Annotated in this window: 53 protein-coding genes and 1 tRNA gene (1 of these 54 running past the window's edge); 29 read left to right on the top strand and 25 right to left on the bottom strand. The window is 64.2% G+C overall.

The genetic code is table 11. From position 1 onward, the window contains the following. Positions 1 to 722, bottom strand: partial view of an MBL fold metallo-hydrolase gene (locus AC0L3C_RS28040; protein ID WP_473247177.1) — the 5' portion only. 394 nt of this gene lie to the left of the window's left edge; only the first 722 of its 1,116 coding nucleotides appear in the window; the start codon lies at positions 720 to 722; its stop codon lies off the left edge, out of view. Between the two features lie 181 nt (positions 723 to 903). On the opposite strand from AC0L3C_RS28040, the gene AC0L3C_RS28035 reads away from it, so the two are divergent. Next, complete coding sequence (locus tag AC0L3C_RS28035) at positions 904 to 1,602, top strand: glutathione S-transferase family protein (protein WP_473409535.1); 699 nt, start codon at positions 904 to 906, stop codon at positions 1,600 to 1,602. Between the two features lie 160 nt (positions 1,603 to 1,762). Here AC0L3C_RS28035 and AC0L3C_RS28030 read toward each other — a convergent pair whose 3' ends face one another. Continuing rightward, complete coding sequence (locus tag AC0L3C_RS28030) at positions 1,763 to 1,954, bottom strand: cysteine-rich CWC family protein (protein ID WP_473409534.1); 192 nt, start codon at positions 1,952 to 1,954, stop codon at positions 1,763 to 1,765. A 114-nt stretch (positions 1,955 to 2,068) separates the two neighbouring features. On the opposite strand from AC0L3C_RS28030, the gene AC0L3C_RS28025 reads away from it, so the two are divergent. From AC0L3C_RS28025 to hmuQ, 3 genes are all read left to right on the top strand, one after another. Further along, on the top strand, positions 2,069 to 3,646 hold the full coding sequence (locus AC0L3C_RS28025) for a DUF1800 domain-containing protein (RefSeq protein ID WP_473409533.1): 1,578 nt from the start codon (positions 2,069 to 2,071) through the stop codon (positions 3,644 to 3,646). 2 nt (positions 3,647 to 3,648) lie between these two features. Further along, a complete protein-coding gene (locus AC0L3C_RS28020) occupies positions 3,649 to 4,866 on the top strand; it encodes a DUF1501 domain-containing protein (protein WP_473409556.1) in 1,218 nt (405 codons plus the stop codon). A 77-nt stretch (positions 4,867 to 4,943) separates the two neighbouring features. Continuing rightward, positions 4,944 to 5,267 carry a heme-degrading protein HmuQ gene (hmuQ, locus tag AC0L3C_RS28015; protein ID WP_473262723.1) on the top strand — a complete coding sequence of 108 codons (324 nt, stop codon included), beginning with the start codon at positions 4,944 to 4,946 and terminating at the stop codon, positions 5,265 to 5,267. 18 nt (positions 5,268 to 5,285) lie between these two features. Here hmuQ and AC0L3C_RS28010 read toward each other — a convergent pair whose 3' ends face one another. The 6 genes from AC0L3C_RS28010 to AC0L3C_RS27985 form a co-directional block, all read right to left on the bottom strand. Beyond that, a complete protein-coding gene (locus AC0L3C_RS28010) occupies positions 5,286 to 6,227 on the bottom strand; it encodes an aldo/keto reductase (protein ID WP_473409532.1) in 942 nt (313 codons plus the stop codon). A 276-nt stretch (positions 6,228 to 6,503) separates the two neighbouring features. Further along, positions 6,504 to 6,959, bottom strand: a complete 456-nt coding sequence (locus tag AC0L3C_RS28005) for a GNAT family N-acetyltransferase (protein ID WP_473262621.1) — start codon at positions 6,957 to 6,959, stop codon at positions 6,504 to 6,506. 66 nt (positions 6,960 to 7,025) lie between these two features. Next, on the bottom strand, positions 7,026 to 7,838 hold the full coding sequence (locus AC0L3C_RS28000) for a PAS-domain containing protein (RefSeq protein WP_473409531.1): 813 nt from the start codon (positions 7,836 to 7,838) through the stop codon (positions 7,026 to 7,028). 129 nt (positions 7,839 to 7,967) lie between these two features. Further along, positions 7,968 to 8,162 carry a hypothetical protein gene (locus tag AC0L3C_RS27995; protein WP_156526862.1) on the bottom strand — a complete coding sequence of 65 codons (195 nt, stop codon included), beginning with the start codon at positions 8,160 to 8,162 and terminating at the stop codon, positions 7,968 to 7,970. A gap of 37 nt (positions 8,163 to 8,199) precedes the next feature. Next, a complete protein-coding gene (locus AC0L3C_RS27990; protein WP_007614766.1) occupies positions 8,200 to 8,376 on the bottom strand; it encodes a hypothetical protein in 177 nt (58 codons plus the stop codon). Between the two features lie 157 nt (positions 8,377 to 8,533). Further along, complete coding sequence (locus AC0L3C_RS27985; RefSeq protein ID WP_473262624.1) at positions 8,534 to 9,184, bottom strand: glutathione S-transferase family protein; 651 nt, start codon at positions 9,182 to 9,184, stop codon at positions 8,534 to 8,536. 523 nt (positions 9,185 to 9,707) lie between these two features. Between AC0L3C_RS27985 and AC0L3C_RS27980 the strand changes: the two genes are divergently transcribed. From AC0L3C_RS27980 to AC0L3C_RS27945, 8 genes are all read left to right on the top strand, one after another. Then, positions 9,708 to 10,910, top strand: coding sequence for a pyridoxal phosphate-dependent aminotransferase (locus AC0L3C_RS27980; protein ID WP_007596745.1), 1,203 nt, complete (start codon positions 9,708 to 9,710; stop codon positions 10,908 to 10,910). 163 nt (positions 10,911 to 11,073) lie between these two features. After that, positions 11,074 to 11,553: a DUF992 domain-containing protein gene (locus AC0L3C_RS27975; RefSeq protein ID WP_473409530.1), complete on the top strand. Its 480-nt coding sequence runs from the start codon at positions 11,074 to 11,076 to the stop codon at positions 11,551 to 11,553. A 151-nt stretch (positions 11,554 to 11,704) separates the two neighbouring features. Next, a complete protein-coding gene (locus AC0L3C_RS27970) occupies positions 11,705 to 13,753 on the top strand; it encodes an elongation factor G (RefSeq protein ID WP_473278586.1) in 2,049 nt (682 codons plus the stop codon). Positions 13,754 to 13,909: 156 nt separating this feature from the next. After that, complete coding sequence (locus AC0L3C_RS27965) at positions 13,910 to 14,182, top strand: helix-turn-helix domain-containing protein (RefSeq protein WP_007614761.1); 273 nt, start codon at positions 13,910 to 13,912, stop codon at positions 14,180 to 14,182. A gap of 109 nt (positions 14,183 to 14,291) precedes the next feature. After that, entirely contained in the window at positions 14,292 to 16,046 is a 1,755-nt protein-coding gene (locus tag AC0L3C_RS27960; RefSeq protein WP_473278585.1) for a SulP family inorganic anion transporter, read from the top strand. A gap of 93 nt (positions 16,047 to 16,139) precedes the next feature. Further along, the gene (locus AC0L3C_RS27955) at positions 16,140 to 16,973 is read left to right on the top strand and encodes a shikimate dehydrogenase (protein ID WP_473409529.1); all 834 of its coding nucleotides are present in this window, start codon (positions 16,140 to 16,142) and stop codon (positions 16,971 to 16,973) included. 67 nt (positions 16,974 to 17,040) lie between these two features. Then, entirely contained in the window at positions 17,041 to 17,667 is a 627-nt protein-coding gene (locus tag AC0L3C_RS27950) for a hypothetical protein (protein WP_007596731.1), read from the top strand. A 15-nt stretch (positions 17,668 to 17,682) separates the two neighbouring features. After that, the gene (locus tag AC0L3C_RS27945) at positions 17,683 to 18,306 is read left to right on the top strand and encodes a single stranded DNA-binding domain-containing protein (protein WP_473360877.1); all 624 of its coding nucleotides are present in this window, start codon (positions 17,683 to 17,685) and stop codon (positions 18,304 to 18,306) included. 229 nt (positions 18,307 to 18,535) lie between these two features. On the opposite strand, the gene AC0L3C_RS27940 is transcribed toward AC0L3C_RS27945, so the two are convergent. Beyond that, positions 18,536 to 19,672 (bottom strand): alpha-hydroxy acid oxidase, encoded by a 1,137-nt coding sequence (locus AC0L3C_RS27940; protein ID WP_473409528.1) that lies wholly within the window; start codon positions 19,670 to 19,672, stop codon positions 18,536 to 18,538. Positions 19,673 to 19,807: 135 nt separating this feature from the next. On the opposite strand from AC0L3C_RS27940, the gene AC0L3C_RS27935 reads away from it, so the two are divergent. The 11 genes from AC0L3C_RS27935 to AC0L3C_RS27885 all read left to right on the top strand — a co-directional run bounded on the left by AC0L3C_RS27935 (position 19,808) and on the right by AC0L3C_RS27885 (position 30,799). Continuing rightward, a complete protein-coding gene (locus tag AC0L3C_RS27935) occupies positions 19,808 to 19,975 on the top strand; it encodes a hypothetical protein (RefSeq protein ID WP_473262631.1) in 168 nt (55 codons plus the stop codon). A gap of 221 nt (positions 19,976 to 20,196) precedes the next feature. After that, entirely contained in the window at positions 20,197 to 21,540 is a 1,344-nt protein-coding gene (gene glmM, locus AC0L3C_RS27930; RefSeq protein WP_027565344.1) for a phosphoglucosamine mutase, read from the top strand. Between the two features lie 135 nt (positions 21,541 to 21,675). After that, positions 21,676 to 22,923: an MFS transporter gene (locus AC0L3C_RS27925; RefSeq protein ID WP_473278582.1), complete on the top strand. Its 1,248-nt coding sequence runs from the start codon at positions 21,676 to 21,678 to the stop codon at positions 22,921 to 22,923. A 236-nt stretch (positions 22,924 to 23,159) separates the two neighbouring features. Then, positions 23,160 to 23,987 (top strand): outer membrane protein, encoded by an 828-nt coding sequence (locus AC0L3C_RS27920; protein ID WP_473278581.1) that lies wholly within the window; start codon positions 23,160 to 23,162, stop codon positions 23,985 to 23,987. 167 nt (positions 23,988 to 24,154) lie between these two features. Continuing rightward, positions 24,155 to 24,982 (top strand): outer membrane protein, encoded by an 828-nt coding sequence (locus AC0L3C_RS27915; protein WP_473262634.1) that lies wholly within the window; start codon positions 24,155 to 24,157, stop codon positions 24,980 to 24,982. A gap of 70 nt (positions 24,983 to 25,052) precedes the next feature. Further along, complete coding sequence (locus AC0L3C_RS27910; RefSeq protein WP_473262635.1) at positions 25,053 to 25,652, top strand: glutathione S-transferase family protein; 600 nt, start codon at positions 25,053 to 25,055, stop codon at positions 25,650 to 25,652. 15 nt (positions 25,653 to 25,667) lie between these two features. Further along, a complete protein-coding gene (locus AC0L3C_RS27905; RefSeq protein ID WP_473278580.1) occupies positions 25,668 to 26,132 on the top strand; it encodes a GNAT family N-acetyltransferase in 465 nt (154 codons plus the stop codon). A gap of 158 nt (positions 26,133 to 26,290) precedes the next feature. Then, the gene (locus AC0L3C_RS27900; protein WP_473262637.1) at positions 26,291 to 26,497 is read left to right on the top strand and encodes a hypothetical protein; all 207 of its coding nucleotides are present in this window, start codon (positions 26,291 to 26,293) and stop codon (positions 26,495 to 26,497) included. A gap of 79 nt (positions 26,498 to 26,576) precedes the next feature. Next, a complete protein-coding gene (locus AC0L3C_RS27895) occupies positions 26,577 to 27,749 on the top strand; it encodes a phosphoserine transaminase (protein WP_473262638.1) in 1,173 nt (390 codons plus the stop codon). A 134-nt stretch (positions 27,750 to 27,883) separates the two neighbouring features. Continuing rightward, complete coding sequence (gene serA, locus AC0L3C_RS27890; RefSeq protein WP_247358003.1) at positions 27,884 to 29,473, top strand: phosphoglycerate dehydrogenase; 1,590 nt, start codon at positions 27,884 to 27,886, stop codon at positions 29,471 to 29,473. A 153-nt stretch (positions 29,474 to 29,626) separates the two neighbouring features. Next, positions 29,627 to 30,799, top strand: a complete 1,173-nt coding sequence (locus tag AC0L3C_RS27885) for a thiolase family protein (RefSeq protein WP_473262639.1) — start codon at positions 29,627 to 29,629, stop codon at positions 30,797 to 30,799. Between the two features lie 133 nt (positions 30,800 to 30,932). Here the strand turns inward: AC0L3C_RS27885 and AC0L3C_RS27880 are convergent, their stop codons facing one another. Beyond that, positions 30,933 to 34,328 (bottom strand): PAS domain-containing sensor histidine kinase, encoded by a 3,396-nt coding sequence (locus AC0L3C_RS27880; protein WP_473409527.1) that lies wholly within the window; start codon positions 34,326 to 34,328, stop codon positions 30,933 to 30,935. Positions 34,329 to 34,975: 647 nt separating this feature from the next. Between AC0L3C_RS27880 and AC0L3C_RS27875 the strand changes: the two genes are divergently transcribed. Continuing rightward, a complete protein-coding gene (locus tag AC0L3C_RS27875; protein ID WP_473409526.1) occupies positions 34,976 to 35,407 on the top strand; it encodes a phasin in 432 nt (143 codons plus the stop codon). Positions 35,408 to 35,601: 194 nt separating this feature from the next. After that, a tRNA-His gene (locus AC0L3C_RS27870) sits at positions 35,602 to 35,678 on the top strand. Positions 35,679 to 35,884: 206 nt separating this feature from the next. Here the strand turns inward: AC0L3C_RS27870 and AC0L3C_RS27865 are convergent. The 3 genes from AC0L3C_RS27865 to AC0L3C_RS27855 form a co-directional block, all read right to left on the bottom strand. Continuing rightward, positions 35,885 to 36,352 carry a DUF4411 family protein gene (locus AC0L3C_RS27865; protein ID WP_473247154.1) on the bottom strand — a complete coding sequence of 156 codons (468 nt, stop codon included), beginning with the start codon at positions 36,350 to 36,352 and terminating at the stop codon, positions 35,885 to 35,887. A gap of 4 nt (positions 36,353 to 36,356) precedes the next feature. Beyond that, positions 36,357 to 37,544: an ImmA/IrrE family metallo-endopeptidase gene (locus tag AC0L3C_RS27860; protein ID WP_473409525.1), complete on the bottom strand. Its 1,188-nt coding sequence runs from the start codon at positions 37,542 to 37,544 to the stop codon at positions 36,357 to 36,359. Between the two features lie 273 nt (positions 37,545 to 37,817). Beyond that, positions 37,818 to 38,222, bottom strand: a complete 405-nt coding sequence (locus AC0L3C_RS27855) for a nuclear transport factor 2 family protein (RefSeq protein ID WP_473409524.1) — start codon at positions 38,220 to 38,222, stop codon at positions 37,818 to 37,820. Positions 38,223 to 38,704: 482 nt separating this feature from the next. On the opposite strand from AC0L3C_RS27855, the gene tenA reads away from it, so the two are divergent. After that, positions 38,705 to 39,379, top strand: a complete 675-nt coding sequence (gene tenA / locus AC0L3C_RS27850; protein ID WP_473409523.1) for a thiaminase II — start codon at positions 38,705 to 38,707, stop codon at positions 39,377 to 39,379. A 244-nt stretch (positions 39,380 to 39,623) separates the two neighbouring features. On the opposite strand, the gene AC0L3C_RS27845 is transcribed toward tenA, so the two are convergent. The 4 genes from AC0L3C_RS27845 to AC0L3C_RS27830 all read right to left on the bottom strand — a co-directional run bounded on the left by AC0L3C_RS27845 (position 39,624) and on the right by AC0L3C_RS27830 (position 44,169). Beyond that, complete coding sequence (locus tag AC0L3C_RS27845; RefSeq protein WP_473409522.1) at positions 39,624 to 40,838, bottom strand: hypothetical protein; 1,215 nt, start codon at positions 40,836 to 40,838, stop codon at positions 39,624 to 39,626. 293 nt (positions 40,839 to 41,131) lie between these two features. After that, the gene (locus AC0L3C_RS27840) at positions 41,132 to 42,070 is read right to left on the bottom strand and encodes an AEC family transporter (RefSeq protein ID WP_473409521.1); all 939 of its coding nucleotides are present in this window, start codon (positions 42,068 to 42,070) and stop codon (positions 41,132 to 41,134) included. Between the two features lie 6 nt (positions 42,071 to 42,076). Then, on the bottom strand, positions 42,077 to 43,000 hold the full coding sequence (locus AC0L3C_RS27835) for an HpcH/HpaI aldolase/citrate lyase family protein (protein WP_473409520.1): 924 nt from the start codon (positions 42,998 to 43,000) through the stop codon (positions 42,077 to 42,079). A 2-nt stretch (positions 43,001 to 43,002) separates the two neighbouring features. Further along, entirely contained in the window at positions 43,003 to 44,169 is a 1,167-nt protein-coding gene (locus tag AC0L3C_RS27830; protein WP_473409519.1) for a CaiB/BaiF CoA transferase family protein, read from the bottom strand. Positions 44,170 to 44,490: 321 nt separating this feature from the next. Here AC0L3C_RS27830 and AC0L3C_RS27825 point away from each other — a divergent pair, with 321 nt between their 5' ends. Continuing rightward, positions 44,491 to 44,841: a hypothetical protein gene (locus tag AC0L3C_RS27825; protein ID WP_473262648.1), complete on the top strand. Its 351-nt coding sequence runs from the start codon at positions 44,491 to 44,493 to the stop codon at positions 44,839 to 44,841. A 437-nt stretch (positions 44,842 to 45,278) separates the two neighbouring features. Next, positions 45,279 to 45,956, top strand: coding sequence for an AAA family ATPase (locus AC0L3C_RS27820; RefSeq protein ID WP_473409518.1), 678 nt, complete (start codon positions 45,279 to 45,281; stop codon positions 45,954 to 45,956). A 78-nt stretch (positions 45,957 to 46,034) separates the two neighbouring features. Here AC0L3C_RS27820 and AC0L3C_RS27815 read toward each other — a convergent pair whose 3' ends face one another. From AC0L3C_RS27815 to trxB, 5 genes are all read right to left on the bottom strand, one after another. Continuing rightward, positions 46,035 to 46,214 carry a hypothetical protein gene (locus AC0L3C_RS27815; RefSeq protein WP_027565323.1) on the bottom strand — a complete coding sequence of 60 codons (180 nt, stop codon included), beginning with the start codon at positions 46,212 to 46,214 and terminating at the stop codon, positions 46,035 to 46,037. Positions 46,215 to 46,312: 98 nt separating this feature from the next. Further along, the gene (locus AC0L3C_RS27810) at positions 46,313 to 46,573 is read right to left on the bottom strand and encodes a hypothetical protein (protein WP_473262649.1); all 261 of its coding nucleotides are present in this window, start codon (positions 46,571 to 46,573) and stop codon (positions 46,313 to 46,315) included. A gap of 65 nt (positions 46,574 to 46,638) precedes the next feature. Beyond that, entirely contained in the window at positions 46,639 to 47,547 is a 909-nt protein-coding gene (locus AC0L3C_RS27805) for a 4-hydroxy-tetrahydrodipicolinate synthase family protein (RefSeq protein ID WP_473409517.1), read from the bottom strand. Positions 47,548 to 48,009: 462 nt separating this feature from the next. Further along, a complete protein-coding gene (locus AC0L3C_RS27800; RefSeq protein ID WP_007614700.1) occupies positions 48,010 to 48,933 on the bottom strand; it encodes a LysR family transcriptional regulator in 924 nt (307 codons plus the stop codon). Between the two features lie 5 nt (positions 48,934 to 48,938). Then, entirely contained in the window at positions 48,939 to 49,904 is a 966-nt protein-coding gene (gene trxB, locus AC0L3C_RS27795; RefSeq protein WP_473409516.1) for a thioredoxin-disulfide reductase, read from the bottom strand. A gap of 265 nt (positions 49,905 to 50,169) precedes the next feature. Between trxB and AC0L3C_RS27790 the strand changes: the two genes are divergently transcribed. After that, entirely contained in the window at positions 50,170 to 50,649 is a 480-nt protein-coding gene (locus AC0L3C_RS27790) for an Lrp/AsnC family transcriptional regulator (RefSeq protein ID WP_007596676.1), read from the top strand. Positions 50,650 to 50,818: 169 nt separating this feature from the next. Here the strand turns inward: AC0L3C_RS27790 and greA are convergent, their stop codons facing one another. From greA to AC0L3C_RS27775, 3 genes are all read right to left on the bottom strand, one after another. Further along, a complete protein-coding gene (gene greA, locus AC0L3C_RS27785; RefSeq protein WP_007596674.1) occupies positions 50,819 to 51,292 on the bottom strand; it encodes a transcription elongation factor GreA in 474 nt (157 codons plus the stop codon). Between the two features lie 211 nt (positions 51,293 to 51,503). Further along, positions 51,504 to 54,968, bottom strand: coding sequence for a carbamoyl-phosphate synthase large subunit (gene carB / locus AC0L3C_RS27780; RefSeq protein WP_473262652.1), 3,465 nt, complete (start codon positions 54,966 to 54,968; stop codon positions 51,504 to 51,506). A gap of 145 nt (positions 54,969 to 55,113) precedes the next feature. Beyond that, positions 55,114 to 56,283, bottom strand: coding sequence for an MFS transporter (locus AC0L3C_RS27775; RefSeq protein WP_473278561.1), 1,170 nt, complete (start codon positions 56,281 to 56,283; stop codon positions 55,114 to 55,116). Between the last annotated feature and the right edge of the window lie 131 nt (positions 56,284 to 56,414).

Raw genomic sequence — 56,414 nt, 5'->3', positions numbered from 1 at the left:
AGCCCGTCCTTGATGCCAAACTCGACGAGAGTGTTCGGCAGCACGCGTTCGCTGCTGCGGCGTGTGATCTTGCCCGTGGTGAAGGCATGGTCAGCGATCAAAGTCGGCGTTTCGCACAGCACGGTCGTGACCTTCTGTGCCGCGAGCTGCCGGCGGTCGAGAGTGCCGAAATCCGCGAACTGTCCCTGTGTCGGGGTCGGGTTGACGCGATGACAGAAATTATCCTCGCCACCCGCATAAAGCTTGAGGTCGGCGGGCAGCTTTTCCCGGAATTTGTCGAGGAAGCCGTTCAGGCCGCCGAAATGATCGTAATGGCCGTGACTGACGATCAGCGCGTTGAGCTTCGCCGGATCGACGCCGATCAGCGCCATGTTGTTGAGCAGCACCTCGGGCGTGTAGCCGTAATCGAGCATCAGCGTGCGCTGATTGCCGCCGCCTTCGGATTCCAGCCAGAGCGACAGACCCCATTCGTTGTGCAGCGATTTGCGGAAATCGCTGCCGCGCGGCGCAGGTGCGATCGAGACGCCGTTGATCTGCTTGGGACGGAAGAACAGGTCGAAACTCGAATCCACCAGCACGCGGATCGAGAGCTTGTCCACGGTCGGGACGGCAATCGGCGCAGCGCTCGCGATCTCGACACAGGTGAACGCATTGGCAGCCGCAGCACCTGCGAGCGCTGCCGAACCCAACAGGAAATCGCGTCGTGGCAGGTTTCTGGTCATTGCAATTCCTTCCGTATGAATGCTGGAAAGGCCCGAGCTTAGGTCCAATCCGGAATGCCCTCAACAAGCCTCAGGTAGATTCCCGTCGTCAGTCTCACGAGCGCGAGCAAGCTCGGCGGTTGACAGAGTGGTACGATGTTACGAAACTAATGCAGCTGCATCATTGCAGGGCAGGCCCATCATGTCGCTTAAACTCTTCGAACTCGTCGGCACTGACGCCTCGCGACCGTTCAGCCCGTTCTGCTGGCGCACGCGGATGGCGCTGGCGCATAAGGGCCTTTCGGCGGAAACGCTGCCCTGGCGCTTCACCGAGAAAAGCGCGATTGCGCCGCACGGCTCGGAGAAGGTGCCGGTGCTGCTGCATCACGACCAGCCGGTGGTCGATTCCTGGACGATCGCGAATTATCTCGAAGACAAGTTTCCGGACCGTCCGTCGCTGTTCGGGGGCGAGGGTGGCCGCGCCATGGCGCGCATGCTCAACGCCTGGGGCGACATCGCCATCGTCGGCGGCATCTTTCCGCTGATCATCGCCGACATCCCGAAGAATCTGGACGAGGTGGACGCCGCCTATTTCCGCCAGTCGCGCGAGGCGCGTTTCGGCGGCAAGACGCTGGAAGAGATCATGGCCAGCCGCGATGCCGGCGTGGTCGCGTTCCGCAAATCGCTCGAGGTGATGCGGCAGACCCTGAAGAAGCAGCCCTTCATCGGAGGCGCCGCACCGAACTGTGCCGATTACATCGTGTTCGGTGGTTTTCAGTGGGCGCGCGTGACCAGCCCGTTCAAGCTGCTGGAAGCGGACGACCCGGTCTACGCCTGGCGCGAAAAGCTGCTGGATGCGTTCGACGGCATGGCGCGGAAATCGCCGGGGCACGCGGTGTAGTTGTCGCGAGCTGTCTCTCCCCAGCGTCGTCCTGGCGAAAGCCAGGACCCATACCGCGGAATTCATCGATAGCGTTCGGTAGACGTCCCGAACGACGAATCTTCGCCAAACAATTCCGTGGGGTAATGGGTCCTGGCTTTCGCCAGGACGACGCGGAGGATTACGTTGCTTCCGCCGCCTCGCGCAAGCAAGCCCGGCACAAGCAATCCTCGCCCTTGACCGGCATCGGCAGCCGCGCTGTTTCTTCCGCGCACCAGCACGTGCCTGAGAGATCGCAGCCGAACTCGGCGCCGCAACGGGAGCAGGCGAGGCGGCGCGGTTTCTGCACTGGAATGTCTTGCGGATTTGTCATGATTTGCGCGAAAGCTGTGCTGTCATTTTCATGCCGGGTTCATCTCCCGCTGCGGTATATTATGCCTCGCGCACAGACTCGGAAAGCGGTTGGCAACGCGCGAAGGACATATCGATGGCCCGCGATTCGCAAGCCGCGCTCGTCGCGCTCAACCGTTTCGGCTTCGGCGCCCGCGGCGGCGCATCCGGCGATCTCGTCAACGCGGCCTCCGATCCTCGCGGTTTTGTGAAGGCGGAACTCGCCCGCCCCAACGCTGTGCTGCTGGAGGCGCCGGGCCTGCAATCCACGCCGCAGCTCGGGCAGGCCGTGTTCGCCTATCAGGATCAGGTCAAGCAGGCGCGCGAGGCCGCCGCCAAAGCCGGCGCGCCGACCGAAGCGCCGGCCGATCAGAAGCCCGGACCGCGCCGCAATCTCTCGCTGAACGCCGTGGCAACCGAGATCGCCGGCCAGATGGCTGAGGCCAAACCTACTGACAATAAGCCGACTGACAATAAGCCGGCGGACAATATGGCCAAGCCGGACACCATGCAGCCCAACACGGCCGCGCCGGCTGCGGCAAAACCCGCCCCGCAGCCGCTCAACGTCATCCAAAAGACCTTTCGCGCCGAGGCGTTGGCGCGGTTGCAGCGCGCGACCCTGGTCGAATGCGGCTTCACCGAACGCCTGGTCGTGTTCTGGTCCAACCATTTCTGCATCTCCGCCAGCAAGGGCGAGCTCGCGCGGATATGGGCCGGCGCGTTCGAGCGCGAGGCGATCAGGCCGCACGTGCTCGGGCGTTTCGCCGACATGCTGAAGGCGGTGGAGCAGCATCCGGCGATGCTGTTCTTCCTCGATAACCAGCAATCGCTCGGACCGGACTCGCGCGCGGGCCAGAACCGCAAGCGCGGGCTGAACGAAAATCTCGCGCGCGAGATCATGGAGCTGCATACGCTCGGCGTCGGCGGCGGCTACACGCAGGACGACGTCACCTCGCTCGCGCGCATCATCACCGGCTGGACCTTCGCCGGCCGGCAGGGACAGCTGGGAGCGCCCGGTTCGTTCGTGTTCAACGTCAATGCGCACCAGCCCGGACCGCAAATGCTGCTCGGCAAGAGCTACGAGCCGACCGGCCTTGCGCAAGGCGAAGCCGCACTCGCCGACATCGCGCACCATCCCGCGACCGCGAATTTCATCGCCACCAAATTCGTCCGCCATTTCGTCGCTGACGATCCGCCGCCGGCGCTGGTAGCGCGATTGCGCGATGTCTTCATCAAGACCGACGGGGATCTCAAGGCGCTCGCAACGGCACTGGTCGAGTCCGACGAGGCGTGGAAGGCGTCGCTGACCAAGATGCGCAGCCCCTATGATTTCCTGGTCGCGAGCGGCCGGCTGCTCGCGCGCGTGCCGGAGGATCCCGGCGCCTATCTCAACAACCTCAATCTGCTGGGCCAGCCGCTGTGGTCGCCGGCCGGCCCGAATGGTTTCGCCGACACCAACGCGGCGTGGGCTGCGCCCGAAGGCATCAAGCTCCGGCTCGACATTGCCACGCAGATGGGCGCGCGGCTCGGGCCCAACATCGACCCGCTCGATCTGTTGGAATTCGCCGCGGCCGATGCGGCCTCGATCGAAACACGGCGCACCATCGAGCGCGCCGAGTCGCGGCAGCAGGCGCTGGCGCTGCTGTTGATGTCACCGGAAATGCAGAGGAGATGATGATGATCGACTGCGTCGAGAACCGGCTCCTCACCTCGCGCCGCGGCCTCCTGCTCGGCGGCGCCTCTTTCGCGGCGTGGGCCTATTTGCCAAAATTTGCACGCGCGGCGGACGGTCGCGATTCTCGGCTGATCGTCGTGATCCTGCGCGGCGCGCTTGACGGGCTTTCGACCGTCGCGCCGGTCGGGGATCCCGATTATGCCGGCCTGCACGGGTCGATCGCGCTCACGGCGGACGGCGCGCATCCCGCGATCATACTCGATACGTTCTTTGGAATGCATCCGTCGATGCCTGAGTTCGCACGCATGTATCGCGACAAGCATGCCGCGGTGATCCACGCGGTCGCGACGCCCTATCGCGACCGCTCGCATTTCGACGGCCAGGACGTGCTCGAAAGCGGCTATGCCGGTCCCGGTCGCGTGCAATCCGGCTGGCTCAACCGCGCGCTGGAGGCGCTGCCGCGCGGTGAGCGGGTGTCGAGTGCTCTTGCCGTCGGCCCGACCACGCCGCTGGTGCTGCGCGGCAATGCGCCGACCGTCGGCTGGGCGCCGGTGGCGCTGCCGCAAGCCGATGACGACACCGCGATGCGTCTGGTCGAGCTCTATCGTCACCGCGATCCCGCGCTGGCGGCCGTGCTGTCGCAGGGCCTTGCGCTGGAAAAGGCCGCGAGCGGCGACGACATGAAGCCGAAGCCGGGCAATGCGGTCGCGCAGATGCGGCAGGTGGCGCGCGGCGCCGCAAAACTGATGGCGTCCGACGATGGCCCGCGCATCGCGGCGCTCGCGTTCGACGGCTGGGACACGCACGCCAATGAAGGCGGGCCTGTCGGTCGCCTCGCATTCCTGCTCGGCGGGCTCGACGGTGCGCTCGCCGAATTCGAAAGCGGCCTCGGCGACCGCTGGCGCGACACCGCCGTGGTGGTCACGACCGAGTTTGGCCGCACCGCGCGCATCAACGGCACCGACGGCACCGATCACGGCACGGGAACGATCGCGCTGCTCGCCGGCGGCGCGGTGAAGGGCGGCCGCGTCATCGCCGACTGGCCCGGCCTCAAGCCCGCCAACCTCTTCGAGGCCCGCGATCTCAAGCCGACCACCGATCTGCGCTCGGTGATCAAGGGCGTGCTGCAGGGCCAGTTCGGCCTATCCGATCGCGTGCTGGCCGAGACGGTGTTCCCCGACAGCGCGGGAGCACGGCCGATGAAGGGGCTGGTTACTTAACTGCGATTCCGGGCCCGCGCCTTGCGGCGCGTCCTGGAATGACGACATCATCAGCCGAACATCAGGAGATCATCCCCATGTACATCGCCATGAACCGCTTCCGCGTCGCCAAGGGCTCCGAAGCTGCCTTCGAGCAGGTCTGGCTTTCGCGCGATACCCATCTGGACAAGGTGCCGGGTTTCGTCGAGTTTCATCTGCTGCGCGGCCCCGAGCTCGAGGACCACACGCTGTACGCCTCGCACACGGTGTGGGCGAACCATGCGGCGTTCGAGGCCTGGACCAAATCGGATGCTTTTCGTGCCGCGCATGCGCGGGCCGGCGACACCAAGCCGACCTATCTCGGTCATCCCCAGTTCGAGGGCTTTGAGGTGATCCAGACGGTCGGACACGGCGCCAAGTAGCGCGCCGCGCTTCAACGGTCAGCCCAGCGTGATCTTGTCGATCTCCGCCATTTCCTCCGGACTGAGCTTCCAGGCAATCGCCTTCACGTTCTCCTCGACCTGCTCGACGCGGGTGGCGCCGGCAATCACGCTCGACACTTGCGGGCGCGCGGCGAGCCAGGAGAAGGCGAGCTCGAGCATGCTGTGCCCGCGCGCCTTCGCGAAGGCCGTGAGCTTCTCGACGATGTCCTCGTTGCGCGGCGTGACGTAGCGGTCGCGTAGCGCCGGTACCTTGCCGAAGCGCGTATCGGTCGGGGCGGCGGCGCCGCGCTGGTACTTGCCGGTGAGCAGCCCGCTTGCGAGCGGGAAGAACGGCAGGAGGCCGAGCTTGTACTCCTGTGCGGCGGGCAGCAGGTCCTTTTCGATGTCGCGCACAAGCAGGCTGTATTCATCCTGGCAGGAGACGAAGCGGCTGACCTTCATCGCGCGCGCGGTGAACTCGGCCTCCGCCAAGCGCCAGGCCGGGAAATTGGAATTGCCGATGTAGCGCACCTTGCCCTGACGGATGAGATCGTCGAGCGCGCGCAGCGTCTCCTCCATGGGCGTCAGCGGGTCGTAATCGTGCTGCTGATAAAGATCGATGTAGTCGGTCTTGAGCCGCGTCAGGCTCGCCTCGACTGCGTTCATGATGTAGCGGCGCGAAGCGCCCTGCTTGGTTCCGTCGGTCGCCATCGGCTTGGAAAATTTGGTGGCGAGCACGATGTCCTTGCGGCGGTCGCCGAGCACGGTTCCGAGCACCGTTTCCGAACCGCCCATGCCGGCATAGATGTCGGCGGTGTCGAACAGCGTGATGCCGAGATCGAGCGCGCGATGGATCACCTTGCGCGAGGTCTCCAAATCCGTGCGCTGGCCGAAATTGTTGCAGCCGAGTCCGACCGCAGACACGCGCAGGCCGGCGGCGCCGAGATTACGAATTTCCATGGGAGATCCCTGTCGGAGATGGGCAGGGGCTTATTGTGACTGCGGTGCGCCGCCGCAGCAAGCGGCGCGCCGCGTTGCTGCCATGCCTAGAAGGCGCTTCCGACAAGGACTGCCGACAAAAAAATGCGGCCCCTGTCAGACGCGGCGACTGACGGGGACCGCTTTGGGGCGCTTGATCGGTGACGGGGGGCTGACCAGACGCAGCTGCAGCCTAGTCCCGCTATGTTACGCGCGGGTGACAGGCAGAGTTATCCACAGGCCTCGCGACCGCGAGGATCAGAAGATCTTGCGATAGACGATGAACCCGGAACGCTCGGCGACCTTGTCGTACAGGCGCTGCGCCGTCACGTTGGTCTCATGTGTTTGCCAGTACACGCGCGGCGATCCCACAAGCTTTGCGCGCTCGTAGACGCCATGGATCAGCGCCGACCCGACACCCTTGCCGCGTGCGGCCTCGGTCGTGAACAGGTCCTGCAAATAGCAGGATGGTTCGATCGCGGTGGTGCTGCGGTGAAACAGATAATTCGTCATCCCGAGCAGGCGGCCGTCGCTCTCGGCGACCAATCCGTGCACCGGCTCATAGGCATCGAAAAAGCGCTGCCACGTCACGCGCGTGATTTCGGGCGAGAGGGCGGTCGGGCCGGAGCGGCCGTAGAAGGCGTTGTAGCCGTCCCACAGCGGCAGCCATTGATCGTAGTCCTGCCTGGTGACGGAGCGAATGGTGAGCGACATATGAAATTCCCGCGATCGATGAGGCGTCCTTCATACGTGATCATGGACGTGCCGATCAATCGCGCATCACTCCGCCACGCGCAGATACCGGATCAGCTTGCGGCCCGCGGGATCGCGCAGCGAGCGGTAGTAGTCGGCGTGGGACGGCGCATCGGTGTGGCGCACGAGGTCGGTCACGGGCGTGTAGCTCAGCATGCGCCCGCCATCGGGCAGCGCGGCACAGACGAAGCGCAACACCTCGCCATTGCGCAAGGCAATGTTGATCGGCGTGGCATCGCCGATCCGCACCATCTCCATGCGCTGTGCGATGAAGGTGCCGAGTTCGTCCTCGGGTAATTCGAACGCGCCGGTGTCGCGGCCGTGATACATCAGCGCGATGAACGGCGGCTTGTCGTCGGCGATGTCGTCCGGCACCGCAAAATAATCGCGGAACGCGCGGTTGATGAATTCGGCGCGCGTCTCGGCATCGAGCAGCACGATGCCGATATCGACCTGGTCGAGCGCGGCTGACAGCCGCGCGGCGATGGCGTGACTCCGACGCTCGGCGGCAAACGTGCCGAGCAGCCGCTGGCGCATCAGGCCGGTGATGCCTGCGGTGCCCGCGGCCGTCGCGGCCAGGAGGCCGAGCTGGATCATATCCGCCGTGGTCAGGCCTGCAACGCCGTGCCGGCTGAGGAGCAGCAGTGCCGCGCCGATGACGGCGACGGCTACGCTGGCGACGGCGGAAGCGGGACCCGAGAGCGCGCCGGCGAGCGCCACGATGCAGACGAGCAGCGGCGCGGGCGAGGGAACGGGGACGAAGCGATCGAAAAACATCGTCAGCAGCAACGTCGCTGCCGTCAGCGCCGGACCGGAGATCGCACGCCATCCCAACCGCATGGGCCTGTCTCGCTCCTCCCTGGACGAGGTAAGGCGGCAACACTGACCGAACATTGCGCCATTGCGATGCGGTTTCGCGCGGTGTGCTTAAGGTGCGCTTTGGGTCATGCACAAAGCTTTCGGATGATTTTAGACCAAGTGCGCGTGCTTGAGACGTTGTTGCAGCGCGGGCGCATTCAGCGTCGACGTCCCCTGGCCCTTGCGCGTGCCGACGAAGATCAACAGCGATGCCGCGACCAGAATGGCCGCGGTCAGGGTGATTGCAACGATGACCACAGGTGATTTCATCGAAATCCTGTCGCGATGCCGGTCGGCGCGGGCCACGAGGCGCCTTGAAGGCGGGTCCAGGATGAAGCGGGAATCAGACCGGCAGGCCCATCGCCATGGTCGCCTTGGTCGACAGCACTGTCAGGGTGACGATCAGGCACAGCGAGAGCGCGGCGACGGCGAGCGAGGCCGCGACCGCGTTGGTCAGCCGGGAAGACGAAACGGTAGCGGGGGGGCCCTGAAAGCCTGCCGTGCCGGACGCCCGAATCATGGTCTAAATCCTTCAACGCGCGAGCGAATCACCCGCGACATCGAACAATTTCGCTGTTGCAATCGGCAATATTGCGGCGGCCATTTGAGCGAAAACGGCGAGATTGCGGCAATGGCGACCCTTATGCCCGCTATTCGCCAGAGCGCGATCGCCCCTCTCAGGCGCCAGCGGCGATGCTGGCGGGGTCCTCGATGTCGGCCGGCCGCCAGTCCATCGCGACGAAGCCGGGGGCCGCTTCCACGCGCTTCAGCCAGTCCCGGATCGCCGGGAAGGTCGAGAGGTCGAAGTCGCAGCGTTCGGCGAGGTGGGTATAACCGTACAGCGCGATGTCGGCGACCGTGAGCTGGCGGGCGGCGAAATAGGCGTTGGTCTTGAGATGATTCTCCATCACCTGGAGCGCGCCATAGCCGCGCTCCATCCAGTCCTCCAGCGAATGAGTCTGGAGGTCGCGGCCGCCCCTCACCAGCGACAGCCAGAAATAGGCCGCGCCGATGTTCGGCTCCAGCGCGTGCTGCTCGAAGAACATCCATTGCAGCGCGTCGGCGCGATCGATGCGGTTCTCCGGCGCGAGCGGCGTGCCGACGGCGACATACCAGAGAATGGCGTTGGACTCGGCGAGATAGCGATCGTCGCCGACCTCGAGCAGCGGCACCTGGCCTGACGGGTTCTTGGCCAGGAAGTCCGGGGTGCGGCTCTCGCCGCGCAGAATGTCCACCTCGACCGCTTCGTAAGGCAAGTTCAGCAGCGCCAGCGCAAGGCGGACCTTGTAGCTGTTGCCCGAGCGCTGCATCGAATAGAGCTTGTACATTCTGAGGATGATTCCGGAAGACGGGAAGGCGCGGCGCTTGTTGCCCCGCAACGCGGCTAAACAATGATGCCGATGCGAATCCGCCGCAAGACCCGGCCAATAGAAAAACTCGAAAACCCTACCGCATTGCAATGCGGCGGAAGATCATTTCCGTGCGACCATCCAACTCAGTTCACGCTTGCGTCAACGCGGCCTCATCGCTCGGAGCATTTGTGTGAGAAGGTCGAACGGTCGTGATCGCCTCGACCGCTGGTCTCTCGAGCGCCGGACTGCCGTCAGCTTCATGGGCGTCTTGAAGGGCGCAAAATTGCTCCGAGGACACGCGTTGTCGGATATGTGGGATTTGCCCGGCAAAGTTGCGGAAAATTGCGGAAAGTCAGGCCTTGATGCGCGCAGACACGTAAACTTTTGCGGGATCGGACCGAAGTTTCTTGCGGTGCAACGGCACTCGTTTTAGGGTGGCTCATTCCCACAATCGGAGTCGTGAAGCCAAAGGGTTCACGACGCTTGTCAGGAGATGACGATGTCCTTCCTTGCCGCTGCGCTCGACCGTGTGAAGCCGTCCGCGACCATCGCGGTCACGGATAAAGCACGTGCGCTGAAAGCGGCGGGCCGCAACGTCATCGGTCTTGGCGCCGGCGAGCCCGACTTCGACACGCCCGCCAACATCAAGCTGGCCGCGATCCACGCCATCGAAGCCGGCAAGACCAAGTACACGGCGGTCGACGGCATTCCCGAGTTGAAGGAAGCCATCATCGCCAAGTTTCAGCGCGAGAACGGCGTTGTCTACAAGGCGAACCAGATCATCGTCGGCACCGGCGGCAAGCAGGTGCTTTACAACGCACTGATGGCAACCATCAATCCGGGCGACGAGGTGATCATCCCCGCGCCGTACTGGGTCAGCTATCCAGAGATGGTGGCGCTCGCCGGCGGCGAGCCGGTGCCGGTGGTCTGCACCGCCGCGACCGGCTTCAAGCTCCAGGCCGAGGCGCTCGAGCGCGCGATCACGCCGAAGACCAAATGGGTGATCCTGTGCTCGCCGTCGAACCCGACGGGAGCTGCCTACACCAGGACCGAGCTGAAGGCGCTCACCGACGTGCTGGTCAAGCATCCCCACGTCTGGGTCATGACCGATGACATGTACGAGCATCTCGTCTATGACGACTTCCAGTTCACCACGGTCGCGCAGGTCGAGCCGAAACTCTACGACCGCACGCTCACCGTGAACGGCGTGTCGAAGGCCTATTGCATGACCGGCTGGCGCATCGGCTATGCCGGCGGTCCGGCGCAGCTCATCAAGGCGATGTCGACGATCCAGTCGCAGTCGACCTCGAACCCGTCGTCGATTGCGCAATGGGCCGCGGTCGAGGCGCTGAACGGTCCGCAGGACTTCATCCCGGCCAACAACAAGGTCTTCAAGGAGCGCCGCGACCTCGTCGTCTCCATGCTCAACCAGGCCAAGGGCATCGAATGCCCGCGGCCCGAGGGCGCCTTCTACGTCTATCCGTCCTGCGCCGGCACCATCGGCAAGACCGCGCCGTCGGGCAAGGTGATCGACAATGACGAGACGTTCGTCACCGAACTGCTGGAGACCGAAGGCGTCGCCGTGGTGCAGGGTTCGGCCTTCGGCCTCGGCCCGGCGTTCCGCATCTCCTACGCGACCAAAACCTCGGACCTCGAAGACGCCTGCAAGCGCATCCAGCGCTTCTGCGGCAATCTGCGGTAAGCTTGCAGACATGATGTGACATGAAAGGGCCCGCGCTATGCGGGTCCTTTTTCTTTCAAGTCTACGCGAGCTGGCGCCACCGGAACTGTTGTGGCATAGACCGTCGCGCATCACGGGTAGGGCGCTCTCTCTGCTCGCGTCACATTCATCGCCGGAGACATTCATGCGCCGTTCACTCCTCCTCGCTGGGCTTGCCGCTGCGAGCCTCGTTGCCTCCGTTGCGAGCGCCAGCGCGCAGTCCCGGATGGTGCAGGTGGGCGTGCTCGAATGCCGCGGCGGCGCCAGCGTGGGCTTCATCGTGGGATCGGTGACCAATCTCGGCTGCGTGCTGCGCGTCGATGGTTTGCCGGACGACCGTTACGTCGCGACGATCCGCAAGGTGGGCCTCGACCTCGGCATCACCCAGGAAACGGCACTCGCCTGGGGCGTGTTCGCGCCGGTGGACCGGCTCGGACCAGGCGACCTCGCCGGCACCTACGCCGGTGCGCAGGGCAGCGCCTCGGTCGGCGTCGGCCTTGGCGGCAACGTGCTGGTCGGCGGCTCCAACAATTCGATCGCGCTCCAGCCGCTCAGCGTGCAGGGCCAGGTCGGCCTCAACGTCGCCGCCGGCCTCGAGAGCCTGGAACTGCGCCCGGGCCGTTAACAACTCCGTGTGTGAATCGCGTCGCTCCGACGCGATTCCGGCAACGACGCACCGCAGCGACGTTTGATGCTTGCCAAATCTCGGGGACGGGCAGAGCATCGGCGTTTGCCGACCCAATCATGGGCCGAGCTCCACACCAAGGAGGCGGCGAATGGGACAAGACGTCAGAAGTCCCCGAGGTCCACGGTGCATCGCGCTGGTGGGCCCTTTCCAAAGCGGTAAAACCACACTTCTCGAAGCCATCCTGGCGCGAACGGGCGCCATCCCGCGCGCCGGCAGCGTCGATGCCGGGACCTCCGTCGGCGACGCCGCGCCAGAGGCCCGTCATCACAAGATGACGGTCGGGCTGACTGCCGTCACCACGAGTTTCATGGGCGACAGCTACACCTTCCTCGATTGTCCCGGTTCCGTCGAATTTGCCCACGACATGCGCGCCGCGCTCCCTGCGGTCGATGCCGCAATCGTGGTCTGCGAAGCCGACGAGAAGAAGCTGCCGCAGCTTCAGATCATTCTGCGCGAGCTGGAGGAACTGAAGATCCCGCGTTTCCTGTTCCTCAACAAGATCGACCGCGCCAACAAGCGCATCCGCGAGACGCTTGAGATGCTCCAGCCCGCCTCGCGCGTGCCGCTGGTGCTGCGCCAGATCCCGATCTGGAAGGACGAGCTGATCGAGGGCTTCGTCGATCTCGCGCTGGAGCGCGCGTTCATTTACCGCGAGCACAAGGCCTCCGAAGTGGTCGCGCTTCAAGGCGGCGATCTCGATCGCGAGAAGGAGGCGCGCTTCTCGATGCTGGAGAAGCTCGCCGATCACGACGATGCGCTGATGGAGCAGCTGCTCGAGGACATCCAGCCGCCGCGCGATGCCGTGTTCGACGATCTCGCCCGCGAACTGCGCGACGGGCTGATCTGCCCCGTGCTGCTGGGCGCCGCCGCACGCGAAAACGGCGTGCTGCGTTTGATGAAAGCGTTGCGTCACGAGGCGCCCGGTATCGCGGAGACCGCAAAACGTCTCGGCGTTCCCGAGACCAGGGACGCCCTCGGCTTCGTCTTCAAGACGCTGCATTCGCAGCACGGCGGAAAGCTGTCGCTGACGCGCATGCTCGCCGGCCATCTCGACGACGGTGCCACGCTGCAATCCTCCTCAGGTGGGGCCAGTCGCATCTCCGGCATTCTCGCCGTCACCGGGGCCTACGACACCAAGCGTGCTGCGGCGGAAGCCGGCGACACGGTGGCGCTCGCCAAGCTCGACCCGATCAAGACCGGCGACACGGTCTCGAACGGCAAGACCCAGCCGGCAGCGCTTGCCGCCGTTGAGCCCACTCCGCCGGTGCTCGCGATCTCGGTTGCGGCCACCGATCGCAAGGACGACGTCAAGCTCGGCCAGGCGCTGATGCGGCTGCACGAGGAGGATCCCTCGCTCATCTTCGTGATGAACGCGCAGACCCACGACACCGTGCTGTGGGGTCAGGGCGAGATGCACCTGCGCGTCGCAAGCGAGCGGCTGCGCGATCGTTTCGGCGTCAAGGTCGCCTCGCATCCCCCCGCGATCGGCTATCAGGAAACCATCCGCAAGCCGATCGTCCAGCGCGGTCGCCACAAGAAACAGTCCGGCGGACATGGCCAGTTCGGCGACGTCGTGCTCGACATCAGGCCGCTGCCGCGCGGCGAAGGCTTCAAGTTCGCCGAGAAGGTGGTCGGCGGCGCGGTGCCGCGCAACTACATCGGCGCGGTGGAAGAGGGCGTCGTCGACGGGCTCGCACGCGGCCCGCTCGGTTTCCCGGTCACCGATTTGCAGGTGACGCTGACCGACGGCTCCTATCACAGCGTCGATTCCTCAGACCTCGCCTTCCGCACGGCGGCGCGGGTCGGGCTCACCGAGGGCCTGCCGCAATGCCAGTCGGTGCTGCTGGAGCCGATCCACGTGGTCGAGATCGTCTGCCCGACCGACGCCACCGCCAAGATCAACGCGATCCTGTCGGCGCGGCGCGGCCAGATCCTCGGCTTCGACACCCGCGACGGCTGGAGCGGATGGGACTGCGTCCGCGCCATGATGCCGGAAGCGGAGATCGGTGAGCTGATCGTCGAACTGCGCTCGGCCACGGCAGGCGCCGGCAGCTTCACCCGCCAGTTCGACCACATGGCCGAAGTCACGGGCCGCGCCGCCGACCAGATCATCGCCGCGCATCAACACGCGGCGTGATCGGTCTGCCGAAGTAAGAGACGCATCACTGTCTCACTCCCTCTCCCCGTTCTTACGGGGAGAGGTTAAGGGCTTGCGTTCGGCGGAGAATGATGTATTTTACATCATTGTACATGCTCCAGACATCATTTATAATCGTTCATACGTGAGGCCAGGGTGATCACGTCGTTCCAGATGCGGGCCGCGCGTGCGCTGCTCGGCATTGACCAGAGGGCCTTGGCAGAGCTTGCAGGCGTATCGCTGCCGACCATTCAGCGAATGGAGGCGAGCACCGGCAACGTTCGCGGCGTGGTCGAGACCTTGATGAAGGTGGTCGAAGCCTTTGATCGGGCCGGCGTCGAGCTGATCGGCGAACAGGCGCGCAGCGAAGGCGGCGGACGTGGCGTTCGGCTCAAGGAGCCGGGGCCGCCGCGTCGGGTGGGAGCATGATCCCGCAATGATCATGCTCGGGAGCAGTCTTAACTAACGCACCGTCGCGCCCCAATACGCGGCCGCACGATGCATCGGAGCGTTGTGGGCAGCGGAGCATTTTGCTGAAATGAGCATCACAGGCGAACACGCAGGCAAGCTGCACCAGCTTCGTCGGCCGACCTTTACCGAACTCTATCTGCCAAAGCTCGTCACCGTATGGCGCGAGGGCTATGGTCTATCGGATTTCCGCGCCGATGTGTTCGCCGGCCTCACGGTCGCGATCGTCGCGCTGCCGCTGTCGATGGCGATCGCGATCGCCTCGGGCGTGACGCCGGACCGCGGACTCTACACCGCCGTCGTCGGCGGCTTCATTGCCTCACTGCTCGGCGGCAGCCGGTTCCAGATCGGTGGTCCCGCCGGCGCCTTCATTGTGCTGGTTGCGGCGACCGCCGACCGTCACGGGGTCGACGGCGTGATCTTGGCCACGCTGATGGCCGGCCTGTTCCTGATCGCTGCGGGCTTCCTGCGGATCGGCACCTATATCAAGTTCATTCCGTATCCGGTGACGGTCGGCTTCACCGCCGGCATCGCCGTCATCATCTTCGCCAGCCAGCTGCGCGATCTCGGCGGGATCACGCTCCTCGCGAAGGAGCCGAGCGAATTCGTTCCGAAACTCGTCGCGCTCGCAGGCGGCCTGCACACCGTCAATCCGTCGGCCGTCGCGGTCGCGATCGTCAGCATTGCCATCATCGCCGGCCTGCGACGCTGGCGGCCGTCCTGGCCGGGCATCCTGATCGCGGTCGTGCTCGCGGCGGTCGCATGTGCCCTGCTGTCGCTGCCGGTCGAGACCGTCGGATCGCGCTTCGGCGGTATTCCGCGCGAACTGCCCTCGCCGGCCTTGCCTGCGTTCTCGCTCGCGAAGGCGACCGCCGTGCTGCCCGATGCGATCTCCTTCGCGCTGCTCGCCGCCATCGAATCGCTGCTGTCGGCGGTGGTGGCCGACGGCATGACCGGACGCCGTCACCGCTCCAATTGCGAGCTGGTGGCGCAAGGCGCCGCCAATGTCGGTGCGGCGCTGTTCGGCGGCATCTGCGTCACGGGGCTGATCGCGCGTACCGCGACCAACATCCGCGCCGGCGCGCGGGGGCCGCTCGCGGGCATGTTGCATTCGGTCTTCCTGTTGCTGTTCATGCTGATCGCAGCGCCGCTCGCGAGCTACATCCCGCTGGCCGCGCTCGCCGCCGTGCTCGTCGTGGTGGCCTGGACCATGGCGGAGAAGCACGAATTCGCGACGCTCCTGCGCTCGTCATGGGGCGATGCCGTCGTGCTGCTCGCAACCTTCCTGCTCACCATCTTCCGCGATCTGACCGAGGGCATTCTGGTCGGCTTCGCGCTTGGCGCGGTCCTGTTCATCCATCGCATGGCGGAAATGACCGGCATCGAGGAACGTTCGCCGATGGTGGCCGCCGATCGTCCCGATGACGAAAATGGCGAGCGCGTGCCTTACGACCCCGCGCTCGCGGTCGATCGCGACGTGCTGGTCTATCGAATCACCGGCGCGTTCTTCTTCGGCGCAGCCTCGGCGATCGGCAGCGTGCTCGACGGCATCGCCGACAAGCGCAAGGGTTTTGTGGTCGATTTCGCCGCGGTGCCGTTCCTGGATTCGACCGCGGCCAACGTGCTCGGCCGCGTCGCCGCCAAGGCCCACCGGCAGGGCATCCGGCTGTTCATCACGGGGGCATCGCCAACGGTTCGCCGCGCGCTGCTCACCCATGGCGTCACGCCGCCACGCGCGCGCTATCGCGAGACCATCGCGCGTGCGGTTGCCGACATCAAGGGCGGCGCGGCACACCCAGCGGCCGGTGAGGCGGGCACGACCTGAGGTCGAGCCTCTCACGAGACGGCCCGCGCGCTTGACAGGGCCTGCGGGACGCGAAATGGATCGCCTCCGAAACGACCCCAGGGGAGGACGACCGTGACCAAGGCTCCCGCAGCCTGTCTGATCGGATGGCCGGCTGCGCATTCGCGCTCGCCGCTGATCCATCGTTACTGGCTGCGCACGCTCGGGATCGAGGGTGGCTATGTCATCGAGGCGGTTCCGCCGGATAATCTGCGCGACTTCGTGCTGCGGCTGTCGCTGCGCGGCTTCGTCGGCGCCAACGTCACCATTCCGCACAAGGAGGGCGTGCTCGAGCTCTCGACGCCAGATGCCCGCGCGCAGGCGGTGGGGGCGGCCAACACGCTGTGGTTTGCGGACGGCGAGCTGCGCTCGACCAACACCGACGTCGAGGGCTTCATCGGCAATCTCGACGCCAGTGCGCCCGGCTGGGACGCAGCCGAAGAGGCGCTGGTGCTCGGCGCCGGCGGCTCCTCGCGCGCCATTGTGTTCGGGCTGCTCGAACGCGGCATCGAGCGCGTCCATCTCGCCAACCGCACCATCGGCCGGGCCGAGACGCTTGCAAGGCAGTTCGGACCGAAGGTGCATCCTGTTGCGTGGGAGCGGATCGAAGATATCCTGCCGCGTGCAAAACTTCTCGTGAACACGACCTCGCTCGGCATGCACGGTCAGCCTTCACTCGACCTTGAAGTGGCGCGCCTGCCGGATGGCGCCGTGGTCGCCGATCTCGTCTATGTCCCGCTGGTGACGCCGCTGCTCGCGGCCGCAAAGGCGCGCCGGCTGAAGACCGCCGACGGGCTCGGCATGCTGCTGCATCAGGCGGTCCGTGGTTTCGAGCTGTGGTTCGGCCAGCGGCCGCAGGTCACGGCAGAGCTGCGCGCGCTGGTCGAGGCCGATCTCACAAAGACTTGAGAGAATAGCGCGTAACCTCCGGAGTTCTATGTCCGTAAGGGGACAATAGGGACAATCGGAGACCATCATGTCTGTTCAACGTGCAACTTTCACACGTCCGCTCATCGCTGTCGCGATGGTGGCCGTCTCGACCCTCTCGGCACTTGCGCAAAGGGCGCCGGTGCCGACGCGCGTGCGCGGCACGATCGAAAGCGTCAATGGCGACACGATGCAGGTCAAGGCGCGCAGCGGCGAGGACGTCAAGCTGCACATCGCCTCCGACGTGAACGTGTCGGGCATTACCAGGATTTCACTTGCCGACATCAAGCCCGGCTCCTTCGTCGGCGCCACCACCGTGCCGGGACCCGACGGCGGCGCGAACGCGGTCGAGGTCCACGTGTTTCCGGAGAGCATGCGCGGCACCGGTGAGGGCTCGCGACCTTATGACCTCAAGCCCAACTCCAGCATGACCAATGCGACCGTGTCGGAGAGCGTGGTCGGCAATGACGGCCATACGCTGCTGGTCAAGTACAAGGACGGCGAGAAGAAGGTGTTCGTCGCTGACAATACGCCGGTGGTGACCTTCGTGCCCGGCGACAAATCCGATCTGAAGGCCGGCGCCAAGGTGATCGCCTTCATGAAGCAGCTGCCGGACGGCTCGTTCGAAACCAACCGCGTCAGCGTCGGCCGCGACGGCCTGACGCCGCCGATGTAAATGGAGACTAACAACATGTCGAAGAGAAGCTGGATATCACGCCTCGGCGTGGCCGCATTCGCCGCCTGCATCGTCACGTCATCCGCCCTGGCGCAGCAGACGCCGACGGTCCGCATCCGCGGCACCATCGAGAGCGTCGACGGCAACACGCTCGGCATCAAGACCCGCGAAGGCAGCGACGTGAAGGTGCGCATGACCGACAACGTCGCCGTCTTCGCGGTGGTGAAGACGTCGTTGTCGGAGATCAAGGACGGCTCGTATATCGGCGTCACCGGCCTGCCCGAGCCCGACGGTACCCAGAAGGCGATCGCGGTGCACATCTTCCCCGAAAACCAGCGCGGCGCGGCCGAAGGTTTTCGTCCCTGGGACGCACGCGCCAACTCGACCATGACCAACGCCACCGTGGCGCAGACCGTGAAGGGCACCGACGGCCAGAACATCACGGTGAAGTACAAGGACGGTGAGAAGAAAGTCGTGGTGCCCCCGGACACACCGATCGTCACCTTCGTCGCCAGCGACAAATCCGAGCTCAAGCCGGGCGCCAAGCTGATCATTTTCGGTGCGGTGAAGAAGGACGATGGTTCGCTGGAAGCCAACCGCGTCAACGTCGGCAGGGATGGGGTGACGCCGCCGATGTGAGGCGAGAAATATAGAGCGCAACTGCCGCAACAAATTCCACTGTCGTCCCGGACAAGCGTAAGCGCAGATCCGGGACCCATAACCACAGGGAGAAGTTGTTGCGCGATGCAGGTCGCTCCGAGTCCCCCGTAACCACGCCTCCCTGTGGTTATGGTCCCGGATCAGCGCTCCGCTTCGCTGCGCTTGTCCGGGACGACCGCTGTTGTTGCAGCTGCATCCCGGTAGACGCTCACATCGCGATGATATGCTCGTCGATCTCGTCAATCCTGTTGACGCCGCACAGGCCCATGGTGGTGAGCAGCTCCTTCTGGATGATGTCGATCGCCTTGGCGACGCCGGCCTGGCCGCCGGCGCCCAGGCCATAGGCGTAGGCGCGGCCGATCATGCAGGACTTTGCGCCGAGCGCGAGCGCGCGCATCACGTCCTGGCCGGAGCGGATGCCGCCGTCGAACATGATTTCCATCCTGTCACCGACCGCCTCGGCGATCTCGGGCAGCACCTCGATGGATGACGGCGCGCCGTCGAGCTGACGGCCGCCATGGTTCGAGACGACGAGAGCCTGCGCGCCGGTCTTGGCGGCTTCCTCGGCGTCCTCGACATCCAGAATGCCCTTGATGATCAGCTTGCCCGGCCAGATGCTGCGGACCCACTCGACGTCCTTCCAGTTCAGGGACGTGTCGAACTGCGACGCCGTCCACTCGGCGAGGCGATTGAGGTCCCCGGTGTTCTTCACATGGCCGGCGATGTTACCGAAGGTGCGACGCTTGCCTTGCAGCACGCCGGAGACCCAGGTCGGCTTGCTGGCGAAATCCAACAGCTTCGAGAGCGACCATTCCGGCGGCACCGTCATGCCGTTCTTGATGTCGGCGTGGCGCTGGCCGATGACCTGGAGATCGACTGTCAGCACCAGCGCGGAGCATTTCGCCGCGATCGCGCGCTGGATCAATTCCTTGATGAAACCGCGGTCCTTCATCACGTAGAGCTGGAACCAGAACGGCTTCTCGACATTGGCCGCGATGTCCTCGATCGAGCAGATCGACATCGTCGACTGCGTGAACGGGATACCGGCGGCTTGCGCGGCGCGGCAGGCATGGATCTCGCCATCGCCATGCTGCATGCCGAGCAGGCCCACCGGCGCGAGTATCAGCGGCATGGTCGAGGGCTCGCCGAGGATCGTGGTGGAAGTGTCGCGTTTGGAGACGTCGACCAGGATGCGCTGGCGGAACTTGATCGCCTGCATGTCTTCGCGGTTGGCGCGCAGCGTTTCCTCGGCGTAGGAGCCGCGGTCGCAATAATCGAAGAACGCCTTCGGCACGCGGCGCTGATGCAGTGTGCGAAGATCGTCGATACAGGTGATGTGCTTCATGAACGTTTCCCCGGCCCGTCTTGTCGGAAGAGTCTCGCATTGGAAGACTCTTGCATCGGAAGATCGAGGGGTCATCTAGCATGGTTGGATGCATAGCCAAATCGTTTGCAAATTCTTTGTGGAGAGGAGGGCGCCATGACCAGGCCGCACACCGGACCGACGCCGGAGGAGATCAAGGAGAAGCATGATCTCGAGGAAGCGCTGGAGGAAGGTCTGGAAGAGACCTTTCCGGGCTCCGATCCCGTCAGCGTCACCCAGCCGGCGCCGAGCCGCGGGGACGGCCATGTGAAGCGCTCGGACTAAGGCGCGGGTTCCGCCCTGTTCCGGCGTCCTTGCTGGAAATATAGTGTTAACAAGGCGTTATCGGCACCGGGGTACGTCCGGTTCCGTAATGATTCATCATATTTTTTGAAGCCAAGTTAGCCGCGATGGCTTTATAAGACCTCAGCAAATCAGGGATGCGGGTCCCGCCAGGGCACCCGCAGGTTGTCTTGGGGATCCCTGGTTGTCGCGTGGGGGACGATATGAGCCGCAAATATTTCGGGACGGATGGGATCCGGGGCCGCGCCAACGGGCTGATCACGCCGGAGCTCGCGCTCAAGGTCGGCCAGGCCGCAGGCCTGGCGTTTCAGCGCGGTGACCACCGCCACAGGGTGGTGATCGGCAAGGACACGCGCTTGTCCGGCTACATGATCGAATACGCGATGGTGGCGGGCTTCACCTCGGTCGGCATGGACGTGCTGCTGGTCGGCCCGATGCCGACGCCGGCGGTTGCGATGCTGACCAAGTCGATGCGCGCCGATCTCGGCGTGATGATCTCCGCCTCGCACAATCTGTTCGAGGACAACGGCATCAAGCTGTTCGGCCCGCAGGGCTTCAAGCTCTCCGACGACGTCGAGAAGCAGATCGAGCAGCTGCTCGATGAGCCCATCGACAAGCGTCTTGCCCAGAGCGCCAGTCTCGGCCGCGCCCGCCGCATCGACGGCGTGCATGACCGCTACATCGAATTCGCCAAGCGCACGCTGCCGCGCGATCTGTCGCTCGACGGCCTGCGCGTCGTGGTCGATTGCGCCAATGGCGCCGCCTACAAGGTGGTGCCGGAAGCGCTGTGGGAGCTGGGCGCCGACGTGATCCCGATCGGGGTCGAGCCCGACGGCTTCAACATCAACAAGGAATGCGGCTCCACCTCGCCCGAGGCGCTGTCGAAGAAGGTGCGCGAGATGCGCGCCGACATCGGCATCGCGCTCGACGGTGACGCCGATCGCGTCATCCTGGTCGACGAGCGCGGCCACATCGTCGACGGCGACCAGCTGCTCGCGGTGATCGCGCAGAGCTGGAAGGAAGACGGCCGGCTTTCGCGATCGGGCATCGTCGCCACCGTGATGTCGAACCTCGGGCTCGAGCGATTCCTCAATGCGCAGGGGCTCGATCTCGTGCGCACGCCGGTCGGCGACCGCTACGTGCTCGAGCAGATGCTGAACGGCGGCTACAATCTCGGCGGCGAGCAGTCCGGCCACATCATCCTGTCCGACTACGCCACCACCGGCGACGGCTTCGTTGCCGCGTTGCAGGTGCTTGCCGTGGTGCAGAAGCTGCGCCGCCCGGTGTCCGAAGTCTGCCATCGCTTCGATCCGCTGCCGCAGATCCTGAAGAACGTCCGTCACAAGGGCGGCAAGCCGCTCGACAATTCCGACGTCAAATCGGCGATCTCCGACGGCGAGCAGCGGCTCAACGGCCACGGCCGCCTGCTGATCCGCTCCTCCGGCACCGAGCCGGTGATCCGCGTCATGGGCGAGGGCGAGGATCGCATCCTGGTCGAGGACGTCGTCGATACCATCGTCTCGGCGCTCGGGCAGGCCGCGGCCTGAGGCGCTACGCTACGAATTCCCGCAAAGGATGGAGCGAAGCGCATCCCAGCCATCGACGATTGGCGGTGGATCGGTCGCCGCGCGCAGCGTAACTAGCTTGTCGCGGCAATCTGCCGCGCCGGCCGGGATGCTCCATTGAACAAGCCAGTCGTCGTCTCAGAGGAAACGCTGACCGAGCCCGTCGTGGTCAGCGACGTGGCACAAGCAGCCAAGGCCGCAGGGCCGGCCTATGTCGTGCTTGCCGGCATCAGCTTCTCGCACTTCCTCAACGACACCATGCAGTCGCTGATCGCTTCCGTGTATCCGATCCTGAAGGACACCTACGCGCTCGACTTCGCGCAGATCGGCATGATCACGCTGGCCTTCCAGTTCACGGCTTCGCTGCTCCAGCCGGTGGTCGGCCACTACACCGACAAGAAGGCGCAGCCCTATTCGCTGTCGATCGGCATGGCCTCGACCTTCTTCGGTCTGTTGCTGCTCAGTGCCGCTCACCAATATCTGGTCATCCTCGTCGCCGCCGCGCTGGTCGGCCTCGGCTCGGCGGTCTTTCATCCGGAATCGGCGCGCATCGCGCGGCTCGCCTCCGGCGGGCGCTACGGTTTTGCGCAATCGGTGTTTCAGCTCGGCGGCAGTTTTGGCACCTCGATGGGACCGGTGCTCGCCGCGGTCATAGTCGTGCCGTTCGGGCAGGGCAGCATCGCCTGGTTCTCCTCGATCGCCTTTCTCGCTATCCTCATCCTCTGGCGCATCGGCCGCTGGTACGAACCGCAGATCAAGGCGAAGAAGACCGCGGTGGCTCAAGCCCATCCCGACGCGCCGAGCTCGCGTCGCGTCGTCGTTGCGCTCCTCGTGCTGGTTGCGCTGCTGTTCTCGAAACAGCTCTACGTCTCGAGCCTGTCGAGCTACTACATCTTCTATCTGATCGACCGTTTCGGCGTGTCGACGCAGGCCGCGCAGATGTATCTCTTCATCTTCCTTGCGGCGAACGCCGTCGGCGCTTTTCTCGGCGGTCCCCTGGGCGATCGCTTCGGCCGCAAGATCGTGATCTGGATCTCGATCCTGGGGGCGCTGCCGTTCACGCTGGCGCTGCCCTATGCCGGGCTCTATGCGAGCGCGGTGCTGTCCGTGATCATCGGCCTGATCATCTCCTCGACGACGTCGTCGATCATCGTGTTCGCGCAGGAGCTGGTACCGCATCGCTTCGGCATGATCTCCGGCGTGTTCTTCGGTGTCGCGTTCGGCATCGGCGGCCTTGGCGCCGCCGTGCTCGGCAAGCTCGCCGATCACACCTCGATCGCGTTCGTCTATCAGGTCTGCGCCTATCTACCCGCGATCGGCCTGCTTGCGGTGTTCCTGCCCAAGCTGCCGCGGCACGCGCGTTAACATATCCTCTCTTGCTGCAACGCGGCTTCATACATCGTTAGGAAATGCGGCGAAGCCGTCGCATTTGGCGCTGCATTTTTGCAACGCTCGCGCCGCATGCGCGCGTGCGGTCAGAAAAAATCAACCTTAAAAATTAGGGTTAAGTGGCGCTTAAACATTTGCTGGCATCGTCCGGGCCGTGAGTTTCCAGAACGTGAGGCGCCGTATTTGCCTCACCGGCCAAAAGGACGAAGCCAATGCGTAGCGTTAAGTCTCTCCTTGCCGCGGGTGCGGCAACCCTGATCTCCTCGATGGCGTTCGCCGCCGACATGCCGATCGCGGCGCCCCCTCCGATGTACGCGCCCCCGGCTCCGCCCGCCGATTTCGGCGGCTGGTATCTGCGCGGCGACGTCGGCATGACCAACCAGCGCGCCAAGAGCATCGAGGGCGCCATAGCGCCTGGGTTTACGAAGACGACGGAGGGACTCGGCTTCGACTCGGCGACGCTGTTCGATCTCGGCGTCGGCTACCGCTTCAACAACTGGTTCCGTGGCGACGTGATCGGCCAGTACCGGGGCAGGGCCAATCTGCACGGCAGCGACAACGTCATTGGACCCGGCTTCGTCGGCGTCAACAATTACAGCGGCAGCAAATCCGAGTGGGTCGTCATGGCCAATGCCTATGTCGATCTCGGCACCTGGTGGTGCATCACCCCGTTCATCGGCGCCGGTGTCGGCGGCTCCTACAACAAGCTCAGCGGCTTCCGCGACGACGGCGTGTCGTACAGCCCGGGGCTCAACAACAGCGTCGCTTACTTCGCCGACAACGGAAAGTGGAACCTCGCCTGGGCCGCCCACGCCGGTCTCGCCTACAAGGTCAATCCCGGGTTCACCGTCGAACTGGCCTACAGCTACATGAACCTCGGCGACGCGGCGCCCGGCAACTATCGCTTGTTCGACAACAGCGCTTCGGGTCCGTCCACGATCAAGATCAAGGAGCTCACCTCGCACGACGTCAAGCTCGGCGTGCGTTGGGATCTCAACAGCCCGCCGGCCTACATGCCGCCGCTCGTCACCAAGGGCTGATCGGCAGCCTCATCGCTTAACCTCTCTTAACGGCGCGGGATCATCCCGCGCCGTTTTGCTTTGCGAATTTTTCATGGCGCGCGGCGACGAAAGGCTCCGGCGCAACCATTGGTTAAGGTTAACGAGCCATGATCACGGCTGAAAGTTCGAGTTCGATGGAGCGTTCGATGCGTAGGCTTTTGTTGGCGGCGGCGATGTTGGGGACGGTGTCTGCGGCGCAAGCGGCCGATCTCTCTGACTTGCCCATCCTGCGCGGCAGCTTCACCGACGGCCTGAGCAAGTCCGGCGTCAACTGGCAGGGAAGCTATATCGGCGCCCAGGGCGGCTATGGCTCGTCGGATGAGAACTTCAGAGGCTCGACCAGCAATATGATGGCGGCGTTGTTGGCCGATACCTTGATCGAAAGTGAGATGGGCGTATCGCAGTGGAACCTCGGACTTGGCAAGGCTTCACAGCGCACCAGCGGCTACGGCGCTTTCGTCGGCTACAATGCCCAGTGGGACGACGTCGTACTCGGCCTCGAAATGAGCTACCTGCACGGCAAGTTCGGTGGAACGGCGTCAGCCTCGGAGCGGCGCGTCAGCGCTCTCGTCCTGTCCGACAACAATTTTCACGACGTCACGGCGACCTCCACGTCGTCGATCAACATCAGCGACATGGCGACATTCCGCGGCCGCGCAGCTTACGCCTGGGGATGCTTTCTGCCCTACATGTTCGCGGGTCTCGCACTCGGAAATGCCGACATCATCCGCACGGTCAGTGCGCAGGACCGCATCAGCGCGACCCTATTAGGTCCCTATACTCCACTCGCGCCGCTGAGCTCGACGGACGCCCAGCATAACCATTTGATCTACGGCTACACCGCCGGTCTTGGCGTCGACGTCAATCTGGTCGGTGGACTGTTCTTCCGCGGTGAGTACGAATATATCCGCTTCAGCTCGGCGGTCGACACCAGCATCAATACCGTCCGCGCCGGTCTCGGCTACAAGTTCTGACGGGCGCGCGCGCCGCCGATTGACAGGCCGCCTCCGTCCTGATGCTCTGTCGCTGAACGCGGGGGCAGCGATGCGGATCTACGGCGATACCAATTCCGGCAATTGTCTGAAGGTGAAGTGGGTCTGCGACAAGCTCGCGCTGCCCTACCAGTGGATCGAGATCGACACTCGCAAGGGCGAAAGCCGCACGCCGCAATTCCTGAGGATGAACGGCGCCGGCCAGGTGCCCACGGTGGCCTTCGACGAAGGTCGCACGCTGGCGCAATCCAATGCCATCATCCGCTATCTCGCGCGCGACAGTGCGCTCATTCCGCGCGATGCCTTCACTGCCGCGAAGATGGACGAATGGCTGTTCTGGGAGCAATACAGCCACGAGCCCTATATCGCGGTGTGCCGCTTCCAGATCGTCTATCTCGGCAAGAACGCCTCCGAGCTCGATCCCGAAAAGGTCAAGCGCGGCTATGCGGCGCTCGATCGCATGGAGCAGCATCTGGCGGCAGGCCGCTTCTTCGCCGGTGATGACGTTTCGCTTGCCGACGTCTCGCTGCTTGCCTATACGCGCGTCGCGCATGAAGGCGGCTTCGATCTCGGTCGTTATGCCGCCATCCGCCGCTGGATCGGCGAAGCCGAGACCTTTCTCGGCCTTCCCAAGTGCGCTAAGGCGCGCTGAGGCAGGAGTAACTCAATGAACGGCGAATCCGTCTCCATTCGTCCCGCGCGCCGCGAGGATGTTGCTGTGATCGTGGCGATGCTCGCCGACGATCATCTCGGGCGCGCACGCGAGCGCGTGGAAGATCCGTTGCCTGCGTCCTATTACGAGGCATTCGCGCGGGTCGATCGCGACCAAAATATCCAGCTCGTGGTTGCCGAGAGCGAGGGCAGGGTAGTCGGCTGCCTGCAGCTCGCGATCCTGCCGGGTCTCAGCTCGCAAGGCGGCTTGCGCGGTTTGCTCGAAGACGTCCGCGTTGCCTCCGATTGCCGCAGCCGCGGCATCGGCGAGCAATTGGTGCAATGGGCGGTGACGGAAGCGAAAGCGTGCGGCTGCAATCTGGTCGAACTGCTGACGCATCAGACGCGAACGGATGCGCAGCGCTTCTACAAGCGGCTTGGGTTCACGGCGAGTCACGTCGGCATGACTGTCCGCTTTTGACGCAGCACGCTATGCGCCTTGCGCGATCAACGAAATCGGATCGCGCATACGTTCATCTTAAGAGCTGATAAACTACCCGTTCGACGTTCACGTGGAACCAGGAACGAACGGTGCTACGCGAGCGTCTGAAACCGGGCTCGATCGGTTCGGGGATTTCGATGACAAGCTATTCGATGATCAAGGTCGGTAACGACTACGTCGTGCAGGCCAATGACAAATGCATTTTGAAAGTCGGCAGCCGCCGCCGCGCCGCGCAATTGATCAACGATGCCACGGACTTGTTGAACGCGCTCGCCGCCGTCGAATCCCCCAAAATCGCACCGGAGACAACATCACTCGCGCGTGAGGCCCCGGAACTTCCTTGACGACCCTTCCCGATTCCCGTATCAGCCGCGGCGGGACACCTCCCCCCAACGGGAGGCTTACTATCTGGAAGGGTAGACGATGACTGTAGCGAAGCCCGCTTCGCGGCCAAACGTGCCGCATTTTTCCTCCGGCCCCTGCGCCAAGCGCCCCGGATGGAATGCCCAAAATCTCAAGGACGCAGCGCTCGGCCGTTCGCATCGCGCGAAGGTCGGCAAGACCAAGCTCAAGCTCGCGATCGATTTGACGCGCGAGGTGCTCGAAGTGCCCGCCGATTATCGCATCGGCATCGTGCCGGCCTCCGATACCGGCGCGGTCGAGATGGCGCTGTGGTCGATGCTGGGTGCCCGGCCCGTCACCACGCTCGCCTGGGAATCCTTCGGCGAGGGCTGGGTCAGCGACATCGTCAAGGAATTGAAGCTCAAGGACGTCACCAAGCTCAACGCGGCTTACGGTGAGATCCCCGACCTCTCCAAGGTCGATCCGAAGTCCGACGTCGTCTTCACCTGGAACGGCACCACCTCGGGTGTGCGCGTGCCGAACGCCGACTGGATCAGCACGACCCGCGAAGGCCTGACCATCTGCGACGCCACCTCGGCCGCGTTCGCGCAACCTCTCGACTGGGCCAAGCTCGACGTCGTCACCTTCTCCTGGCAGAAGGCGCTCGGCGGCGAAGCCGCGCATGGCATGCTGATTCTGTCGCCCCGCGCAGTGGAGCGGCTCGAAACCTACAAGCCGGCCTGGCCGCTGCCAAAGATTTTCCGCATGACCAAGGGCGGCAAGATCAACGAAGGCATTTTCATCGGCGAGACCATCAACACGCCATCGATGCTCTGCGTCGAGGATTATCTCGACGCGCTGAACTGGGCCAAGTCGATCGGCGGCCTGAAGGCGCTGATCGCGCGCGCCGACGCCAACACCAAGGTGCTCGCCGACTGGAAGGCGAAGACGCCCTGGATCGACTTCCTCGCCAAGGACGCCGCGATCCGCTCCAACACTTCGGTGTGCCTGAAGTTCACCGATCCCGCGATCACCTCGCTCTCCGAGGACGCGCAGGCCGACTTCTCCAAGAAGCTGGTGGCGCTGGTCGAGAAGGAAGGCGCGGGCTACGACTTCGCCTACTACCGCGATGCGCCGGCCGGCCTGCGCATCTGGTGCGGCGCCACCGTCGAGGCCAGCGATGTCGCGCTGCTGACCCAGTGGATCGACTGGGCCTTTGCCGAGACCAAGGCCACGCTCGCCAAGGCGGCGTAAGCAAGCTTCGCTCGTCGCGCTATCTCATCTCGTCATGGCCGGGCTTGACCCGGCCATCCATCGAAGAGAATGGATCCGCGGGTCAAGCCTGCGGATGACGGTCTCAGATTTATCGACCATCAGGGATCATTCCCATGACCAAGCCCAAAGTTCTCATTTCCGACGCGCTCTCTCCCGCCGCCGTGCAGATCTTCAAGGATCGTGGCGTTGAGGTCGACTTTCAGCCCAATCTCGGCAAGGACAAGGACAAGCTCGCCGAGATCATCGGCAATTACGACGGCCTCGCGATCCGCTCCGCGACCAAGGCGACCGCGAAGATCCTCGAGAAGGCCACCAATCTCAAGGTGATCGGTCGCGCCGGCATCGGCGTCGACAACGTCGAGATTCCCGCCGCCACGGCCAAGGGCATCATCGTGATGAACACGCCGTTCGGCAATTCGATCACGACCGCCGAGCACGCCATCACGCTGATGCTGGCGCTGGCCCGCGAGATTCCGCAGGCGGATGCTTCGACCCAGGCCGGCAAGTGGGAGAAGAACCGCTTCATGGGCGTCGAGATCACCGGCAAGGTGCTCGGCGTCGTCGGCTGCGGCAACATCGGCTCGATCGTCGCCGACCGCGCGCTCGGCCTGCGCATGAAGGTGATCGCGTTCGATCCGTTCCTGTCGCCGGAGCGCGCCAGGGACATCGGCGTCGAGAAGGTCGAGCTCGACGATCTCTTGAAGCGCGCCGACTTCATCACGCTGCATACGCCGCTGACCGAGAAGACCAAGAACATCATCGACGCAGCCGCGATAGCCAAGATGAAGAAGGGCGTGCGCCTGATCAACTGCGCCCGCGGCGGCCTCGTCGACGAGCAGGCCGTGGTCGACGCCTTGAATTCCAAGCACATCGCCGGCGCCGCATTCGACGTCTTTGTCGAGGAGCCCGCCACCGCGAACGTGCTGTTCGGTCATCCCAACGTGATCTGCACGCCGCATCTCGGCGCGTCCACCACCGAAGCGCAGGAGAACGTCGCGCTTCAGGTCGCCGAGCAGATGTCGGATTACCTGCTCACCGGCGCGATCTCGAATGCCGTCAACTTCCCCTCGATCACGGCGGAAGAGGCGCCGAAGCTGAAGCCGTTCATCGCGCTCGCCGAAAAGCTCGGCTCGTTCGCGGGACAGCTCACCGAGAGCGGCATCCTCAAGGTCGAGATCACCTATGAAGGCCACGTCGCCGAGATGAAGATCAAGGCGATCACCTCCGCCGTGCTGTCTGGCCTGTTGCGGCCGATGCTGGGCGAGGTCAACGTCGTCTCCGCGCCCGTCGTCGCCAAGGAGCGCGGCATGGTGGTGGACGAGATCGTCCGCGCCGCCCAGAGCGACTATGAAAGCCTGATCACCGTCACCGTCACCACCGAGCGGCAGGAGCGGTCGGTCTCGGGCACGGTCTATGCCGACGGCAAGCCGCGCCTGGTCGACATCAAGGGCATCCGCGTCGACGCCGAATTCGGCAAGTCGATGATCTACGTGACCAACGAGGACAAGCCGGGCTTCATCGGCAAGTTCGCGAGCCTGCTCGGCGATGCCAAGATCAACATCGCGACCTTCCATCTCGGCCGCGTCGCGCCGGGCTCCGATGCCATCGCGCTGATTGAGGTTGACGGCGCGGTGCCCGCCGACCTGCTCGCCAAGGTGCAGGCCCTGCCGCAGGTCAAGCAGGTCAAGGCGCTGACGTTCTGATACGCCGACATATTCCGACCCGCGGAACAACGCCGCCCTCTCGCGAGGGCGGCGTTTTTATTTCTCCCGCGACCACTGGACATTGTGTACCAATGGCGCCGAGAAGACCTCGACCGGCGCTCCGGTCAAAATCGTTCGAAAAGGGAGAAAACAATGCGTGAAGCCGTCATCGTTTCCTATGCACGCACGGGCCTCGCGAAATCCGGCCGCGGCGGGTTCAACATCACCCCGCCGATGTCGCTCGCGGCCCACGCCATTCACCACGCGGTCGACCGCGCCGGCGTCGAGAAGGACTATGTCGAGGATTGCTATCTCGGCAATTGCGCCCATGGCGCGCCGAACATCGGCCGCCAGGCCGCGCTGCTGGCAGGAATGCCGAAATCGACCGGGGGCGTCTCGGTGAACCGGTTCTGCTCGTCCGGTCTCCAGACCATTGCGATGGCCGCCAACTCGATCCGCTCGGACGGTTCCGACTGCATCGTCGCAGGCGGCGTCGAGAGCATCTCGATGCCGGGCGGCGGGACGCCGAAGGAATCGATCGATCCCGAGCTGCTCAAGACGGCGCCGGCGATCTTCATGGCGATGATCGACACCGCCGACATCGTCGCCGAGCGCTATAATCTCAGCCGTGAATATCAGGACGAATATTCGCTGGAGTCGCAGCGCCGCATGGCCTCCGCGCAGCAGGCGGGCAAGTTCAAGGACGAGATCGTCCCGATGAAGACCAAGATGAAAGTGGTCGACAAGGCAACCAAGGCCGAGTCGATCGTCGATTACGTCGTCGACCGCGACGAGTGCAACCGGCCCGAGACCACGCTGGAAGGTCTCGCCAAGCTCGAGCCCGTCAGGGGTCCCGGCAAGTTCGTCACGGCCGGCAACGCCAGCCAGCTGTCGGACGGTGCCGCGGCCGTGGTGCTGATGGAGGCCAAGGACGCGGAGAAGCGCGGCCTCAATCCGATGGGCCGCTTCGTCGCCTGGGCGGCGGCAGGTTGCGAGCCGGACGAGATGGGCATCGGCCCGATCTTTGCCGTGCCGAAGCTGTTGAAGCGTCATGGCCTGAAGATCGACGACATCGATCTCTGGGAGCTCAACGAAGCCTTCGCCAGCCAGTGCCTCTATTCGCGCGACAAGCTCGGCATCGATCCCGCCAAGTACAACGTCAACGGCGGCTCGATCGCGATCGGCCATCCCTTCGGCATGACCGGCGCGCGTCTCACCGGCCACATCCTCCAGGAAGGCAAGCGCCGCAAGGCCAAATGGGGCGTCGTGACGATGTGCATCGGCGGCGGCCAGGGCGGCGCGGGACTGTTCGAGATTTACAGCTGAGACGATAGCCTCATTGAATGCGAAGGGCACGGCGCCGCAAACGCCGTGCCCTTTTTGTTTGGGTGATTTGGGCTTGCGAGCTCTCTCAACGCGGGTCGTCCCGCCTTCGCCGGGACGACGATGTGGTGAAGGCTCAAGCCTGCGCCAGCGCCGGTGCGAACACCACCTCGATCAGCGAGCCGGAGTTCGCCGCGCTCTTGATGTTGAAGCGGGCGCGGTTGGCTTCGACCAGGGCCTTGGTCAGCGACAGGCTCAGCGCCGAATTGTCCTCGGCGTCGCCGGGCGGTGGCGTGCGGAACGGCTCCATCGCGGCGGCGACTTCGCGCTCGCTGAGGCCATGACCGGTGTCGCGGATGCGAAGTGCGACCTCGCCGCGGTCGGTGAGCGCGGTCGAGACGATGACCTGGCCGCCGGCGCTGGCGAGCCGGATCGAGTTCGAGATCAGGTTCATGGTGATCTGCCGCATCGCGCGCGCATCCACACTCACTTGCGGCAGCGCATGACCGAGCGAGGTGCGGATGATGATGCGCTCGCGATTGGCCTGCGGCTGCATCACGACCACGCAGGCCTCGACGAGGTCGTTGAGGTTGAGGTTGGCGAAGTTGAGGTCGAGCTTGCCGGTCTCGATCCGCGACAGCTCGAGCAGATCGTCGATGATGGCGATCACGCGCTCGCCGGAGGCGCGGATGTCCTTCATGTACTCGCCGTAGCGCTCGTTGCCGAGCGTGCCGAAGCGCTCCGAGATCATCACCTCCGAGAAGCCGATGATGGCGTTGAGCGGCGTGCGGATCTCGTGGCTGATCCGCGCCAGCATGTCGGCCTTGGCATTGGCCGCGCCGTCGACCAGGCGTCGCGCCTGCGTCAGCTCGCTCTCGCCCTGCTTGCTCTGCGAGAGGTCGCGGAACACGGCGAAGAAGTTCGGGCCGTCGGGCCGGGTGCGGCCCATGATCATGGCGAGCGGAATCACGCCGCCCTTCTTCTCGCGTCCCAGCACCTCCCGACCGTGGTCGAGCAGGCTCGCGATGTCCTGGCTCTTGAGGTTTTCCAGATAGTCGATGACCACATGCTGGCTCTCCGGCGCGAACAGCGTCACCAGATTCTGCTGCATCAGCGTCTCGCCGTCATAGCCGAACAGCGCCTCGGCGCTGCGGTTGCAGGCGTGGATGTTGCCTTCGGCGTCGAACATGACGATGCCCTCGGCCGTAGTGTCGAGGATCGCGGCGAGATCTTCCGCGTCCGCCTCGCCGACGTCGGGCTCGGGCGGGAAGGTCTCGGGAGCAATGGCCTCGGCGACGACGGTCTCCGCGATCAGGGGCGCAACGGGTGCAGCCTGCGGCAGCGCGCAGATCAGCGCATGCGCGCTCTCGCCGTCCCAGTCGATCGCGTGCAGATGCGCCTCGGTGGTCGGCAGCGGCTCCTCGCCATTGGCGAGCGTCGCGCTGATCGTGACAGGCGTGCCTGCTTGCGACGTGCTGCTGGCCGCGGACACGCCCGGCTCGACATAGAGCGCATCCAGCCCGCCGGCATTCTCCAGTGCGCTCAGGCTGGCATAGCCCATGCGCGCGAGAAACGCCGGGTTGGCGTAGAGCAGGCGGTCGAGCCGATAGATCAGGATGCCTGATGGCAGCAGGTCGAGCAGCGCGCGGTCGCGCGTGCTGTGGCCGTGCGCCGGCGGCGCGGGCGCGGTCAGCCATTCGGCCGGTGCGTGCGGCGTCTCCGGCTCGGGCTCGCGCTCCGGCGTCGGCGCCTCAGGCGTGATCTCGGCATCCGGCGGCTCGGTCGATGCCGCGATGGTTTCCTTGTCGCGTTCGAGGCGCTCGGACAATTGCCGGGCGAGCTCGTTGAACGCGCTGTTCTCGACCGGCGTCAGTGTCGGCGATCGTGTGTCGCCGGGCGCGCGGAACGGCAGGACATTGGGAGGCGTTTCCACTGGCGTTTCCGGATCGGTTGGATGTGAATTCGCGTCGGTGATGGGTTCGGGCAGTTCAGCTTCAGCTTCAGGCTCGGGCTCAGGTGCGGGCGGCTCGACCGGCGGAGCCGGCGGCTCTGGCTCTCGCTCGGGCTCCGGCTCGATCACATCGGCGGACAGGCTTTGCGGCGCCGCCGGTGCGGCCAAAAGCTCAAAACGCCTGAGCGCATCGAGCCGGTTGAGGCCGTCGAGATCGCGGCAGACGCCAAAACCCCTGAAGCCCGCGAAGTTGCGGTCGCCGTCGTAAACCGGAAGCCCGGCAAGCTCGACCGGCAGATGCTCGCCGCCGTCGGCCGGCCAGTTCACGGTGACCCCGGCCCAGGTATCCTTGCTCGCAAGCGCCTGCGCCACGCGGCCTTCAGGGTCGAGCGCGAATGCGTCGGCGATCTCGCGCCAGGGGCGGCCGAAGCCGGCGGCCGTGCGCGGACCGATCAAGTGGATGAATTCGTCGGAGAGCAGCACAAAGCGGCCCTCTGCATCCACCTTCCAGAGGAAGCGCAGCGGATGCTGACGCGGTGCGGGCGGCTCTTCATGGCCCGACGGCGGCTCGACCATGCCGGTCACGGTCGGCGCGGCCTGCGGCGACACCATGGCTTCGGCCGAGTTTTCAACCGGAGTTTCTGGCGCGGCTTCGGCCGCTTGCTCGACGGCTTGCTGGATCGTCACGATCTCGGTCGCCGGCTCGCGCGCGGGCGGTTCGTGCGCGATCGTTGCTTCCGGCGCGTCCTCGGCGAACGCGTCGAACAGCGCGATTTCGGACGGCGCCTCGTGCGGCGGCGCTGCTTGCACATGCTCCGGCACGGCGGCTGGAGCAGGGGGCGGCGCCGGCTCAGGCTGAGCGATGTCTTCGCGCGCGACCTCCTCAGCAGCCCCGGCTTCGACCTCATCACTGGCTGCCGCCGCCTGCTGCACGGCAGGCTCGATCAGCGCGACCAGGCCGACATCGGCCCCGCTGCCGACCCGCTGCAGCACCATCTGCCCGATGCCGATCGGCGTCTCGGCGCGGCCGAGGCTGAGCGCATCACTGCGCGCCTGTTCGAGGCCGGCTTCGCCCAGGTCACGGAAGCCGAGCAGGGTGCGGGCCGTTTCGCTGGCGCCGACGAACAGGCCATCGGGCGCGAACGCCGCCATCGGCGTCTTGGCGCCGTCGACCAGACGAAGCAGCCGCTCGACCAGCGGCATCGAGCGCAGCATCGGATCCATCGCCGTGACGAGCACCGCGCGGCCGCCATCGGCGAAGTCGAGCCGGGCACAGGCGCAGGTCATCAGCGTGCCGAGCCGCGCGCCGAAGCCGCGCAGCTGTTCGAGCCGGATCGCCCCGTTCGCAGGCAGCCGGCCGGCCAGCCGGACGATCTGGCGGCGGTGGCTGTCGGCAGGGCCGAAAATCTTGTCCGCCAGCGCCGTGGCATTGGCCGCGCCGAACAGCCTTGCGCCGACCGGATTGGCCCAGAGCACGCGCGTGCCGTCGATCGACCACAGCCAGACGGGCAGCGGCGAAGTCGCGTGCACGGCCAGCCGGGGATCGCCCACGCCTCGCAACTGGAAATCCGAACTCGTCATCCGACCGGCTTCGCGTCCCGCTTGTGCGCATCGGGCTGCCGGGAATGGCAGCCTTAAGAAAGGGTTAGTATCGCCCGCAGCCGCGGGCAGGTCCACGTCCCAAGCCTATGCGCCAAGGCCTAAAGCCGCGATAACCTTAATGTCCCCAGGCCCGCAAGGCGCAGCCGCGCTGCATCCGCAGGATTCGCGCGTGGCAAATGGTCAGTCGCGTCAACCCGAACTCGCGCCCCAACCCAGCTGCGTTCCCTCCCCCCTTGTGGGGGAGGGCTAGGGAGAGGGGTAAGCCCAGCAAAAGCTGCCAGTCGTTGCCCCGAGGCCGAAGCGCGACGGACAGAATCCCCGTGTGGCACCCCCCTCCCTGACCCTCCCCCCCAAGGGGGGGAACGGAGAGAGCGCTGCCGGCGCACTCAATTACCTCAACCACCGGTTCCCCTGTCCGGGAACCTCATCCTCCCCGAGATTAAATTTGCGCAACGCACCCTCAAAGCCGTTGCGATGCACAATGTTGACATTTTAGGCAGGCATGGTCCTCGCGCTGGGCGAGCCATCATTCGTTTCGTGTTTCCAGTCTTCGCACCCGTCACCCGGTTGGCCGGCGGGCGCGCCTGAAGGCTCACTCCGTTTTTTCATTAGTGTGAGGGATACCCATGACAGGTGCGACTGATCCGTTTTCTGCCTCGATCATTCCGTTCGAGGTCCCCGAGCAGGTGCGTGCGTTCGCCGAAAAGGGCGTGTCGCAGGCCCGCGAGAACTACGCCAAGTTCAAGGACGCCGCCGAGACCCACAACGGCACCGTCGAGGCCGTGTTCTCGTCCGCCCACAAGGGCGTGAGCGAATACACCGCCAAGCTGATGGAGTTCGCGAAGGCCAACACCAAGGCCCATCTCGACTTCACCCAGGAGCTGTTCAGCGTGAAGGCGCCGCAGGATGCGTTCGCGCTGTGGACCAACCATTCCAAGGCGCAGCTCGAGACCTTCCAGGCCCAGGCCCGGGAGCTCGCCGAGATCGCCCAGCGCGCCGCCACCGCCGCCGCCGAGCCGATCAAGGCCTCCGCCGCGAAGCTCTACCCCGCCGCCTGATCCGGCGCGGCCGTCTCAATCAAGAAACCCGGGCCTAGAGCCCGGGTTTTGCTTTGGAAATAACCTCGTTTGCGGGACGTTTTGAGGGTGTTGCGGCCTTGCCAAAAACGCCCGTTGCACCTAGTTTCCGCCCCGTCCAGCCCCCCTCGGTGACCGGCCCTATCAAGGGCGCCCCTCGGGCGGCTCGCAAGGATGCAGTTGTAGCTCAGTTGGTTAGAGCGCCTGTCTGTGGAACAGGAGGTCGGTGGTTCGAGCCCACCCAACTGTACCAAGCAAACTCAATCAATTGGCTACTAGTAAATCCGATCCGGTCCTGATCAGTAGCGGGCTAGGTATCGAAACAAGCGGCTTTTTGCCCACAAGCTCGATCATGCAGCCCCCGTTCTACCGAGGCAGGTGACGTCTTTGACGCGCACGGCGCGTTCATGCAATTTGTCGGCGATGAAGAAATGCGATTGTGGCGGAGCATCTTTGCGGCTAGCTCGTCCAGTCTTCTTTCTCGATCAGATCGGCAACGCCGCAATGATCGATATTCTGGGCGTCGCACACGTCGGGGATGCGTTCTTTCCCGGGATGCTCCTCCGTTACGACCCACATTTGCGGAGCGGTGCTCGCCGCGAGAGCAATCACGAATGGATCGGCGCCTGACCGGCCCTTCACAGTGTCAACCAACTTGGGATGTGCGGCCATTATCTTCGCGACGATCGCCTGCGTCGGATCGTCGATCTCGACAAACATGCTTTCCTTGCGATCCTTGCACCACGCGAAGAGCTCGTCGTCTTTCTTCTGAAGTTCGTTATAGACCTCGATCGACGACTTAAAGCGGCTTTCGGCAATCAGCTTGTCGAAGCCGTCCCACACAAATCTAAAATTCTTCGGCCGATAAATCCGGTGCCAAGCGTGGATCAGCGCGCTGCTGTCGATGCTATAGACTAAGCTGGCCATGCGACTATCTGAGCCCCGCCGCCTTCGCCAGCTTCGGGATGTGCTTCACCTTTAACCCTAGATAGCCAGAGATCGCACTGAGCGTCATCCGATCTTGCCAGTAGTTGCTCAGAAGCATCCGAACCAACGGCTTGCCGAAGTGGCTCACCGTCTCTTGCGGCATATTCCGCTTGATCTCTGTGGTTTGCTCCCGCTGGCGAGCGCGCTGAGCCTGATACTCGGCGATGTATTGGCCTCGCTTGCGGGCGTAAAATGCTTGCGTGGTGCGATCGAATGTCAATAGCCTGCGCAGGATCGCTTCGCGGCTCACGTTGAACCGCCGCGCCATTTCGCCGATTTGCGCATCTGTCCAAGCTTCCGAGCGGGAGCCTTGTTCTTTTACGCCCGGATAGGCGAGCACAGCGGCCTTTGGCATCAACGCAGCAGCAGCGACCTGATTGCAAAACACTTCGATGGCTTGATCTTCCGGCGGACGCTTCGCGTCGGTCTCAAGATCGGACACGCCGCTAACGTGCAACATCAGATGTGCGAATTCGTGGAGTAAGCTGAAAGTTCGGCGCGTTAGCGTATCCTTCCGATTTACGGAGATCACCGGGGATATATCGTTGAAGATTGCAAAGCCTGAAGCTTCTTCGCTGCCGATGGCCGTCGACTGAAAAACCAGCGTGCCGGTTCCTTCGATCTTACCCCGCCAGGCATTGAAGCCGTTGCGACCGTCAGCGTCTCGCCACTCCTTTTGTAGTTCATCCGTTACGCCGAGTTCCGTACGAATGCACTGCCCGACGACTTCGGGGTCTTCTTTCAAGTCGGCCTTGAGGCTAAATTTCGGCAGTTCCTCGTCAAGATCGTCTGCCAAATCGAGCGCTAGCTCACGCCGTTCGGCAGCGGCACGAATCTCCAATTGCAAAGCCGGCGAGTAGTGACGCGGCCCTGTACCCGGAAGCCGGCGCAGGTCGCGCATCACGTCAAACTTGGTCGGGGGACTGGGTAGATAGAAGACTGCCAGAGGTCGCTTGAACAGCGCTGCAAGCTTGCGCAATTGGGGGATTGAGGGCGACGCGTCGCTGTCGGGGTTTTCCCAATCCGCGAGTACATCGGTGTTAATCTTGAGTTTGTCGGAGGCTTCAGCGATCGAAAAGCCAGCCGTCTCCCGCGCCCACGTAACGAGGGCTGGAGTGATCAGGGCTTTCACGCGAGTTGCCATTGGTCTGCCTTTGTCAGAGTAGGTAGCTTATAGTGGTAAACGACTGACCGACCTAGTGCTGTGTGGCGTACCGCCACAATGAGAATCAACGTTTTAACGGTGCCCAACTCGTAAAGTGCTGCAGCGCTGTGCGACAGCTTCGCACCACCTCGATGTGTCGGGTCACGCTTCCATACGGTCAGGCAAAAAACATCGAATTGGTGCGCTGCCAGGGTAATCCCTTCCTCAAGCGCGAAAGCTAGAACCCAATGTCATCGCCCATCAGGCGATCATTGCCTTGATCTGCGCAGTGTCCGCAAATTCAATCAGCTCGACGATCTTGCCGTCCTGAAATCTAAACAGGTCCAGGATCTCCGTGCTGGAAGCCTGCCCGGTCGGACGGTATCGAACGTTCACGCGGGAATGGACAGCAACGCGATCTCCGTCCACCAACTCTGCCAGGATTTCGCGACCTTCGAAGCCGAAATCAGCAATCAATTTACTGAAGGCCCCACGCAGGGTCGGGTGCCCCTGCATACTCCCTGTCAGTGCGAGCGCGCTCTTGTCGCCCATCAAGGTGAACAAACCCTCGGGATGAAAGGCTGTCATCAAGCCCTCGGCGTCACCGCCGTCACGTGCCGCGTAAGCGCTTCTGATCAATGCCAGCATCTCGTCACGCTGTCCCATGTCACCCTCCCTGCAGGACGTATCAGGGCAGCCTAGCGACCTTCGCGTGTAAACGCAAAATCATCGCGATGAGGGGTGAGGGCTCAGCACGCCGCGAAGCAGGGGCGTTCGCTTTCGTTCCCCGGGTTCAGGAGAAAACGGCGTCGGGCTACGCCGAACCTTTTCACGACCTTGGGTGTTTGTGTTGCGGCAGGACTGATAACGCTGAGGAGCTGAGACATGAATGGACTTATCTATCTGGTCGGACTCGTCGTCGTGATTGGTGTGGTGCTCTCGTTCCTGGGCCTGCGCTGATTGGGTATTTGGGAAGTACGGCGCACTCTCCAGCATTGCGGCGACAGTGCACAAAACTCTCAACGCGGGGAGTGTCCGCAACTGCTCAAAGCCAGTTTTGTCCCGCGGTCACCGTAGCTCCCAGGTCCGCAATGCGCTACCGGTAGCGAACCAAAGGCGTTCATGGACAAGCAGGCCGGGCAGACATCGTGAGTTTCTTCGAGCGTCTCAAGACAGCAGCATCCCTCGAGTGGCGGGCTTACACCGAGCATCCCTTCACGAACGGATTGGCAGACGGCTCGCTCCCCGAATCGGCGTTTCGTCACTACCTCGTTCAGGACTATTTGTTCCTCATCGAGTTTGCTCGCGCCTACGCGCTCGCGGTCTACAAGTCGCCCCGACTTGCCGACATGCGTGAAGCAGCGGCCGGCCTTTCGGCCATCCTCGATGTCGAGATGAACCTGCACGTGAAGCTCTGCGCCGATTGGGGTTTGTCCCCGACCGACCTTGAACAGGCTCCTCCGGCGGCCGAGATGCTGGCCTATACACGCTACGTGCTCGACGCGGGAATGCGCGGCGATCTGCTGGCTCTCAAGGTGGCGCTTGCCCCCTGCGTCATCGGGTACGCGGAGATCGCGACGCGGCTCGCCTCGCTCCCCCTCGCGGACGCTGCGACGAACGCCTACCGCGTCTGGATCGCGGAGTACGCCGGCGCGCCGTACCAGGAGGTCGCTGCCAGAGCGCGGGCGCATATGGAGCATCTCGCCGATCTCTACGCCACGCCGGCCCGCGAGGCGGAGCTGATTGCGATCTTCAAGGAAGCCACCCGCCTCGAGGCAGACTTCTGGGAGATGGCCTGGCGCGAGGGCCAGCGGGTTGGATAGGGGTTTTGAGAATCGCCAGAGGCTCATGGCCTGAGGGGCCGCAATCATGGTGATCTTCGATCTGTCGGGCCGAGCTTCCGTGACGATCGGTCCCACCGGGGCGGGTCCAATCTCCGGCATGGCGTGCGTAGCTTGTGCGCGCATATTACCAATCAGGGCGACGCCGCACGAGGCCCCCAGCATCACGCGGCGTCACTTGGGTGCACTTCACGGCTGTGCGGATTCGAACCCATGTCACGGACCCCTATTGCAAATACGGGCGCAGGTTCGGACGCACGCGTGGCGTGATGATCGTCGTGGTCGCCGGCGCGGTCGTTTGCTTGACTTCGACCTCGGAGGGCGCCGCCGCGGCGGCTGGTCCCGCCCCCGGTGCCCCGGCCGCTGCCGGCTGAGCGGGCCTTGTCGTTGTTGTGGTGGTCGTCGTGGTGATTGAGACGGTCTGCTTCGTGCCCACGCGCCCAAATCTGGGTGCGAATTCGTCCGCGTAGGAGATGCAATAGACGAGAGGGTCGTTGAGACGCAGCTGTTTGGCTATTGCCTCTCTGCTGCGGGCATCCTGAACGCAAAGATTGTATCGTGCCCGCCAGACGGGAGGTCGCTCGAATGGCGCATCTGGCGCATCCAGGTCGCCCTCTTTACGTTTGATGGGTGTAATCGCGTTAGGCGGCTCCTGGTGCGGAAACGCAAGGCTGATGGTAAGTTTATGAATATCGGTACGCGAAGCGCCGATCGAGGCACTCCCTGACACGGGCCGGAACTGGTTCGGTACGGGATCGAGTTGGACGGTGGCCGCGGCGCCACCGCCGGCAGTCGTCGTAAAGGTCAGCGTGTCGACGAAATTGTCCTTGGCTCCCCCCTGGCTGTCGATATCGATGAACGTCTCGACGACCCGGCCAACGCCGATCGATCCATGCATTGGATCAACGCCGATGGAGCCGGTCAGCGGATAAACGACGTTCGCCGGGCGTAGCCCAGGCCACTTGGTGCACAGCTCTTCTTTGGTCATCAAATCGTCCCAGCTGTCCTCGGTGCCGAAGACACGCGAACCGATCCGCGTCAGATCGACCGCGCCGGTGCCACTCACGTCGAGCGTATTTGCCGACCAGGGAAGCCTGAATCCCGCGGCTGCGCCCGCATGGTTGGTCTCGGTGATATTGAAATCATATGAATAGACGATCGCAACTTCGGTCAGCCTCAGGAGGTGCTTTTCCGGCTCCGTCAGTTTCCTCTTCGTGCCCTTGAGCTCTTTGATCGTGGATCTGATGGCGGCGGCTGCGGGCGGGTCACTGATAATTTTAGCGTCTATTAAATGACCAAGAAGCGCAGACCTCACCTCGCAACGTCCGAAGCGAACGATGTCCTCGGTCCTGTATGGGCTCACATCGTCGGGAACAGGGTAGAGAGAACAACCTCCAAGCCATGCTGCGAAAATACAAACGAGCCAATTGACCGTACGCATCGTTGCCCCACTCAACTCAAGCAGACAACCGGCGCACGCATACGCTCCTTCAGGATGAAGGGTTGATGTGACCTGACGATTGTCGCGCTAGCCCCCCGGCCAACACATGACGCGAAATTGCGCGTATCATGCAGCTCCAGCGTGTCCAAACCGCCGTGACAGGTCAAGCGGAAACTGCACCTTCGGTTGTTCACCCCCTGAGTGACACGTCACGGCCGCGCGTCCGGGCCTCGCATGCGGGGCGCGCTTGTCACGCCTCGTAGTTGTTCAGCGCAGGACGGGCCGTTGGAGAGCTACCTCGCCACCACCCACACCACCACCGGCAGCGTCACCGCCGCCAGCAGCGTGCCCAGCGCCACCGCGCCCGACACCGGGTTCACCAGCCGCTGATACTGCACCGCGAAGATATACGCATTCGCGCCGGTCGGCATCGCCGCGAACAGCACGACGACGCCGGCCGCGAGCGGCGGCAGGTCGAGCAGTTTTGCCAGCACGAAAGCGGCTGCCGGCATCGCCAGCAGTTTGACTGCGCTCATCACGACGACGCTCAACATCTCGCCCTTGACCTCGAACCTGAACAAATTGATGCCGAGCGCGATCAGCGCCGCCGGCGAACCCGCTTGCGCCAACAGCTCGACGGTCCGGTCGACGACGGGATGGAGCCCGAGGCCGGTGAGGCGCCAGAGCAGGCCAATGCCGATCGCCAGCATGATCGGGTTGCGGGCGAGATCCAGCAGCACCGGCAGGATCAGCGACGCGGCCGAGGCGGTCTGCTTGCGGTCGACCAGCTCCATCTGCAGCGTGCCGCAAAGCCAGAGCAGCGGCGTGTTCACCGACAGGATCAGCGCCATCGGTCCTGCCGCCTCGTTGCCCAGCGCCGACAGCGTCAGGGGAATGCCGAGCATCACGATGTTGCCGTAGACCGAGCCGATCGCGAACACGACGCCGTCCTCGCGGTCCTCGCGCCGCTGCCGCAGCAGCGCCGAGAGCACGAGTGCCGCGATCCAGGTCAGCGCGAGCGCGCCGTAATAGGCGCCCCACATCCGCCACGGGCTGACGCCGGAAAATTCCGAGACGACGATGGTGCGGAACAGCAGCGCGGGGATCGCGATGCTGAAGGCGAATTCGCTGATGCCCTTGTGCGCGGTTTCGGAGACGAAGCGAAACAGCACCGCGGCATAGCCGGCCGCGATCAGCGCAAACACCGGCGCGACGATCAGCATGGTGGCCATGCGCCGCTACGACCCCATCTCGATGATCCGGCGCGCCATGCGGACATTGGCATAGTCGATCATCTTGCCGTCGAGGGTCACCGCGCCCTGGCCCTGCGCCTCGGCTTGCTCCATGGCCTCGACCACGCGCCGCGCGTGCGCGAGCTCAGTGTCGGACGGGACGAACGCCCGCAGCGTCGGTTCGATCTGGTCGGGATGGATCACCTGCTTGCCGTCGAAACCCATCGCAGCCGCCTTGAGCGCGCTGCTTTCCGTCAGTCTGGCATCCCGGAACGCGCCGCACGGACCGTCAATGGCGCGCAGGCCGAACGCGCGCGCGGCCACCAGCAGGCGCATCATCGGATAGGCGAACAGATCGAGCGGGGCGGAGGCATAGCCGCTCTGGGCGGAGCCCACATGCCGGTAGCCGTCCGGCGACGCGCCGATTTCCGAGGAGCGGGCGCCGATCGACGCCGCGAAATCGCCGACACCGAGATGAAGGGCCGCGACGCTGTCGTGCGCGGCGGCGAGCGCGTCGACATTGACCAGACCCAGCGCGGTCTCGATCAGCAGTTCGAGCGCCACAGGCGAGGGGCGACCCGGCGCGGCCGCGCGCAGCTGATCGGCAATGGCGGCGATATCACTCGGGCGTTCCGCCTTCGGCACGATCACCGAATCCAGCCGGGGCAGCGCAGCGAGCTTGCGGATTTCCTGGGCGATGAAGGGGCTGTCGACGGCGTTGAGCCTGACGGCGACGACCTTGCTGCCCCAATCCAGCGAGGACAGCGCCCCCGCGGCTTCCTCCAGTGCCGTGCTCTTCTCGGACGGCGGCACGGCGTCCTCGAGATCCATGAACACCGCATCCGCGGCCGAGGCAGCCGCCTTGGCGACGAGACGGGAGCGATGCGCGGGAACGGCCAGATAAACCCGCGTCGGCCGTTGAGGCGCCATGGTCATGTCTCCTTTGCCAGACCGAGCTCGCTGAGGATGGATGGGTTGTGCTGCCCGACGTCAGGCACCGGATCCATCCGGGGCGACAGGCCGGGAATGGTGAGAGCCGGCAGGAAGCTCATCACCGGACCGCATGGAGATCCCACCGTTTGCACCCGGGCGCGGGAGCGGAGCTGCTCATGCTCCAGGAACGCCTCGACCGAATTCAGATGCGCGTTGGCGATCGAGGCCTCGTCGAGCAGCCGCAGCACCTCGTCACTGGTCATCGCCGCAAAACGTTGCTCGATATGGACCTGCAGATCGTCCCTGTTCTGCATGCGCAGCGGATTGGTGCGGAAGCGGGGGTGATCGGCAAAGGCCGCCTCGCCAAGCACGATGGCGCACAGCGATCGCCATTCCCGGTCGTTCTGGATGCCGAAGAAGATCGTGTTGCCGTCGCCGACGCGGAAAGGGCCGTACGGCGCTATCGTTGCGTGCCTGGCTCCGGTTCGGGGCAGCGGCCGGCCCGTACTCTGCGTGTAGAAGGCGGGATAGCTCATCCAGTCCGTGATGGAATCGAACAGCGAGGCCTGGAAGGCGGTGCCCTTGCCGGTCCGCTCGCGGCGATACAGCGCCATCAGCACGCCGTTGAGGATGTACATGCCGGTGGCGATATCGACCACCGAAAGTCCGACCTTGGCGGGCTCCGCCTCGGTGCCGTTGATGGCGAGGACGCCGGCCTCGCACTGCACCAGGAGATCGTAGGCCTTCTTGTTGCTGTAGGGGCCGCCCGCGCCATAGCCCGAAACGTCGCAGGCGATGATCCGGGGAAATTTTTGCAGGAGCGATGCGGCATCGAGGCCCAGCCGCTCCGCCGCGCCGGGCGCCAGGTTCTGAATGAAGACGTCGGCCTGCGGCAGCAGGGCCTCGAGCACCTCCTGACCATCAGGACTCTTGATGTCGATGGCGAGGCTCTCCTTCGACCTGTTGGTCCAGACGAACTGGCTCGACATCCCGTTCATCACGTGATCGTAGTCGCGGCAGAAATCGCCATCGCCCGGCCGCTCGATCTTGATGACGCGCGCGCCCCAGTCCGCGAGATGCCGGCTGGCAAGAGGAGCCGCGATCGCCTGCTCGAGCGAGACCACCGTCACGCCCGACAGCGGCAGCTCCGCCTCATTTCCCTCCATGCAATCGTCTCCGTCCCGCTCACGCTTTCGACCAGCGCAGGAGACAAGCCGACCACCCCACGCACGTTCTGTGATGATGGCATGATGCTCCTGTTTTGCCCGACGAGTCAAATGCGATTTCGTAAAATCCGCAGACTGCGATCCGCAAAGTCCAATGGGGACATGGACTTGGCTACTGTGCATGGGGTTGTTTTCGCGTTTTTGTTCTTGGGGGCACCCTGTTGCCGAGACCGCACACGTCCCGCCTTTCGCATCTCGCCTCGTTGCCAACGAACCCCCGTTCACCCACTATCCGCTCCGACTCGACATTTGGGGGGATCGATGCCGGCGTTCCGTTTCAAGAAAACCTTTGCTGCCGCGATCACGGGGATCGCCCTGGCCGTCCTGATCCATCCGGGTGAAGGCTTTGCCTACTCCCAGGAGGAGCAGCAGGCCTGCACCCCCGACGCGATGCGGCTGTGCGGCGAGTTCGTTCCGAACGTCGACGCCATTACCGCCTGCATGATCCAGAAGAAGTCGCAGCTCTCGCCGCAGTGCCGGGTGTTCTTCCGGCCGGGGCCGGAGCCGGGCATGGCGGCCGCGCCCCGCGCCGGCAAGCCGACCAGCATCGCCCCTAAGCCCACGAAGAAGAGCACGAAGACGGCCAAGAAGAAGAAATCCAGCGAAGGCTGAGCGCGGGCACGGCGTTCCCTTTTTGAAACTCGATCATGCCCGGGCCACAGCGCGCAGTGCGTTTGAAGTCCCGGGCATTTGCGTGTCCGGCCCCTCGTTCGCTCGCCCCTGAGTCAAACTGACCCAGGCATCAGCCCCACACCAGCCACCGGACTCGTTTTGTTCGCCTTCCTGTGCGGACGCTTGCGACAAGGCGGGATGGAAAACGAGTCACGGAATGGTTTGCGCGGCGAGGTTGCATTCCATTTTTTCCCGCCGGACTGCTCAATAAATGCACGATTGCCGGCGTGAAGCCGTCGTCGCACGCAGCAGTGTGACTCAAAAGCCAACGCGCTTTGTTATTTCATGGCGCCGACATAACTTATGATAAATTTTTCTTTCCCGAATCACCGCGGTGATTCATTTTCGCCGCCTGGGGTCAATCTGGAGGCAGAGGTATGAACGTTATTGTTTTTGCATCGCGTAAAGGTGGCTCAGGCAAGAGTACGCTGGCCGCGCATCTCGCCGCGCAGATCAAGGCGACCAAGCCGATCCTGCTCGTCGATGCGGATCCGCAAGGCTCGCTCACGCTGTGGCACAAGCTGCGTGGCACCAACGAGCCGCCGATCAAGTCCGCGGTGAACTCGGTCAGCGGCATCGTCTCCGCTGCCAAGCGCGACGGTTATGAATGGGTGTTGATCGACACGCCGCCAAACCTGTCGGCCGTCGTCGACGATGCCATCCGCAATGCCACCATGGTGGTGATTCCCGCCCGTCCCGGCGTGTTCGACGTCAACGCGGTGCAGGAAACCATCCAGATGTGCCGTGCGGCGCGCAAGCCCTATGCGGTCGTGCTCAACGGTGCGCCGGCGCGCCGCGACGAGTCCGAAAGCCCGATCGTCACCATTGCCCGCGAAGCGCTGGCGAAGTTCCGTGCTCCGGTGTGGGGCGGCCAGATCACCAACCGTTCGGATCTGCTGATGGCGCTGAGCCACGGCGAGGGCGCGCGGGAATATCAGGCCGAGAGTCGTGCGGCCCAGGAAATCGCAAGGCTGTGGGCGGCGATCGATCGTTCGGTAAAGGCTATTCGCGGCACGGCGTCGGCGTCCGGCGCAATGCACAAGCAGGCGGCATAATTTTTCATAAATCATTCCCCGGACGAAAAACGCGCGGACATCCGCGCGTTTTGCGTTTTTGGGAAGATGACTTTGCCGCTAGGCCACCATCAGCATGTAGAACACGATTACCGGCGACAAAGTGAGGATCACCGACCAGATGCCGGCGGCCCAGAGAATGTCCTCGGTGGTGAAGCCCTGCTGTCCAGCGTCGTAATGCGACGCCACTTCGTTATGACTATTCACAAACGCCCCCGCGATTTCTTCGCTTATGGGCATGAACGCTACGCGTGATGTTTTAAAATTCCGGGTCGCAGTTTCGCGCGCTTTCGAACACAGGTGCTACCACGGGTTAACCATCCGGGTCTGCGCAGGCATCACGCCAGCCACACTCGAAACACCAGCACCGGCATCAGGCCGAGCATCACCGCCCAGAAGCCGAACGACGACACCACCACAATTCCCCGCAAGAAATCGGCGGACGCGAACATGTCTGCCGCCGTCGGGCGGATGCGTTGCCCCATGATCATTCCCCCATTTGAAAAGACTTTGAATGAAGACGGTAGCCGCGATTGCGTAAACGAGCCGTAGCTGCGCCATGCGGCAGCAGCGAAGGCCGTTGGGGCGTGGTTAACCACGGCACGCTCTCTCTCACTCCCTCTCCTCGTTCTTACGGGGAGAGGGCGGGGTGAGGGGCTATCAGCTACGCCGCGACTTGCATCCGCCGCTCGATCTCGCGATCGATCTGGACGGCGAGTTCGCTGCCGATCTCGACCATCGGCAGGCGCACTTCGGGGCTATCGATGAGACCCGCGCGCCACAGCCAGTATTTTGCCGGCGCGGGACTGGGCTCGGCGAACAACAGGCGCGTCAGGTCCGCGACCTCCTGCCAGCGCGCCAGCGCAACATCATGGTTGCCGCGCTTCAGCTCGGCATGGACAGCCGCAAACGTCGCGGTCTCGAGATGGGCTGACAGCACGATGCCGCCGTCGGCGCCGTCACTGAGCGCCTCGAAATAATTCGCGTCCTCGCCCGTCAGCACGCGAAAGTCCGCAGGGCGGTCGCGCAGCAGCGCGATGGATTGCTCGCGGCTCGCGCCGCAATCCTTCAGGCCGATGATGTTCGGATGCCCGGCAAGCCGCAGCAGCGTCTGGTTGGTGATGTTGACCGAGGTGCGATAGGGGATGTTGTAGAGCGCGAGCGGCCAGGCGGCGTGATCGGCGAGCGCTTCGAAATGCGCCAGCAGGCCGCGCTGCGACGGCCGCACATAATACGGGCTCGCGATCAGATAACCGTCGATCGGCCAATCCGCGGTCTCGTCGAGACGCTCCTTCAGCCGCGAGGTATCGGCGCCTGACAGTCCGAGGCAGATCGGAATCTTGCTGTGGCCGGTGGCCAGCTCGTCGCGCACGATGGCGACGAGGCGTTCGAGTTCGACGTGGCGCAGCGTCATGCCTTCACCGGAGGTCGCTCCCAGGATGAAGCCGTCGACGGCCTGTCCGCTGTAATGCCGTATCAGCCGGCACAGCGACCTCTCGTCGAGGGCGCCGTCGCGAAACGGCGTCACCAGCGGCAGCCAGAGCCCGTGCAATTGTTCCTGTAGTCCGGTCATGTTCCATCTCCTTCTCGGGAAAGATCCTGAGACGAGGGCACATGAAAAAACCCCGTCCAGGCGGCGGGGCTTTCGAAGTTCGGCTCGCGATGACGAAGGCTGTTAGCGCGCGCAAAAATCCGAGGTCCCCAGATGGGGCTCTTTTTTCGAGGCGATTGCCTGCGATGAGATTGCGCACGACTTCGTGATCATTCGCAAATGATGCGGGGTAAGCATGGAACTGTCAATACACGTGGAGGGCGAAGGCCGAATCCGCCAAAAAAAAGCCGGGCTCGATCGAGCCCGGCTTAAGGTATTGGCCACGTGAGGCCGACACAATCACCTTCCAAGAGGGATTACTGAACTCCCGCGCCACTGGAGGAGGGGGACAAATGCGCAACGCGAAGGCTCAGCGTGAAGAGATTATGGGCTAGCTTCGCGCCATGCATCAAGCGTCCGAGCCGCATGTCTGACATGCGGAAATCAGGACGGCCAGCGCTGCGCCTTGCTCACCACGAAGTCGCGGAACACTTGCACGCGCGCGACCGTCTTCAGCTCTTCCGGATAAACAAAATACGTATCGAGCTGGATCGAATCCGATTCGCCGAACAGCTGCACGAGGCGGCTCTGTTCTTCGATCAGATAGTCCGGCAGCGCGGCGATGCCGAGGCCCTGCTGACACGCGCGGACGAGGCCGAGAATGTTGTTGACCCTGAAATAGGCTTCGCGCGGACCCGAGCCGTTGCGCCCCGCTTCGACCAGCCAATTGCGGTTCTGAAGATGCGGCGCGAAGTTGCCGTCGGAGAGCGTGATGATGCGGTGGGAGTCGAGCTCCTCCAGCGTGCGCGGCGTGCCGAAGCGCTTGATGTAATCGGGCGAGCAATAGGCGTGGAAGCCCATCGCGAACAGCTTGCGCTGGATGAGATCCGGCTGCGTCGGCTTGCGGGTGCGGATCGCGACGTCGGCCTCCCGCATCGAGAGATCGAGCTCCTCGTCGGTGACGATCAGCGAGATCCGGATTTCCGGATAGAGCGCGGTGAATTCGCCGAGCCTGGGGATCAGCCAGTTGATGCCGACGCCGGGCGTGGTGGTGATCTTGAGATCGCCGCTCGGCCGCTCGCGGCTGTCGGTCAGTTTCGCGCGCGCCGCCTGCAGCTGCATGAACACGTCATGGGCGGTGCGGAACAGGAGGTCGCCCTGTTCGGTGAGGATCAGGCCGCGAGCGTGGCGGTGGAACAGCGAGACCGAGAGCTCCTGTTCCAGTGCCGAGACCTGGCGTGACACCGCCGATTGCGACAGGCCGAGCTGCTCGCCCGCGTGCGTGAAGCTGCCCGCTTCCGCTGCGGCGTGAAACACCTTCAGCTTGTCCCAGTCCATATCCGTAAATCCGTCGCGTGTTCTTGCCATGATGTCTATTCCGCTGCCGCGCGCTCGCTGGCGCGCAGGGCCAAAAATCGTTCCGCCTCGAGCGCCGCCATGCAGCCGAGGCCGGCCGCGGTGACCGCTTGACGATAGGTCTCGTCGGCGACGTCGCCGGCGGCGAACAGGCCGGGGACCGAGGTGGCGGTCGAGTTCGGGGCGACCTCGACATAGCCCGACGGTTTCAACTTGATCTGGCCGGCAACGAGTTCGGTCGCAGGGGCATGCCCGATGGCGACGAAGACGCCGTCGGTCGGCACGTCGGTCAAGGCGCCGGTTTTGACGTTCTTCAGTCGCACATGGGTGACCTTGTTCGGATTCTCGGTGCCGCAGATCTCGTCGACGGCTGAGTCCCAGACCACCTTGATCTTCGGGTGCTTGAACAGACGCTCCTGCAGGATGCGTTCGGCGCGGAAGTGATCGCGGCGATGCACGATGGTGACCTGCGAGGCATGGTTGGTGAGATACAGGGCTTCCTCGACCGCGGTATTGCCGCCGCCGACCACCACGACTTCCTTGTTGCGGTAGAAGAAGCCGTCGCAGGTGGCGCAGGCCGACACGCCGCCGCCCAGGAATTTCGCTTCGGACGGCAGCCCGAGCCAGCGCGCCTGGGCGCCGGTGGCGAGGATCACCGTGTCGGCGAGATAGAGGTCACCGCTATCGCAGGTCAGGCGAAAAGGTCGCTGCGAGGTGTCGAGCTTTGTCACCAGGTCGGTCTTGATCTGGGTGCCCACATGCAGCGCCTGTTTCTCCATCTGCTCCATCAGCCAGGGGCCCTGGATCACGTCGGCGAAACCCGGATAGTTCTCGACGTCGGTGGTGATGGTGAGCTGGCCGCCCGCCTGGATGCCCTGGATCAGGATCGGCTCGAGCATCGCGCGCGCGGCATAGATCGCCGCCGTGTAGCCGGCGGGGCCGGAGCCGATGATGACGACCTTTGCATGGACAGCGGCGGACATTTCGACAGATGCCTTTCACGGGGGACTGCAGCGCGGGCGCGGAACGTGCCGGGAGGCCTCGCGGAGGCGCTGAAATATCAGAGGTAATCTAAGCCTTCTGGTGAGCTATGCAAGAATTGCATTCCCTGTCGGCGGATTTTTCCAACAGGGAACAAAAGTCGATTGCGCTGCACGCGCAATAAAATTGCGCCGAGTGCGCCGTCTGCGCTATGAGGATTGCGATAGACCCACCAATACCGCCGCAAAGGCCAGGAGTTCCAATCACGTGTCGCGGAACCTAGACGAGATCGACCTGAAGATTCTCACCGAGATTCAGGCCGACGGTCGAATCACAAATGTCGAGCTGGCCAAGCGCGTCGGCATTTCGCCACCGCCCTGCCTGCGCCGAGTCCGGGCGCTGGAGGAGGAGGGGTATATCCACGGCTATCGCGGGCTTCTGGACGCACGCAAGCTCGGCTTCGACGTCACGGTGTTTGCGGCAGTGCACCTCTCCAGCCAGGCCGAGGCGGATTTGCGCGCCTTCGAGGAGTTCGTCCGCGCCGAGCCGCTGGTGCGCGAGTGCTGGATGCTGTCGGGCGAAGTCGATTTCATCCTGAAATGCGTCGCCCCCGACATGGCTACCTTCCAGGATTTCGTCACCCATTTGACCGCCGCTCCGCACGTCCGCAACGTGCGGACCTCGCTGGTGCTGCACAATTCGAAATACGAGGCGGCCGTGCCGCTCGACGTGAGGGGACGAAGGTAGCGCGATCTCGTGCCCCGGACGCAGCGCAACGCTTCTTCAGCGGTGCGCTGCAGAGCGTCCGGGACACCAGGGCTGAGTGAGCGCTTCACCTCACATTCCCCGCAACATGCAGCAACAAAAAGGGCCGCGCATCGCGCGGCCTTTTCAAATCAAACGCAACGGCAAATCGCTACCGCCACTCGACCTTGGTGATCTCGTAAGCCTTGGCGCCGCCGGGTGCGTTGACCTCGACGGTTGAGCCCTTCTTCTTGCCGATCAGCGCGCGCGCGAGCGGCGAGGTGATGGAGATGCGGCCCTTCTTGGCGTCGGCCTCGACCTCGCCGACGATCTGCCACACCGTCTTCTTCTCGGTGTCCTCGTCGACCAGTGTCACGGTCGCGCCGAACTTGATGGTGTCGCCGGACAGCTTTGAGATGTCGATGATGTCAGCGCGCGCCAGCTTGTCCTCGAGCTCGGCGATGCGGCCTTCATTGTGGGACTGCTCTTCCTTCGCGGCGTGGTATTCCGCGTTTTCCGACAGGTCTCCGTGCGAGCGCGCCTCGGCGATATGCTCGATGATACGCGGACGGTCCTCCGACTGGCGCTTCTTCAGTTCTTCCCCGAGCGCGGCAAAGCCGCCCGCTGTCATCGGTACCTTTTCCATCTCTTCTCTCGTCCTTCGGTCGCGCGCGCCCTGAAATGTCAGCGCGCACGCAACTTGATTCGTCAGTCTGTCCGGGGGCTCAAGCGCTTGCCGCCGAACGTTCATATGGGCTTGGCGCCGGAACAGAACAACCATATGGCCGGACAGTTCCTCCGGCCATATTGGCTTCATCGCCAATCACTTAGCGGGAGATTGGGCCTCCTGCTCGCGATCAGGTTTCCGAAAAGTAGCTCTGCAGGGTCCGAACCTCAAGGTCCCCGCCCAGATAGGCGCGGATGCCCTGCGCGGCCGCCACGGCCCCGGAAAGAGTGGTGTAATACGGCACTTTATGCAAGAGGGCCGCGCGCCGCAGAGAACGGCTGTCGGCGAGCGCCTGCGGGCCTTCGGTGGTGTTGAAGACGAGCTGGACGTCGCCATTGGTAATGGCGTCGACGATGTGCGGCCGGCCCTCCAGCACCTTGTTCACCTTCTCGGTCGGGATGCCCTGGTCGGTCAGGAAGCGGGCCGTGCCCGACGTCGCCAGCACCTTGAAGCCGAGCGAATGCAGCTCGCGAACGGCCTCGGTGATGCGCGTCTTGTCGCTCTCGCGAACCGAGACGAACACCGTGCCCTTGCGCGGCACCCGCGTGCCGCCGCCGAGCTGGCTCTTGGCGAACGCCACCGCAAAGGAGCGGTCGATGCCCATGACCTCGCCGGTCGAGCGCATCTCAGGGCCGAGCACGGTATCGACGCCGGGGAAACGGGCGAACGGAAATACCGATTCCTTCACGCCGACATGCTCGAAGTTCGCCTTCTTCAGCTTGAAATCGGCAAGCTTCTCGCCGGCCATGATGCGCGCCGCGATCTTCGCAACCGGCGTGCCGACCACCTTGGCGACAAAGGGCACCGTGCGCGAGGCGCGCGGATTGACTTCGAGCACGTAGATCTCGCCGTCCTTGATGGCGTATTGCACGTTCATCAGGCCGACCACGTCGAGGCCGAGCGCCAGCTCGCGGGTCTGCCGCTCCAGCTCCTCGATCATCTTGTCGTCCAGCGAGTGCGGCGGCAGCGAGCAGGCGCTGTCGCCGGAATGGATGCCGGCTTCCTCGATGTGCTCCATGATGCCGACGATGAAGGTGTCCTTGCCGTCGCAGAGGCAGTCGACGTCGATCTCGGTCGCATCGGACAGATAGCGGTCGAACAGCAGCGGGTTCTTGCCGAGCACGGTGTTGATCTGGCCGGTCTTGTCGTTCGGGTAGCGCGCCTTGACGTCGCCCGGCACCAGCTCCGGCAGCGTGCCGAGCAGGTAATCGCTGAGCTGGTTCTCCTCGCGGATGATTTGCATCGCGCGGCCGCCGAGCACGTAGGACGGGCGCACCACCAGCGGCAGGCCGAGATCGGTTGCGACCAGGCGCGCTTGCTCGACTGAATAGGCGATGCCGTTCTTGGGCTGCTTCAGCCGCAGCTTGTCGAGCACCCGCTTGAAGCGGTCGCGGTCTTCCGCAAGGTCGATGGCGTCGGGCGAGGTGCCGAGGATCGGCACTTCGGCGGCTTCCAGCGCACGCGCGAGCTTGAGCGGGGTCTGGCCGCCGAACTGCACGATCACGCCGTGCAGCGTGCCGTTGGTGCGTTCCTTCGCGATGATCTCCAGCACGTCCTCGGCGGTGAGCGGCTCGAAATAGAGCCGGTCGGCCGTGTCGTAGTCGGTCGACACCGTCTCCGGGTTGCAGTTGACCATGATGGATTCGTAGCCGGCGTCGTGCAGCGCGAAGCAGGCGTGACAGCAGCAATAGTCGAACTCGATGCCCTGGCCGATGCGGTTCGGTCCGCCGCCGAGGATGATGACCTTCTTCTTGTCGGACGGCGAGCTCTCGTCCGCAGGCGTGCCCGCGAACGGCGCCTCATAGGTCGAGTACATGTAGGCGGTGGGCGAGGCGAACTCGGCCGCGCAGGTGTCGATGCGCTTGTAAACCGGGCGAACGCCGAGCGCGTGGCGCTTCGCCGTGACTTCGGCCTCAGTCGTCTCCGCGATCACCGCGAGCCGGGCATCGGAGAAGCCCATGGCCTTGAGCGTGCGCATGCCGAAGGCGTTGCCTGGCAGGCCGTTCTTGCGGACCTTCGCTTCCATATCGACGATGCCGCGCATCTCGCTGAGGAACCACGGATCGATCTTGCAGGAATTGAAGATCTCCTCGTCCGACCAGCCGAGCCGCATCGCCTGCGCGACCTGGAGCAGCCGGTTCGGTGTCGGCGTGCCGAGCGCAGCGCGGATCGCATTCTTGTCGTCGTCGCGGCCGAGACCTTCGATCTCGATCTCGTCGAGGCCGGTGAGACCGGTTTCGAGCCCGCGCAATGCCTTCTGAAGGCTTTCCTGGAAGGTGCGGCCGATCGCCATGACTTCGCCGACCGACTTCATCGACGTGGTCAGCGTGGTGGAGGCGCCGGGGAATTTCTCGAAGGCGAAACGCGGCACCTTGGTGACGACATAGTCGATCGTCGGCTCGAACGAGGCCGGGGTGGCGCCGCCGGTGATGTCATTGGCGATTTCGTCGAGCGTATAGCCGACCGCAAGCTTGGCGGCGACCTTTGCGATCGGAAAGCCGGTGGCTTTCGAAGCCAGGGCGGAGGAACGCGACACGCGCGGATTCATCTCGATGACGACCATGCGGCCGTCTTCGGGATTGACGCCGAACTGCACGTTGGAGCCGCCGGTCTCGACGCCGATCTCGCGCAGCACCGCCAGCGAGGCGTCGCGCATGATCTGGTATTCCTTGTCGGTCAGCGTCAGCGCCGGCGCCACCGTGATGGAATCACCGGTGTGCACGCCCATCGGATCGAGGTTCTCGATCGAGCAGACGATGATGCAATTGTCCTTTTTGTCGCGCACCACCTCCATCTCGTACTCTTTCCAGCCGAGCACGGATTCTTCGATCAGCACTTCGTTGGTGGGAGACGCATCCAGGCCGCGCTCGATGATGTCGAGGAACTCTTCCTTGTTGTAGGCAATGCCGCCGCCGGTGCCGCCCATGGTGAAGGAGGGGCGGATGATCGCGGGCAGGCCGATCTCGGAGAGCGCCATCAGCGCCTGGCCGAGCGCATATTCCTGGTAGCGCTTGCGACGGTCGCTCTCGCCAAGCGTCCACTGCCGCTCGAGCTCTGCGAGCGCCGCGCCCGAGGCCTTTGCGCGTTCGGCCTGGTACTTGTCGCGGAAGGACTTCTTCAGGGCGGAGGCGTTGGCGAGCCGCGACTTCGGCGTCTCGAGCCCGATCTTCGTCATGGCCTCGCGGAACAGCTGGCGGTCCTCGGCCTTGTCGATCGCGTCCGCGGTGGCGCCGATCATCTCGACGTCGAACTTGTCGAGCGTACCTTGCTGGCGCAGCGACAGCGCGCAGTTCAGCGCGGTCTGTCCGCCCATGGTCGGCAGCAGCGCGAAGCCGCCGGGGATGACGTGACGTTCCTTCTCGATGATTTTCGCGACGATCTCGGGCGTGATCGGCTCGATATATGTCGCATCGGCCAATTCCGGGTCGGTCATGATGGTGGCCGGATTGGAATTGACGAGGACGATGCGATAGCCCTCTTCCTTCAGCGTCTTCACCGCCTGGGTGCCCGAATAGTCGAACTCGCAGGCCTGGCCGATCACGATGGGACCGGCGCCGATGATCAGGATGGTGGTGATGTCTGTACGTTTGGGCATCAACTCTCGCCGAAGTGGAATTTGGGCACAAAAAAAGGGCGCGCCTGCTGCGCGTCCCTTTGGCCGAGAGCGCGGTGGTCCCCCCTCGCGCGCGGGGTGGGTCTTAGAACAGTTTTCGGGGCGGCGAAACCCCGAAAAACGCCCATCAACCGGCAATTTTGACCGGTTTTGGCCGGGCCTGCCAGCCGCGGGCGACATGCACCAGAAGAGCCGCCGAAACGCTCAATCCGCCGACCCAGCCGAGATCGGCCGGGCTCCACGCTGCAAGCACGGCGCCGCCCAAGGCACCGCCGATCGCAAAGCCGAGATACATGGCCGAGGCGTTGAGCGAGAGCGCGATCATCGAGGCCTGCGGCTCGATCCGGATGATGCTGGCGACCTGGGCCGGGTAGAACGCCCAGCCCGAGATGCCCCAGAGGAAGATCGCGCCCAGTACCGCATAATGCGCCTGTCCCGGCATCAGCTTCAGGACCAGCGAATGCAGGATCAGCGCGCTGGCCATGCCCGCGAGCCCGAGACCTGCTGTGGCGAGCGTGCCGAGCCGGTCGGCCAGGACGCCGCCGAGCATGTTCCCGATCGCGGCGGCGCCGCCGAACACCAGCAGTGCGAGGCTGATCTGCGAGGCATCGAATCCAAGGCCGCGCAGCGGGACCGCGAAATAGGTGAACACGGTGAAGCCGCCGAGCGCCCAAAAAATCGTGATCAGAAGTGCCGTCAGGACATTGCGGTGACGCGCCACAGCCAGCCGCTCGCCGAGCGAGGCCGTGTTGCGCGGCAGACCGCGGGGCAGACCGAGCAGGAGGCCGGCGAGCGCAACGGCACCGATCAGGGCGACCATGGCAAAGGTCGCACGCCAGCCGAGCAGGCTGCCGACGAGATTGCCGAGGGGAACGCCGATCACGGTCGCAACCGTGAGGCCTGAGGTGACGAGTGCCACCGCACGGCCGCGTCGCTCAGGCGCGGCGACGGCCACGGATACGGCGAGCGCGGTCGGCATGCACAGCCCGGAGCCCAGCGCCATCAACATGCGCGAGGCCAGCAGCAAGGCGTAATTCGACGCAACCATCGCCGCGAGGTTTCCGGCGATGAAGGTCGATAGCGCCAGAGCCAGCACGGTGCGGCGGTCGATATTGTTCAGAGTCACCGCCAGGATCGGCGAGCCGACCGCGTAGGTGAGGGCGTAGGCCGTGACCAACTGGCCGGCGGCGGGGACGGAAATCGCTAGGTCAGTTGCGATCGACGGCAAAAGCCCTGCAATGACAAAGCCTTCCGTACCGATCGCAAAGGCCGCCAAGGCTAACCAGAATACGCTCATCCGAGAATTTCCTATGTTCAACGATTATTGAACTATCGGTGGGGCCGAGCCGGGAGTCAATTGGTTCAAGAACTATTGAACATTGAGGCGATCTCGCTATGATCTTCAGACCATGAGCCGTACCCCACCCC

Source organism: Bradyrhizobium sp. WSM4872 (assembly GCF_055811715.1).
This window is presented reverse-complemented; position numbering and strand designations above follow the sequence as displayed.

Excerpts from the sequence above, each read along its gene's own strand:
- AC0L3C_RS28035 (WP_473409535.1), top strand. The coding sequence starts at position 904 with ATGTCGCTTAAACTCTTCGAACTCGTCGGCACTGACGCCTCGCGACCG.
- AC0L3C_RS28030 (WP_473409534.1), bottom strand. The coding sequence starts at position 1,954 with ATGACAAATCCGCAAGACATTCCAGTGCAGAAACCGCGCCGCCTCGCC.
- AC0L3C_RS28025 (WP_473409533.1), top strand. The coding sequence starts at position 2,069 with ATGGCCCGCGATTCGCAAGCCGCGCTCGTCGCGCTCAACCGTTTCGGC.
- AC0L3C_RS28020 (WP_473409556.1), top strand. The coding sequence starts at position 3,649 with ATGATCGACTGCGTCGAGAACCGGCTCCTCACCTCGCGCCGCGGCCTC.
- hmuQ (WP_473262723.1), top strand. The coding sequence starts at position 4,944 with ATGTACATCGCCATGAACCGCTTCCGCGTCGCCAAGGGCTCCGAAGCT.
- AC0L3C_RS28010 (WP_473409532.1), bottom strand. The coding sequence starts at position 6,227 with ATGGAAATTCGTAATCTCGGCGCCGCCGGCCTGCGCGTGTCTGCGGTC.
- AC0L3C_RS28005 (WP_473262621.1), bottom strand. The coding sequence starts at position 6,959 with ATGTCGCTCACCATTCGCTCCGTCACCAGGCAGGACTACGATCAATGG.
- AC0L3C_RS28000 (WP_473409531.1), bottom strand. The coding sequence starts at position 7,838 with ATGCGGTTGGGATGGCGTGCGATCTCCGGTCCGGCGCTGACGGCAGCG.
- AC0L3C_RS27990 (WP_007614766.1), bottom strand. The coding sequence starts at position 8,376 with ATGATTCGGGCGTCCGGCACGGCAGGCTTTCAGGGCCCCCCCGCTACC.
- AC0L3C_RS27985 (WP_473262624.1), bottom strand. The coding sequence starts at position 9,184 with ATGTACAAGCTCTATTCGATGCAGCGCTCGGGCAACAGCTACAAGGTC.
- AC0L3C_RS27980 (WP_007596745.1), top strand. The coding sequence starts at position 9,708 with ATGTCCTTCCTTGCCGCTGCGCTCGACCGTGTGAAGCCGTCCGCGACC.
- AC0L3C_RS27975 (WP_473409530.1), top strand. The coding sequence starts at position 11,074 with ATGCGCCGTTCACTCCTCCTCGCTGGGCTTGCCGCTGCGAGCCTCGTT.
- AC0L3C_RS27970 (WP_473278586.1), top strand. The coding sequence starts at position 11,705 with ATGGGACAAGACGTCAGAAGTCCCCGAGGTCCACGGTGCATCGCGCTG.
- AC0L3C_RS27960 (WP_473278585.1), top strand. The coding sequence starts at position 14,292 with ATGAGCATCACAGGCGAACACGCAGGCAAGCTGCACCAGCTTCGTCGG.
- AC0L3C_RS27950 (WP_007596731.1), top strand. The coding sequence starts at position 17,041 with ATGTCTGTTCAACGTGCAACTTTCACACGTCCGCTCATCGCTGTCGCG.
- AC0L3C_RS27945 (WP_473360877.1), top strand. The coding sequence starts at position 17,683 with ATGTCGAAGAGAAGCTGGATATCACGCCTCGGCGTGGCCGCATTCGCC.
- AC0L3C_RS27940 (WP_473409528.1), bottom strand. The coding sequence starts at position 19,672 with ATGAAGCACATCACCTGTATCGACGATCTTCGCACACTGCATCAGCGC.
- AC0L3C_RS27935 (WP_473262631.1), top strand. The coding sequence starts at position 19,808 with ATGACCAGGCCGCACACCGGACCGACGCCGGAGGAGATCAAGGAGAAG.
- glmM (WP_027565344.1), top strand. The coding sequence starts at position 20,197 with ATGAGCCGCAAATATTTCGGGACGGATGGGATCCGGGGCCGCGCCAAC.
- AC0L3C_RS27920 (WP_473278581.1), top strand. The coding sequence starts at position 23,160 with ATGCGTAGCGTTAAGTCTCTCCTTGCCGCGGGTGCGGCAACCCTGATC.
- AC0L3C_RS27915 (WP_473262634.1), top strand. The coding sequence starts at position 24,155 with ATGCGTAGGCTTTTGTTGGCGGCGGCGATGTTGGGGACGGTGTCTGCG.
- AC0L3C_RS27910 (WP_473262635.1), top strand. The coding sequence starts at position 25,053 with ATGCGGATCTACGGCGATACCAATTCCGGCAATTGTCTGAAGGTGAAG.
- AC0L3C_RS27905 (WP_473278580.1), top strand. The coding sequence starts at position 25,668 with ATGAACGGCGAATCCGTCTCCATTCGTCCCGCGCGCCGCGAGGATGTT.
- AC0L3C_RS27900 (WP_473262637.1), top strand. The coding sequence starts at position 26,291 with ATGACAAGCTATTCGATGATCAAGGTCGGTAACGACTACGTCGTGCAG.
- AC0L3C_RS27895 (WP_473262638.1), top strand. The coding sequence starts at position 26,577 with ATGACTGTAGCGAAGCCCGCTTCGCGGCCAAACGTGCCGCATTTTTCC.
- serA (WP_247358003.1), top strand. The coding sequence starts at position 27,884 with ATGACCAAGCCCAAAGTTCTCATTTCCGACGCGCTCTCTCCCGCCGCC.
- AC0L3C_RS27885 (WP_473262639.1), top strand. The coding sequence starts at position 29,627 with ATGCGTGAAGCCGTCATCGTTTCCTATGCACGCACGGGCCTCGCGAAA.
- AC0L3C_RS27880 (WP_473409527.1), bottom strand. The coding sequence starts at position 34,328 with ATGACGAGTTCGGATTTCCAGTTGCGAGGCGTGGGCGATCCCCGGCTG.
- AC0L3C_RS27875 (WP_473409526.1), top strand. The coding sequence starts at position 34,976 with ATGACAGGTGCGACTGATCCGTTTTCTGCCTCGATCATTCCGTTCGAG.
- AC0L3C_RS27865 (WP_473247154.1), bottom strand. The coding sequence starts at position 36,352 with ATGGCCAGCTTAGTCTATAGCATCGACAGCAGCGCGCTGATCCACGCT.
- AC0L3C_RS27855 (WP_473409524.1), bottom strand. The coding sequence starts at position 38,222 with ATGGGACAGCGTGACGAGATGCTGGCATTGATCAGAAGCGCTTACGCG.
- AC0L3C_RS27845 (WP_473409522.1), bottom strand. The coding sequence starts at position 40,838 with ATGCGTACGGTCAATTGGCTCGTTTGTATTTTCGCAGCATGGCTTGGA.
- AC0L3C_RS27840 (WP_473409521.1), bottom strand. The coding sequence starts at position 42,070 with ATGGCCACCATGCTGATCGTCGCGCCGGTGTTTGCGCTGATCGCGGCC.
- AC0L3C_RS27835 (WP_473409520.1), bottom strand. The coding sequence starts at position 43,000 with ATGGCGCCTCAACGGCCGACGCGGGTTTATCTGGCCGTTCCCGCGCAT.
- AC0L3C_RS27830 (WP_473409519.1), bottom strand. The coding sequence starts at position 44,169 with ATGGAGGGAAATGAGGCGGAGCTGCCGCTGTCGGGCGTGACGGTGGTC.
- AC0L3C_RS27825 (WP_473262648.1), top strand. The coding sequence starts at position 44,491 with ATGCCGGCGTTCCGTTTCAAGAAAACCTTTGCTGCCGCGATCACGGGG.
- AC0L3C_RS27820 (WP_473409518.1), top strand. The coding sequence starts at position 45,279 with ATGAACGTTATTGTTTTTGCATCGCGTAAAGGTGGCTCAGGCAAGAGT.
- AC0L3C_RS27815 (WP_027565323.1), bottom strand. The coding sequence starts at position 46,214 with ATGCCCATAAGCGAAGAAATCGCGGGGGCGTTTGTGAATAGTCATAAC.
- AC0L3C_RS27805 (WP_473409517.1), bottom strand. The coding sequence starts at position 47,547 with ATGACCGGACTACAGGAACAATTGCACGGGCTCTGGCTGCCGCTGGTG.
- AC0L3C_RS27800 (WP_007614700.1), bottom strand. The coding sequence starts at position 48,933 with ATGGCAAGAACACGCGACGGATTTACGGATATGGACTGGGACAAGCTG.
- trxB (WP_473409516.1), bottom strand. The coding sequence starts at position 49,904 with ATGTCCGCCGCTGTCCATGCAAAGGTCGTCATCATCGGCTCCGGCCCC.
- greA (WP_007596674.1), bottom strand. The coding sequence starts at position 51,292 with ATGGAAAAGGTACCGATGACAGCGGGCGGCTTTGCCGCGCTCGGGGAA.
- carB (WP_473262652.1), bottom strand. The coding sequence starts at position 54,968 with ATGCCCAAACGTACAGACATCACCACCATCCTGATCATCGGCGCCGGT.
- AC0L3C_RS27775 (WP_473278561.1), bottom strand. The coding sequence starts at position 56,283 with ATGAGCGTATTCTGGTTAGCCTTGGCGGCCTTTGCGATCGGTACGGAA.